The 42,638-nt window shown below is 74.0% G+C and carries 33 protein-coding genes; 19 read left to right on the forward strand and 14 right to left on the reverse strand.

Annotation, left to right across the window (positions count from 1 at the left end; translation table 11 throughout):
• From ABL57_RS05915 to lipB, 3 genes are all read right to left on the reverse strand, one after another.
• Nucleotides 1-304, reverse strand: a 304-nt coding sequence (locus ABL57_RS05915; protein ID WP_047802557.1) for a DUF4191 family protein, incomplete at its 3' end; no start/stop codon positions are given.
• An 81-nt stretch (nt 305-385) separates the two neighbouring features.
• Nucleotides 386-1,393 carry a lipoyl synthase gene (gene lipA, locus ABL57_RS05920; RefSeq protein ID WP_047802531.1) on the reverse strand — a complete coding sequence of 336 codons (1,008 nt, stop codon included), beginning with the start codon at nt 1,391-1,393 and terminating at the stop codon, nt 386-388.
• Between the two features lie 69 nt (nt 1,394-1,462).
• A complete protein-coding gene (lipB, locus tag ABL57_RS05925) occupies nt 1,463-2,164 on the reverse strand; it encodes a lipoyl(octanoyl) transferase LipB (protein WP_047802532.1) in 702 nt (233 codons plus the stop codon).
• A 95-nt stretch (nt 2,165-2,259) separates the two neighbouring features.
• Here lipB and ABL57_RS05930 point away from each other — a divergent pair, with 95 nt between their 5' ends.
• The gene (locus ABL57_RS05930; protein ID WP_047802533.1) at nt 2,260-4,029 is read left to right on the forward strand and encodes a protein kinase; all 1,770 of its coding nucleotides are present in this window, start codon (nt 2,260-2,262) and stop codon (nt 4,027-4,029) included.
• Between the two features lie 37 nt (nt 4,030-4,066).
• Here the strand turns inward: ABL57_RS05930 and ABL57_RS05935 are convergent, their stop codons facing one another.
• The 4 genes from ABL57_RS05935 to ABL57_RS05950 all read right to left on the reverse strand — a co-directional run bounded on the left by ABL57_RS05935 (nt 4,067) and on the right by ABL57_RS05950 (nt 9,983).
• The gene (locus ABL57_RS05935) at nt 4,067-4,408 is read right to left on the reverse strand and encodes a hypothetical protein (RefSeq protein WP_047802534.1); all 342 of its coding nucleotides are present in this window, start codon (nt 4,406-4,408) and stop codon (nt 4,067-4,069) included.
• A gap of 133 nt (nt 4,409-4,541) precedes the next feature.
• Nucleotides 4,542-6,815: a 2-oxoglutarate dehydrogenase, E2 component, dihydrolipoamide succinyltransferase gene (gene sucB, locus ABL57_RS05940; RefSeq protein ID WP_047802535.1), complete on the reverse strand. Its 2,274-nt coding sequence runs from the start codon at nt 6,813-6,815 to the stop codon at nt 4,542-4,544.
• Nucleotides 6,816-6,924: 109 nt separating this feature from the next.
• The gene (gene lpdA, locus ABL57_RS05945; RefSeq protein ID WP_047802536.1) at nt 6,925-8,292 is read right to left on the reverse strand and encodes a dihydrolipoyl dehydrogenase; all 1,368 of its coding nucleotides are present in this window, start codon (nt 8,290-8,292) and stop codon (nt 6,925-6,927) included.
• A gap of 143 nt (nt 8,293-8,435) precedes the next feature.
• Nucleotides 8,436-9,983 (reverse strand): leucyl aminopeptidase, encoded by a 1,548-nt coding sequence (locus ABL57_RS05950; RefSeq protein ID WP_047802537.1) that lies wholly within the window; start codon nt 9,981-9,983, stop codon nt 8,436-8,438.
• Between the two features lie 257 nt (nt 9,984-10,240).
• Between ABL57_RS05950 and ABL57_RS05955 the strand changes: the two genes are divergently transcribed.
• From ABL57_RS05955 to ABL57_RS05970, 4 genes are all read left to right on the forward strand, one after another.
• Nucleotides 10,241-11,158 (forward strand): proteasome assembly chaperone family protein, encoded by a 918-nt coding sequence (locus ABL57_RS05955; protein WP_082157254.1) that lies wholly within the window; start codon nt 10,241-10,243, stop codon nt 11,156-11,158.
• Nucleotides 11,159-11,240: 82 nt separating this feature from the next.
• Entirely contained in the window at nt 11,241-12,536 is a 1,296-nt protein-coding gene (locus ABL57_RS05960; RefSeq protein WP_047802558.1) for a nitrate/nitrite transporter, read from the forward strand.
• A gap of 118 nt (nt 12,537-12,654) precedes the next feature.
• On the forward strand, nt 12,655-14,118 hold the full coding sequence (locus ABL57_RS05965) for a DUF4192 family protein (protein WP_082157255.1): 1,464 nt from the start codon (nt 12,655-12,657) through the stop codon (nt 14,116-14,118).
• 187 nt (nt 14,119-14,305) lie between these two features.
• On the forward strand, nt 14,306-15,826 hold the full coding sequence (locus ABL57_RS05970) for an RNA polymerase sigma factor (protein WP_082157256.1): 1,521 nt from the start codon (nt 14,306-14,308) through the stop codon (nt 15,824-15,826).
• Between the two features lie 138 nt (nt 15,827-15,964).
• Here ABL57_RS05970 and ABL57_RS05975 read toward each other — a convergent pair whose 3' ends face one another.
• On the reverse strand, nt 15,965-16,165 hold the full coding sequence (locus tag ABL57_RS05975; protein WP_017834164.1) for a hypothetical protein: 201 nt from the start codon (nt 16,163-16,165) through the stop codon (nt 15,965-15,967).
• 256 nt (nt 16,166-16,421) lie between these two features.
• Here ABL57_RS05975 and ABL57_RS05980 point away from each other — a divergent pair, with 256 nt between their 5' ends.
• Complete coding sequence (locus tag ABL57_RS05980; RefSeq protein ID WP_047802540.1) at nt 16,422-18,530, forward strand: type IIA DNA topoisomerase subunit B; 2,109 nt, start codon at nt 16,422-16,424, stop codon at nt 18,528-18,530.
• 98 nt (nt 18,531-18,628) lie between these two features.
• Complete coding sequence (locus tag ABL57_RS05985) at nt 18,629-19,705, forward strand: malate dehydrogenase (RefSeq protein WP_047802541.1); 1,077 nt, start codon at nt 18,629-18,631, stop codon at nt 19,703-19,705.
• Here the strand turns inward: ABL57_RS05985 and ABL57_RS05990 are convergent.
• Complete coding sequence (locus tag ABL57_RS05990; RefSeq protein ID WP_047802542.1) at nt 19,696-22,197, reverse strand: DNA topoisomerase (ATP-hydrolyzing) subunit A; 2,502 nt, start codon at nt 22,195-22,197, stop codon at nt 19,696-19,698. The two genes, ABL57_RS05985 and ABL57_RS05990, sit on opposite strands and share 10 nt — an antisense overlap.
• 126 nt (nt 22,198-22,323) lie before the next feature.
• On the opposite strand from ABL57_RS05990, the gene ABL57_RS05995 reads away from it, so the two are divergent.
• Genes ABL57_RS05995 through ABL57_RS06010 form a run of 4 tightly spaced genes read left to right on the forward strand, consistent with a single transcriptional unit; the run spans nt 22,324 to nt 28,379 of the window.
• Entirely contained in the window at nt 22,324-25,020 is a 2,697-nt protein-coding gene (locus tag ABL57_RS05995; RefSeq protein WP_047802543.1) for a GNAT family N-acetyltransferase, read from the forward strand.
• 15 nt (nt 25,021-25,035) lie between these two features.
• Nucleotides 25,036-26,451, forward strand: coding sequence for a serine/threonine-protein kinase (locus tag ABL57_RS22630; RefSeq protein WP_053004782.1), 1,416 nt, complete (start codon nt 25,036-25,038; stop codon nt 26,449-26,451).
• A 45-nt stretch (nt 26,452-26,496) separates the two neighbouring features.
• On the forward strand, nt 26,497-27,207 hold the full coding sequence (locus ABL57_RS06005; RefSeq protein ID WP_047802544.1) for a DUF5998 family protein: 711 nt from the start codon (nt 26,497-26,499) through the stop codon (nt 27,205-27,207).
• Nucleotides 27,204-28,379 carry an alkaline phosphatase family protein gene (locus ABL57_RS06010; RefSeq protein ID WP_047802545.1) on the forward strand — a complete coding sequence of 392 codons (1,176 nt, stop codon included), beginning with the start codon at nt 27,204-27,206 and terminating at the stop codon, nt 28,377-28,379. The genes ABL57_RS06005 and ABL57_RS06010 overlap by 4 nt, the downstream gene beginning before the upstream one ends.
• A gap of 12 nt (nt 28,380-28,391) precedes the next feature.
• Here the strand turns inward: ABL57_RS06010 and ABL57_RS22635 are convergent, their stop codons facing one another.
• Together ABL57_RS22635 and sepH are read right to left on the reverse strand one after the other, a co-directional pair.
• A complete protein-coding gene (locus ABL57_RS22635) occupies nt 28,392-29,207 on the reverse strand; it encodes a hypothetical protein (RefSeq protein WP_053004783.1) in 816 nt (271 codons plus the stop codon).
• A gap of 160 nt (nt 29,208-29,367) precedes the next feature.
• On the reverse strand, nt 29,368-30,825 hold the full coding sequence (gene sepH / locus ABL57_RS06020; RefSeq protein ID WP_047802546.1) for a septation protein SepH: 1,458 nt from the start codon (nt 30,823-30,825) through the stop codon (nt 29,368-29,370).
• A gap of 299 nt (nt 30,826-31,124) precedes the next feature.
• Between sepH and ABL57_RS06025 the strand changes: the two genes are divergently transcribed.
• Complete coding sequence (locus tag ABL57_RS06025) at nt 31,125-31,424, forward strand: DUF4193 domain-containing protein (protein WP_047802547.1); 300 nt, start codon at nt 31,125-31,127, stop codon at nt 31,422-31,424.
• A gap of 87 nt (nt 31,425-31,511) precedes the next feature.
• Here the strand turns inward: ABL57_RS06025 and ABL57_RS06030 are convergent, their stop codons facing one another.
• Nucleotides 31,512-32,033, reverse strand: coding sequence for a DUF3093 domain-containing protein (locus ABL57_RS06030; RefSeq protein WP_047802548.1), 522 nt, complete (start codon nt 32,031-32,033; stop codon nt 31,512-31,514).
• A gap of 111 nt (nt 32,034-32,144) precedes the next feature.
• Between ABL57_RS06030 and dut the strand changes: the two genes are divergently transcribed.
• The 4 genes from dut to ABL57_RS06050 all read left to right on the forward strand — a co-directional run bounded on the left by dut (nt 32,145) and on the right by ABL57_RS06050 (nt 34,504).
• On the forward strand, nt 32,145-32,573 hold the full coding sequence (gene dut, locus ABL57_RS06035) for a dUTP diphosphatase (RefSeq protein WP_369821359.1): 429 nt from the start codon (nt 32,145-32,147) through the stop codon (nt 32,571-32,573).
• 65 nt (nt 32,574-32,638) lie between these two features.
• Entirely contained in the window at nt 32,639-33,337 is a 699-nt protein-coding gene (locus ABL57_RS06040; protein WP_047802562.1) for a DUF3710 domain-containing protein, read from the forward strand.
• A 3-nt stretch (nt 33,338-33,340) separates the two neighbouring features.
• Nucleotides 33,341-33,733, forward strand: a complete 393-nt coding sequence (locus tag ABL57_RS06045; protein WP_238985989.1) for a hypothetical protein — start codon at nt 33,341-33,343, stop codon at nt 33,731-33,733.
• A 30-nt stretch (nt 33,734-33,763) separates the two neighbouring features.
• Complete coding sequence (locus ABL57_RS06050; RefSeq protein ID WP_047802551.1) at nt 33,764-34,504, forward strand: DUF3159 domain-containing protein; 741 nt, start codon at nt 33,764-33,766, stop codon at nt 34,502-34,504.
• Nucleotides 34,505-34,564: 60 nt separating this feature from the next.
• On the opposite strand, the gene ABL57_RS06055 is transcribed toward ABL57_RS06050, so the two are convergent.
• Entirely contained in the window at nt 34,565-35,248 is a 684-nt protein-coding gene (locus ABL57_RS06055) for a TrkA family potassium uptake protein (protein ID WP_047802552.1), read from the reverse strand.
• Nucleotides 35,248-35,994, reverse strand: coding sequence for a TrkA family potassium uptake protein (locus ABL57_RS06060; protein ID WP_047802553.1), 747 nt, complete (start codon nt 35,992-35,994; stop codon nt 35,248-35,250). Before ABL57_RS06060 ends, ABL57_RS06055 begins: the two co-directional genes overlap by 1 nt.
• An 85-nt stretch (nt 35,995-36,079) precedes the next feature.
• Here ABL57_RS06060 and ABL57_RS06065 point away from each other — a divergent pair, with 85 nt between their 5' ends.
• The 3 genes from ABL57_RS06065 (at nt 36,080) to ABL57_RS06075 (ending at nt 42,459) form a co-directional block, all read left to right on the forward strand.
• Nucleotides 36,080-38,086 carry an APC family permease gene (locus ABL57_RS06065; protein WP_047802554.1) on the forward strand — a complete coding sequence of 669 codons (2,007 nt, stop codon included), beginning with the start codon at nt 36,080-36,082 and terminating at the stop codon, nt 38,084-38,086.
• Complete coding sequence (locus ABL57_RS06070; RefSeq protein WP_047802555.1) at nt 38,083-39,477, forward strand: class I SAM-dependent RNA methyltransferase; 1,395 nt, start codon at nt 38,083-38,085, stop codon at nt 39,475-39,477. Before ABL57_RS06065 ends, ABL57_RS06070 begins: the two co-directional genes overlap by 4 nt.
• Nucleotides 39,478-39,636: 159 nt before the next feature.
• Entirely contained in the window at nt 39,637-42,459 is a 2,823-nt protein-coding gene (locus ABL57_RS06075; protein ID WP_047802556.1) for an aconitate hydratase, read from the forward strand.
• Nucleotides 42,460-42,638 lie beyond the last annotated feature (179 nt).

Here is a 42,638-nt window from a genome sequence, read left to right on the forward strand (position 1 = left end):
CGAACGGCAGGCCGATGAGCAGCCCGGTGATCCAGTTGCCGAGCAGGGCGCCGACGAGCAGGAAGACCAGGAGCACGCCGAGCCCGATCAGCAGCATCCACCAGCCCACGTTGGGCTCGACCTCGCGGGTCATCTTGAAGACCTGCTTGATCTGCCCGAGGAAGCCGGGGCCCTTGGCCGCCTTCCGCTGTTTCTTCGCCTCGCGCCTCTGCGCCCGGGTCGGCTTCCCGCTCGGCTTCCCCGTGGGCTTCCCGGAGGAGGTGGATCGCGACGCGGGGCGCGACTTGGCGTGGGAAGGTGACACGGTGAGACCTCGTCCTGTGGTGCGGTGGCAGTGGTCCGTCCTCCAGTTTAGCGGGTGGGAGGTGCCGTGACCTGACCCGGCTCAGCGCAGGCGCTGCACCAGGGAGGACGCCTCCTGGGAGGCGGAGCCCTCGTCCTCGATGTGCGCCAGGTGGGCGGGGATCTCGCGGCCGGACTTCTCCATCGCCCGGGCCCACAGCCGCCCGGCACGGTACGAGGACCGGACCATCGGCCCCGCCATGACGCCCAGGAAGCCGATCTCCTCGGCCATCCGGGAGAGCTCCACGAACTCCTCCGGCTTCACCCACCGGTCGATGGGGTGGAAGAGGGGGGAGGGGCGCAGGTACTGGGTGAGCGTGATGATGTCGCACCCGGCGTCGTGGAGGTCGCACAGGGCCTCGTGGATCTCCTCGTTGGTCTCGCCCATGCCGAGGATCAGGTTCGACTTCGTGATCATCCCGGCCTCCTTGCCCTGGGTGATCACGTCGAGGGAGCGCTCGTAGGTGAACGCCGGGCGGATCTGGCGGAAGATGCGGGGGACCGTCTCCACGTTGTGCGCGAAGACCTCCGGCTCGGCGTCGATGACCTGCTGCAACCGGTCCGGCTTGCCCTGGAAGTCCGGGATCAGGATCTCCACCCCGGTGTTCGGGTTGAGCCTGTGGATCGCCCGGATGGTCTCGGCGTAGAGCCACGCCCCGCCGTCGTCGAGGTCGTCGCGGGCCACGCCCGTCACGGTGGCGTAGCGCAGGCCCAGCTCCTGGACGGACTCGGCGACCTTGCGCGGCTCGGTGACGTCCAGCAGGTCCGGCTTGCCGGTGGCGATGTCGCAGAAGTCGCAGCGCCGGGTGCACTTGGACCCGCCGATCAGGAACGTCGCCTCCCGGTCCTCCCAGCACTCGTAGATGTTGGGACAGCCGGCCTCCTCGCACACCGTGTGCAGGCCCTTGCCGCGCGCCAGCGACTTCAGCTCCTGGAACTCCGGGCCCATGCGGGCGGTGTTCTTCAGCCAGGACGGCTTCTTCTCGATGGGTGTCTCGGCGTTGCGCGCCTCGACGCGCAGCAGGCGGCGGCCCTCGGGGGCAACGGTCATGGTCGGTCTCCTTGTCGAGATGTCGACGGTGGTGCGCTCACGGTCCCGGTGGTTCCGGGGCGGCGCGGATCAGCTGACGGTGGTCGGCCAGGGCAGCGGCCCCGGGAGCCCGGACGGGTCGAACTGTTCGCACAACTCGTCCTGGCGGGCGGATATTTCCTGCTCCATGCGCGCCACCACCGTCTCCGGGGTCACGAGCCGCCCGGTCTCCTGGGACAGGCTCGTGACGGAGGCGTCGGTGATGCCGCAGGGGATGATCTTGCCGAACGGTCGCAGGTCGTTGGAGCAGTTCAGGGCGAAGCCGTGCATGGTCGCCCGCTTCGACACCTGCACACCGATCGCCGCGATCTTGCGGTCGGGGCCGTGCTCGTCCGCGAGCACCCACGCCCCCGAACGGCCGGCCACGGTGGTCGCCGGCACCCCGAAGTCCGCGACCACCGCCAGGATGATCTCCTCCAGCAGGCGCACGAAGCGCACGACGTCGATGGGCGTGGTCAGGCGCACGATCGGGTAGCCCACGAGCATCCCGGGCCCGTGGTAGGTGAGCTTGCCCCCGCGCCCGATCTCCACGACCTCGGTGCCGTCGTAGGGGTACTCGTGCGCCTCGGTGCGCCGGCCGGCCGTGTAGACGGGCGGGTGCTCCAGCAGCAGCACGGTGTTGGCCCGCTCACCGGCGACGACCTCGCGGTGCACGTTCTTCTGCAGCTCCAGCGCCGCGCGGTAGTCCACGAGGTGGGGGGCGAAGCCGAGCCGTTCGAAGGAGAGGGACATGGCCCCCAGCCTATCGCGCGGCGGCGACACCCGCCCCGGGCCCGGGCTGTGGACGGCGCGGACGGCGCCGGCCCCCGACGGGGCATGCTGGGCGCATGGACGACCGCAACCCCGCATCCGGCGGCCGGCACCCCGGGTCCCGGCCGGTCCCCGCCTCCGCGCGGGACCGGCTCGCGGCGGCCGTGCGCGACGACGCCCGCGGTCCCCGGCCGCACCCGGCGGCGGAACCGCTCCCGCGGCTGCCGCCGGACGACGGGCTCGAGCCGGTCCGGCGGCTCGGCGACGGCTCCTGGCTCGTGCGCGAGACCCGTTCCGGGGAGCTCTTCGTCCTGCGGCTCTGCGCGGGTGCGGAGGGGCCGGAGCGTAGCGCCTCCCGCCGCGCCCTGCTGGCGCTCGCCGCCGACCTGTCCGGCCGGGAGGACCCCCACCTGGTGGCCGTGCGCGGGCTGCTCGGACCTGCCGCGGAGCCCGCGGGCCTCGTCGAGGAGTACCTGCCGGGCGGCTCCCTGGCGGAGCGGCTGGCCGAGCGCGGGCCGCTGGCCGCGGACGAGGTGGCCGCGGTGCTGCGCGACGCCGCGGCGGGGCTGGCGGTGCTGCACGGCCTGGGCCGGTGCCACGGGGAGCTCACCGCCCGGCGGATCCTCTTCCGCACCGCCCGGACCGCAACCGTGGCCCAGCCCGAGGACGGTGCCGGGGCCGGGCGGGAGGTCCCTGACGGGCCGCCGCCCGGAACCGGCAGGGGGTCGGCGAGCGGCGCCGATGGCGGGACCGGGTGGGAGTCCGGCAGCCGGGCAGGCAGTCGGCCCGGCAGCGGGGCGGACGGCGGCCCGGACGTGGCGGCAGTACGGCCGGGACCCGGGCACGGGAGCCCGCCGGAGGACGTGCGGGCCCTCGGTGTCGTCTGCTGGACCGTGCTCACGGGGCGGGCCCCGGCCGCCGACCGGCACCGGGCCCCCCTGGCACGGCTGCGCCCGGACGTCCCGCACCCGCTCCGCCGGGCGGTGGAGACCGCGCTGGCGGAGAACCCGGCCGACCGCCCTACCGCCGCGGAGCTGGCCGCCGGGCTCGAGGTCCTCCCGGTCCCGGCGGCCCCGGCCGCGGCGGGGCCACGAACCCGCGGGGCCGCGCGCGGCCCCGCGGCCGTCCGGTTCTCCCGCCCGACGGCGCACGGCACGTCGGCCGTCCCGTCCTCCCGCCGGCGCACGGCACTGCCCGCCCTCGCAGCCGCGCTCGTGCTGACCGCCGGCACCGCGTTGCTGCTGCCGCCCCGCTCGGGGGCGCCGGACCCGCCCGTGGCCCCGAGCGGGGCGGCAGGAGCTCCCGAGGCCGCCCTCCTGGATCCGCATCACCTGGGTCCGGCCGCCCCGACATCGGCCGCCCCGACATCGGCCGCCCCGGTCGCCGGGGACCGGATCGAGCCGGGAGAACCGCAGGAGGCCCTGCGCCGGCTCGTTGCCCGGCGCGGCGAGGCCCTGCGGACCGGGGACACCCGGCTGCTCGACCGGGTCTACGTCCCCGGGGCGGAGGCCGCGGCGGACGACCGCGCCACCATCGCGCGGGCCGCCGCGTCCGAGGACCGGGTGTTCGCCGATCTCGTGCTGGAGGCCGGGCGGATCCGGGGCGCCGCCCCGCGGTCGGGGCCCACCGCGCCGGGCGGTGTCACGCTCGAGGCCGAGGTGCGGGTCGAGGGCTACCGGGGCGATCCCGGCCGGGACGCGTCGGTGCTGCCGGCGGGCGAGGGGTGGGTGCAGACCGTGGCCGTCGTCCTGGTCCGCGGCGAGGAGGGATGGCGCCTGGCCTCCGTGGAGCCCCGCCGGGACCGCCCGGCGGGAATGGATGCGGCAACGCGGAGCCCCCGGCGCTGAACGGCGGCACCGGGGGCAGGGTCGTGCGGGGCGGCTCTCACCAGAGGGTCGCGACCGCCATGTTGATGAGGGCCAGGCCGCCCACCGCGTGGGCCAGGCCGGTCGAGACCGGCTCGCCGCGCCCGGTGCGCCGCTGCCCCAGGAACGCGGCCGCCGCCACGGCCAGGGCCAGGAGCAGCTTGACCGCGATCTTGACGTGGTTGACGTCGCCCATCTCGTGGATCGCCACGAGCAGCAGCCCGGTGACCAGGCTGAGCAGGGAGGCGTGGAACTGATCCGGGGAGACCGTGGAACGCTTGATCGTGCAGACCCAGGTGCCCACGATGATCGCGGCGCCGACGAGGTGCAGGAGGACGAGAAGTCCGTTCAGGAGGGTCATGGATCCGAGCCTGGTCGGGCGTTCCCGGGGCACGACGAGGGGGCGTGCCCCCTGTGATCAGGAACACGCCCCCTGGATGCCGGGGTGTCACCGGCGGGTGCTCAGACCCCGCCGGGCCGGGCCGCGGGACCGGTCAGAGACCGACCTCGGACTCGAAACGACCCTCCTCCAGGCGCGCCTTCAGCGCCTGCAGGAACCGGCCGGCGTCCGCGCCGTCGACCAGACGGTGGTCGTAGGTCAGCGACAGGTAGCACATCTGCCGGATCGCGATCGTGTCGTTGCCGTCGGCGTCGGCCACGACCATCGGGCGCTTCACGATCGACCCCGTGCCGAGGATGGCCACCTGCGGCTGGTTGATGATCGGGGTGTCGAACAGCGCCCCGAAGGAACCGATGTTCGTGATCGTGAAGGTGCCGCCGGTGAGGTCGTCCGGGGCGATCCTGCCGTCCTTGGCCCGGGAGCCGAGGTCGGCGATCTGCTTGGCCAGCCCGCCCAGGTTGAGGTCCCCGGCGTCCTTGATCACCGGGACCAGCAGGCCCCGGGGAGTGTCCACCGCGATGGCGATGTTCTCGGAGCCGTTGTAGACGATCTCCTTCTCGGCCTCCCGGAACGTGGCGTTGAGCTTGGGGTGCGCCTGCAGCGCCTCGGCCACGGCCTTGGCGAAGAAGGGCAGGAAGGTGAGCTTGGCGCCCTCCCGCTCCTGGAACTTCGCCTTGGCCTTGTTGCGCAGCACGGCCACCCGGGTCATGTCGACCTCGGTCACCTGGGTCAGCTGGGCCGACTCCTGCAGGGACTCGCGCATGCGCTGGGCGATCGTCATCCGGATGCGCGGGGCCTTCTCCGTGGTGCCGCGCTTGGCGTCCGGGGCCGGCGCGGCCTGGGGAGCCTTCTGCGGCTCCGCGGCGGCGGGCTGCTCGGCCGGGGCCTCGGCGGCCGGGGCCGCCGTGCTCTTCTGCTGCTCCGCGGCGGCCAGCACGTCCTGCTTGCGGATGCGGCCGCCCACGCCGGTGCCGGTGAGCGTGGACAGGTCGACGCCCTCCTTCTTGGCGAGCTTGCGCACCAGCGGGGTGACGTAGGCGGCGTTGTCGCCGGTCGGGGTCTCGGGCGCCGCACCGGCGTTCTCGGTGCGGGCACCGTCGCGCTCGGCGTCGTCCTGCTGCGTCCCGTCCGAGGTGTCCGCCATGACGGGCTCCTCGGTCTCCACCAGGGCCTCGTCGCGGGACGGCGCCTTCTCCTGCGTGCCGGTCGTCGACCCCTCGTAGCCCTCGCCGGAGGCGTCGGACGCCTGGGCGGAGGGCTCCTGCTCGGCGGAGGGCTGCTCCGGCTCCGGGGCGGAGCCGGACGGGGCGTCGCCGGAGCCGATGACCGCCAGGACCTGGCCGACCTCGGCGTCCTCGTCCTCCTGCACGCGGATCTCCAGCAGGGTGCCGGCCACCGGGGAGGGAACCTCGGTGTCGACCTTGTCGGTGGAGACCTCCAGCAGCGGCTCGTCGACGGCGACCTCCTCGCCGACCTGCTTGAGCCACCGGGTCACGGTGCCCTCGGTGACGGACTCGCCCAGCGCGGGCAGGGTGATCTCGGTCCCCTCGCCGCCCTGCTGGGACTCGGCCTTCGGGGCCTGCTCGGGGGCGGACTCCTGCTGCGCCGGAGCCTGCTGCTCGGCGGACTCGTCGGTGGCCTCCGGGGTCTCGGCCTGGGTGGCGGCGTCCTCGGCCTGCTCGGCGGAGGGCTGCCCCTGATCCGGGGCGGAGCCGGACGGGGCGTCGCCGGAGCCGATGACCGCCAGGACCTGGCCGACCTCGGCGTCCTCGTCCTCCTGCACGCGGATCTCCAGCAGGGTGCCGGCCACCGGGGAGGGAACCTCGGTGTCGACCTTGTCGGTGGAGACCTCGACCAGGGGCTCGTCGACGGCGACCTCCTCGCCGACCTGCTTGAGCCACCGGGTCACGGTGCCCTCGGTGACGGACTCGCCCAGCGCGGGCAGGGTGATCTCGGTCCCCTCGCCGCCCTGCTGGGACTCGGCCTTCGGGGCCTGCTCGGGGGCGGACTCCTGCTGCGCCGGAGCCTGCTGCTGGGCGGACTCGTCGGTGGCCTCCGGGGTCTCGGCCTGGGTGGCGGCGTCCTCGGCCTGCTCGGCGGAGGGCTGCTCCGGCTCCGGGGCGGAGCCGGAGCCCGAGCCGATGACGACCAGGGGAGCGCCGACCTCGACGTCCTCGTCCTCCTCGACGAGGATCTCCTCGATGACGCCCGCCACGGGGGAGGGGATCTCGGTGTCGACCTTGTCGGTGGAGACCTCGACCAGGGGCTCGTCGACGGCGACCTCGTCACCGACCTGCTTGAGCCACCGGGTCACGGTGCCCTCGGTCACGGATTCGCCCAGTGCGGGCAGGTTTACGGTTTCTGACATGGTCCGACCGTCTCTCTTTCGGTGCCTTCGATGGTGCGGTCCGGGCGCCGGGCCCGGTGCCGGGGTAGTGGGGGAGGCCCCGCCCGGGAGGGGCGGGGCCTCGGTGCGGTCAGCCGTGCAGCGGCGCGCCCGCGAGTGCCATGGCGGCCTCGCCGATGGCCTCGTTCTGGGTGGGGTGCGCGTGCACGAACGCGGCGACGTCCTCGGGGTAGGCCTCCCAGTTGACGATGAGCTGGCCCTCGCCGATCTGCTCGCTGATGCGCTTGCCGATGGCGTGGAAGCCGATGATGGGGCCGTCCTTCTCGCGCACCAGCTTGATGATGCCGCCGGTGCCCAGGATGGAGCTCTTGCCGTTGCCGGCGAGGTTGTACTCGGCGACCTCGATGTTGTCCTCGCCGAACTTCTCCTTGGCCTTCGGCTCGGTGTAGCCGACGGAGGCGATCTCGGGCTCCGTGAACGTCACCTTGGGGATGTTCACGTCGTCGACGACGGCGGGGTTGAGGCCGCCGATCTCCTCGGCCACGAAGCGGCCCTGCTGGTAGCCGCGGTGGGCGAGCTGGACGCCGGGGACGATGTCGCCGATCGCGTAGATGTTGCCCACCCCGGTGTGCAGGCGCTCGTTCGGGGTGACGAAGCCGCGGTCCATGGGGATGCCCTGCTCCTCGTAGCCCATGTCGGCGGTGTTCGGCCCGCGGCCCACCGCGACGAGCACGATGTCCGCCTCGAAGACCTTGCCGTCGGCCAGGGTGACCTTCGCGCCGTTGTCGTCCTGCTCGACCTTCTCGAAGAAGGTGCCGAGGTTGGACTTGATGCCGCGCTTCTTGAACTCGCGCTCGAGGATCTTGATCAGCGCGGGGTCCTCGTTGGCGACCAGGTGGGGGAGGCCCTCGATCACGGTGACGTCCACGCCGAAGGACTTCCACATGGAGGCGAACTCGCAGCCGATCACGCCACCGCCCAGGACGATCGCGCTCTTGGGCACGTAGTCGATCTCCAGGGCCTCGGTGGACGTCATGATCCGGCCGCCGATCTCGACGCCGAGGGTCTTGGAGACGGAGCCGGAGGCCAGCACGATGTGCTTGCCGGTGTAGCTGGTGCCGTCGACGTCGACCGTGTTCTGCCCGGTGAGCTTGCCCACGCCCTCGATCACCGTGATCTTGCGCATCTTCATCAGGCCGGTGAGGCCCTTGAACTTGCCGGCGACGATCTTGTCCTTGTAGTCGCGCACGGCCGCCATGTCGATCGACTCGAGCGTGGTGTGCACCCCGTACTTGGAGCTCTCCCGGGCGTCCTCGGCCAGTTCGGCCGAGTGCAGGTAGGCCTTCGTCGGGATGCAGCCCCAGTGGAGGCAGGTGCCCCCGAGCTTGTTCTTCTCGACCAGGCCCACCGTGAAGCCGAGCTGGACGGCCCGCAGCGCCGCGGCGTAGCCGGCGCTGCCTCCGCCGAGGACGAGGATGTCGAATTCGTTGTCGGCCACGTGTTTGGCTCCCTTGCGCGTTGACGTCGTTCCGAGTGGGGTGCACCCGTACGGTGACGGGTTCGTTTCGTACATACCTTAGCCCGACGGCGGAGAGAGCAACCAGGCGGGCGCTCCCTCCGCCGAGGGGGTGTCACGGGTGCTCAGCCGTGGGCGGCGGCGGAGTCCTCGAGCAGCCGGACGAGCGTGCGCACGCCCGCCCCGGTGCCCTCCGCGGGGGTGTAGCCGTAGGGGGAGCCCTCGTTGAAGGAGGGCCCGGCGATGTCCACGTGCGCCCACGGCACCCGGGCGCCGTCCGGGCCGCCGACGAACTCGCGCAGGAAGAGCCCGGCCACGAGCATCCCGCCGTTCTTGTCACCGATGTTCTTGAGATCGGCGACCTTGGAGTCCAGGGACGGGCGCAGGTGCTCCGGCAGGGGCATCGGCCAGCCGTCCTCGCCGGCGGCGCGGGCGGCGTCGGCCACGGCCGCGCGCAGTGCGTCGTCGCCCATGATTCCGAAGGTCCGCGAGCCCAGGGCCACCATCTGGGCGCCCGTGAGGGTGGCGATGTCGACGACGGCGTCGGGGGCCTCCTCGCAGGCGGCCACCAGTCCGTCGGCGAGTACGAGGCGCCCCTCGGCGTCGGTGTTGAGCACCTCCACGGTGCGTCCGCCGCGGATGGTGATGACGTCGCCGGGGCGGGTGGCCGTGGAGGAGGGCAGGTTCTCGGCCAGGCACAGCCAGCCGGTGACCTTGACCGGCAGGCCGAGCTCGGCGGCGGTCAGGACGGTGGCCAGCACGGCGGCGGCCCCGGCCATGTCCGACTTCATGGTCATCATCGAGGCCGGGGGCTTGAGCGAGAGCCCGCCCGAGTCGAAGGTGATGCCCTTGCCCACGTAGGCGTAGTGGCGCGACGCCCGCGCCGGGGAGTACTCGAGCTTGACCAGACGGGGACCGTGCGTCGAGCCCTGTCCCACGCCGAGCAGGCCTCCGTAGCCGCCCTTGGCGAGATCCTTCTCGGCCAGCACGGTCACGGAGACCTTCGTGCCCTTGGCGGCCTGCCGGGCATAGTCCGCGACGGCCTCCGGGTAGATGACGTTGGGGGAGAGGTCCACGAGGGTGCGGGCGGCCCGGACGCCGCGGCCGAGGGCGGTGGCGCGGTCCAGGACGCGGCTCAGCGCGGTGCGCGCCACATCGGGCGCGTGCACGACGGCGGAGGCCAGCGGGGCCTTCACGGCGCCGGCGGTCACGGACCGCTGGTGGGAGAACGCGAACGCGCCCAGGGCCGCGCCCTCGGCGACCGCCGCGGCGTCCTCCTCCGAGGCCGCGGGCAGGGCGAGGACCGCCGAGTCCGTGCCGGCGAGGCGGCGCACCGCGGCGCCGACGGCCCGGCGCAGCGCCTCGGCCCGCGCGGGCCCGCTCTCGGGCAGGTCGCCGACACCGGTGAGCGCCACCACGGTGAAGGGCAGCCCGGACGGCGCGGGCACGAGGGTGACCTCGTCGGCGCCGCCGCCCACGCGCAGGGCCGCGGCGGCCTCCAGCACGGGGGAGAGCTTGCGCTGCTCGCCGGCGGGCAGCACGACGCGGCCGTCGCCGTCCGCCCCCTTCTGCACGGCGAGCACGAGGGCGTGCGCCGGGGTCCGGCCCAGGGGCTTGTGCGTGGCGGTGAGCTCGATCCCCCGGGGCTCGAGCAGTTCCTGTACGTCGGGCATGTGTCGTCCTTTCGCTGAGGTCCGGACCGGCCGGTCCGGGCGGGGCGCTCGTGGCGGTCCCGGCCCGTCCGGCGGGCGTGCTGTCGATCCTATCCCCGGCCCCGGCGGCGACAGGCTCCGCCGGGCCGGGCGGGGAATAAGGGGGGCCTCGCGGGCGGTTGACATGAACCAGGGAGCGCCGCCGGAGGTGCTCCCGCCGGCCTCGGGAAGAACCCCCGGACCCCGACCCACCCATCCCCCCTCAGGAGGAAGTTGCCGTGCTGGATCCCACCTCGCTGTACCTGAGCAACCCCGCGCTGCTCGAGGACGCCCGGGTCCGTGGCCTGCCGCTGATCGTCGCCCTGTCCGGCTACGCGGAGGCCGGCCACGTGGCCGTGCAGATCGAGCACGCCATCACCGATTCCCTGCCGCACGAGGTCGTGGCCCGGTTCGACCTGGACCAGCTCTACGACTACCGGGCCCGCCGCCCGCACGTGCGCTTCGCGGAGGACCACTTCGAGGACTTCCAGGCCCCCGAGCTGTCCCTGCGGCTGGTCACGGACCCGCTCGGGCGCAGCTTCGCCCTGCTCACCGGCCCGGAGCCGGACCTGCAGTGGAACCGCTTCACGGAGGCCGTCGTGGGCCTGGCCCGGCGGATGGACGTCTCGCTCGTCGCGATCGTCTCGGGCATTCCCATGCCGGTCCCGCACACCCGCCCCTTCATCGTGTCCGTGCACGGCAGCCGGACCGACCTGTTGCCCGTCAAGCACGCCTGGCGGCCGGTGGTGGAGATGAGCTCCTCCGCCGCGCAGCTGCTCGAGATCCGCCTGACCGAGGCGGGGATCGACAACATCGGCTTCACCGTCCACGTCCCGCAGTACCTGGCGGAGGCGCACCTGCCGCACGCCGCGGTGGCCGCCCTCGAGCACATCAACGCCGTGACGTCACTCACCCTGCCCTCGGACGAGCTGCGCGAGGCGGCCCGCGAGATAGAGCGGCAGATCGACCAGCAGGTGGGCGCCTCGCCGGAGGTGCAGGCGGTCGTGGCGGGTCTGGAACAGCGCTACGATGACGTCGTCGACGCCTCGGCCCCCCGCTCCCTGCTCGTGGGGGACGAGTCCGAGCTCCCCGACGCCGACGAGATCGGCGCCGCGGCCGAAGCCTTCCTGGCCGCCCGGGAGGACGAGCAGGACTGAGCCCGCCGCCCGGCGGGGCGTGGCCGGCTCGACCCGGGACGGTGCCGCCGTCCGCGGCCCCGTCCCCCCGAGAGCGAAGTGCATGACGTCCGACCGGTCCCGCCCCCCGCAGCCCGGCAAGGACTCCCGCCGCGCGTACCTGGTGTTCGGGATCGGCGTCCTCGCCTACTTCAGCGCCGTGGCGCAGCGCACGAGCTTCGGGGTCGCGACGGTCGACGCCGCGGAGCGGTTCGGCACGGCGGCCTCAGCGCTCTCGCTGGTCTCCCTCATGCAGGTCCTGGTCTACGCCGCACTGCAGATCCCCGTGGGCGTGCTCGTGGACCGCTTCGGCGCCCGGGCCATGGTCTCCGCCGGGGCCCTGCTGATGACCGTGGGGCAGGTGCAGCTGGCCCTGGCGGACACGGTCGCCGAGGGCGTGGTGGCCCGCGTGCTCGTGGGGGCCGGGGACGCGGCCACCTTCGTGTGCGTGATGCGGCTGATCCCGGCGTGGTTCTCCGCCCTGCGCGTCCCCCTGCTCACCCAGGTCGTGGGGGTCTTCGGCAACCTCGGCCAGCTCGTCTCCGTGATCCCCTTCGCCTGGGTGCTCGACCGCGCGGGCTGGCTCCCGTCCTTCCTCGGGCTGGCCGCCCTCGCGCTGCTCGCCGGGACGCTCGCCGCGGCCCTGCTGCGGGACGCGCCGCCGGGCGTGGAGGTGCTCCACCGCCGGCTGGGGCTGCGGCGCACGGGGCAGGTCCTCCGGGAGAGCCTGGCCGAACCGGGCACACGGCTGGGCTTCTGGGTGCACTTCACCACCCAGTTCGCCGGCAACACCTTCGTCCTCATGTGGGGCTACCCGTATCTCGAGTACGCCCAGGGCCTGCCCGACACCACGATCTCCGTGGTGATGACCTCCTTCGTGCTCACCAACCTGGCCGTCGGCCTGGCGCTCGGCGGGCTGACGGCCCGGCGCCCCGAGCGCCGGGTGCGGCTGTCCCTGACGGTCACCGCCGGCATCTTCGCGGCCTGGACCGTGCTGCTGGTGTGGCCGGGCACGGCCCCGGCGGCGGTCGTGCTCGCGGCCGTGTGCGTGATCGCGATCAGCATGCCCGCGTCGATGATCGCCTTCGACATCACCCGCAGCTTCAACCCGCCCCGCCGCTCGGGCACGGCCATGGGCATCGCCAACGTCGGCGGGTTCACCGCCTCGGTCCTCGCCATCTTCGTCACCGGGTTCGTCCTGGACCTCCTGTACGCGGGCGGCTTCCGCGAAGAGCTCTACGCGCCCGACGCGTTCCGGGTCGCCGTCGCGGCCCAGTTCCTCATCGCCGGAGCCGGGGCCGTCGGTGTCCTGGCCACCGCCGCGCGGGTGCGGCGCCGGCACTGGCCCGACGCCGTCTGAGAGACGTCCTCGGGCATCCGCACTGCACCGGGCAACCCGGGCGGTGTCCCGTCCGCCGCCCTCCACAGCCCGCCACCGGGGCCGCCGCCGCCGGCCCGGGACCGCCCACCCTGGGCCCATGAGACAGCACCCCACCCGTGATCCCTTCGTCCCCGTCGTGCGCTGCGCCGCCGACCTGCTCGCCGTCGTCCCGCACACCCTCGGCTACTGGCCCGCCGACTCGCTCGTCCTGTTCGCCGCCGGCGGCGGGACGGCCGGGGCGTGCGTGCGGGTGGACCTGCCGGCCGACCCCGACGACGAGCGCTTCGCCGAGGCCTTCGTCGCGGAGCTCGCCGAGCTCGTGGGCCACGACGCCCTCAGCGACCGGGTGTTCGCCATCGTCTACACCTCCGGCCGCACGCCCGTCCGCTCGTCACCGGGCACGTCCCCGCCGCCGGGCGGGCCCGGAGCGGTGTCCGCCGTGCTGGGCCTCGTGGACGAGGCCGCCCGCCGGGCGGACCGGGCCGTGGCGGCGCGCTGGGTCGTGGCCGGCGAGCACTGGTGGCCGGTCGAGGACCCCGAGGACGTCCGGGACGTGGCCCGCATCCTGGACAGCGCCGTCAACGCCGCGCTCGTGGCCGCCGGCAGCTCCTACGCGACGGCGCCGCGGCAGGCCATGGACCACGAGTACGGTGCGCTGCCGGCGGGCACCCGCCGCGGGATGGCGGGACGGGCGGCCCACTGGGCCCGGGCGGGCCGGGACGGTTGGCACCGCCTGGACCGCCTGGCGCGCATCCTGACCGTGTGGGAGGACGTCCTGACGGAGGTCCGGGACGCCGACGGCGACTGGCTGCCCGCGGTCCTGGCCCACGACGACGACCTGCTGGGCTTCCTGGCCGCGGGCCTCTCGGACCCGGTGCTCGCCGACCTCCTCCTCGCGGCCTGCGCCACGGACGACTCCGCCGGTGTCCTCGCCGCGGCGGCCATGTGGGCGGAGCTGTGCGACGCCGAGCCCGGCGCCGCGGACCCGGCGGACGAGCCGACCGGACCGACCCGCGCACCGGCGCCGCCCGGGGTCGCGGCCGTCCCGCGTCGCCCCGGTGTTGGCCGGCGCGGGGCGGCCCCCGGCGCCGCGCGGCGGCCCGCGTCCGACGCAGGGGAGCTCATCCGACTCTCCCGCGTGCTGTCCGGGGAGTGGGGTGGGACCCCGGCCTGGCCGCGGCTGGACGCGCTGTACCGGGTCCTGCAGGCACTGGCCTGGCTGCTGGACGCCGGCGAGGCCCCGGTGGAGCAGGCAGAGGCCCCGACGGAGCGGGCCGTGGGGCGGGCAGGCGAGACGGCAGCGGGGCAGGCGGCGGAGGGGACGGCCGAGGCGGTGGCCGGGACGGACGCCGCCGCGGCCCGGGCAGTGCTCGCGGGCGTGCTCGTGGAGCTGGCGCAGCTCAACCGCTTCCGCGCCCGCGGCTCGCACACGGCGCACTTCGTGCGCCGCGCCACGGCGCTGGTTCCCTGCCACCCGGCCGCCCTGCGCGTGCTGCGGCTCGCGGACGCCCGCCCGGTGCCGCTGTGGGCCCGGGACCGGGCGACCGCCTGGCACGCCTGAGGTGACCCCGGCGAGCTTTCTCAGGTTCCGCCGGCCGGGCGGGAACAAATCCCGGCCGACCGTGGTTCCGGCTGTCAGGACCCTTCAAGCCTGCCGCGCCGGACGACGCCCGGAGCAAGGACTTGACAGGGTCATAGGCGTGTTGCCCCGAGTGCGGGCGCCGTGACCGTTCAACGAAAGGCTCTCAGTGTCACCTTCCGCCAGCAAGAAGACGACGGACACCGCCGCCGAGGCTCCGGTCACCGGGGACGCTCGGTCGACGTCCGGGTCCGCGGGCACGTCGCCGCGGGCGAAGACCGCCGCGGCGAAGTCCACCGCGGCCAAGAAGACGGTGGCCGCGAAGAAGACCACGGCCACCAAGACCACCGCCGCCAAGACCACGGCGGCCAAGACCACGGCGGCCAAGACCACGGCCGCCAAGACCACGGCCGCGAAGTCGACCGCGGCGGCGCCGACGGCCGCGAGGAGCTCCGCGGCCCAGGCCGCCCCGGCGCCCGCGCCCGCCCAGAAGCCGGCGACCCGCAAGAAGGCCGCCCCGAAGAAGGCGGATGCGGACGTCACCGGCGAGCCGGACACGGACGTCGAGGTCGCCGAGGACGCGGACCTCGAACCGGACCTGACCGACGAGGCCGGGGTCGTCGACCCCGACGTGGAGGAGGACGAGGACGCCGCGGAGGAGACGCCGGCGGAGGACGAGGTCGCGGCGCCCGCGCGCAAGGACGAGAAGACCTCCGGCTTCGTGATCACCGCCAACGACGACGACGACGCCCCGGCCCAGCAGGTCGTCTCCGCCGGCGCGACCGCTGACCCCGTCAAGGACTACCTGAAGCAGATCGGCAAGGTCGCCCTGCTGAACGCCGAGCAGGAGGTCGACCTGGCCCTGCGGATCGAGGCCGGCCTGTACGCCGAGCACAAGCTCGCCGACGAGAAGGACAGCCTGGACCCCCAGACCCGCAAGGAGCTGCGCTGGGTGATCCACGACGGCAAGCGCGCCAAGAACCACCTGCTCGAGGCCAACCTGCGCCTGGTCGTCTCGCTCGCCAAGCGCTACACCGGGCGCGGCATGCTGTTCCTGGACCTCATCCAGGAGGGCAACCTCGGTCTGATCCGCGCGGTGGAGAAGTTCGACTACACCAAGGGCTTCAAGTTCTCCACCTACGCCACGTGGTGGATCCGCCAGGCCATCACCCGGGCCATGGCCGACCAGGCCCGCACCATCCGCATTCCCGTGCACATGGTGGAGGTCATCAACAAGCTGGCCCGCGTCCAGCGGCAGATGCTGCAGGACCTCGGGCGGGAGCCCACCCCGGAGGAGCTGGCCAACGAGCTCGACATGACCCCCGAGAAGGTCGTGGAGGTGCAGAAGTACGGCCGGGAGCCGATCTCCCTGCACACCCCGCTGGGCGAGGACGGCGACTCCGAGTTCGGCGACCTGATCGAGGACTCGGAGGCCGTGGTCCCGGCCGACGCGGTGAGCTTCACACTCCTGCAGGAGCAGCTGCACTCCGTCCTGGACACCCTCTCCGAGCGGGAGGCCGGCGTCGTCGCCATGCGCTTCGGCCTCACGGACGGCCAGCCGAAGACCCTGGACGAGATCGGCAAGGTCTACGGGGTGACCCGGGAGCGCATCCGGCAGATAGAGTCCAAGACGATGTCCAAGCTGCGCCACCCGTCCCGCTCGCAGGTGCTGCGCGACTACCTCGACTGACCGGACGCCCCCGTCCCCGGACCCGTCCGGGGACGGGGACGGGGCGGCCGTGCGGGCCGGACCCGGACATGCAGCAGGGCCCCGACACCAGGTGTCGGGGCCCTGCTCGCTCCGGGCGCTCGCCGGGGAGCGCCCGGATCAGGAACCGATCCGCTCCGTCTCGTCCTGCCAGGTGGCCGCCAGGGGCCGCAGCTTCTGCTCGTTCTTGCGCGCGTGGTGAGCGCAGAAGAGAAGCTCACCGCCCGTCGACTCGAGGATCACTCGGACGTAGGCCTGGGCGCCGCACGCGTCGCAGCGGTCGGTCGCATTGAGTTCTCGGCTTTCCAGTGTTGCGTTCACGGGATCCTCCTCCTGTGTCGTACGCGGTGCACGGGGGCCGCAGACCCGCCGATGCAGGTACCCGGGGTCTCGTGGACGCTGAGGGGTACTCGTACATAGAACCACGACCGTCGGACATCGGATTCCGTCCGGGGCGCTTTTTCGCCCCCGGCGTAGGCCCCCGCTCCCGCGACGGCCCTCCCGCCCCGCCCCGGGGTGTCCGCCGCCCCGACTACAGTGGTGGGGAATCCCACCGTCCCCCAGGAGTCGTATCCCCGTGACACCGTCCCGTTCCGAGTACAACGCCCGCCACCTCTCCGTCCTCGAGGGCCTCGAAGCCGTCCGGAAGCGGCCCGGCATGTACATCGGCTCCACCGACTCCCGCGGCCTGATGCACTGCGTGTGGGAGATCATCGACAACTCCGTGGACGAGGCGCTGGCCGGGTTCGGCCACCAGATCACGGTGATCCTGCACGCCGACGGCGCCGTGGAGGTGCACGACGACGGCCGCGGCATCCCCATCGACGTGGAGCCCCGCACCGGACTGACCGGTGTGGAGGTCGTGTTCACGAAGCTGCACGCGGGCGGGAAGTTCGGCGGCGGGTCCTACAGCGCCTCGGGCGGCCTGCACGGCGTCGGCGCCTCGGTGGTCAACGCCCTCTCCGCACGCCTGGACGTCCAGGTGGACCGGGGCGGGAAGACCCACCAGATGTCCTTCCGCCACGGCGAGCCGGGCCGCTTCCTCGACAAGGGCAGGCCCTCCCCGCACGCGCCCTTCGAGCCGTTCGTGGAGGGCTCGGTGCTCGACGTCGTGGGCAAGGCCAAGCGCGGGGTGACCGGCACCCGGATCCGCTACTGGGCGGACGAGCAGATCTTCACCACGGACGCCCGGTTCAGCTACGAGGACCTGGCCAAGCGCGCCCGCCAGACGTCCTTCCTGATCCCGGGTCTGCGCATCACGGTGCGCGACCAGCGGGGCCTGCCCGGCACCCCGGGGGAGTTCGGCACCCACGAGGAGGTGTTCCAGCACGACGGCGGGATCTCCGAGTTCGTGGAGTACCTCGCGGCCGACAGCTCCGTCACCGACGTGTGGCGCTTCCACGGCGAGGGCCGGTTCAAGGAGACGGTCCCCGTCCTGGACGAGAGCGGCCGCTCCAAGCTCACCGAGGTCGACCGCACGTGCGAGGTCGACGTCGCCCTGCGCTGGGGGATCGGCTACGACACCTCCCTGCGCTCCTTCGTGAACATCATCGCCACCCCCAAGGGAGGCACGCACCAGGCCGGGTTCGAGGCCGCCCTGCTCAAGACCTTCCGCAAGCAGATCGAGGCCAACGCCCGCAAGCTCAAGGCCGGCAGCGACAAGGTGGAGAAGGACGACGTCCTGGCCGGGCTCACCGCGGTGCTCACCGTGCGGCTGGCCGAGCCGCAGTTCGAGGGCCAGACCAAGGAGATCCTCGGCACCCCGGCCGTGCGCCAGATCGTGGCCCGGGTGGTGGAGAAGGAGCTGACGGCCAAGCTCACCGCGACCGCACGCCACGACAAGCAGCAGGCCGGGCAGCTGCTGGAGAAGGTCGTGGCAGAGATGAAGTCGCGCATCTCCGCCCGGGTGCACAAGGAGACGCAGCGGCGCAAGAACGCCCTGGAGACCTCCTCCATGCCGGCCAAGCTCGTGGAGTGCCGCTCCAACGACGTCGAGCGCTCGGAGCTGTTCATCGTGGAGGGCGACTCCGCCCTGGGCACCGCCCGGCTGGCCCGGTCCTCGAACCACCAGGCCCTGCTGCCGATCCGCGGCAAGATCCTCAACGTCCAGAAGGCGTCCATCACGGACATGCTCGCCAACGCCGAGTGCGCGGCCCTGATCCAGGTGATCGGCGCCGGGTCGGGCCGGACCTTCGACCTCTCCGCCGCCCGCTACGGCAAGGTCATCATGATGACGGACGCCGACGTCGACGGCGCGCACATCCGCACCCTGCTGCTCACGCTGTTCTACCGCTACATGCGCCCGCTCGTGGAGGCCGGCCGGGTCTACGCCGCCGTGCCCCCGCTGCACCGGGTGGAGGTCGTCAACGCGGGCGGCAAGCCCAACGAGATGATCTACACCTACTCCGAGCGGGAGCTCGCGGACCTGCTCGGGCGGCTGGAGACGGAGGGCCGCCGGTACAAGGAGCCCATCCAGCGCTACAAGGGCCTGGGCGAGATGGACGCCGACCAGCTCGCGGAGACGACCATGGACGTCCGGCACCGGATGCTGCGCCGGATCCGGGTCGAGGACGCCGAGGCGGCCGAGCACGCGTTCTCGCTGCTCATGGGCTCCGAGGTGGCGCCGCGCAAGGACTTCATCATCGAGGGCGCCACCCAGCTGGACCAGGAGCGCATCGACGCCTGAGCCCGGGCGGGGGCCACGGGCCCGATCCCGGGCGCGGCGCGGGCCGGAGCACTACGCTGGGCAGGGACGACCGACCGTCCCCGAGGAAGGATCCCCGCATGACCGCCTCCGGCCCGCACTCCCGTCCCGACGCCCCCCGCCGGTCCCGCCCCACCACGGTCACGGTCACCGGGGCCGCCGGGCAGATCGGTTACGCCACGGTCTTCCGGGCCGCGGCGGGCGACCTCCTCGGTCCCGACACGCCGATCCGCCTGCACCTGCTCGAGCTGCCGCAGGCACGGCGGGCCGCAGAGGGCACGGCCCTGGAGCTCCAGGACGGCGCGTTCCCGCTACTCGAGGGCGTGGAGGTCTTCGACGACGCCGACGCGGCCTTCGACGGCTCCTCGGTCGGCCTGCTCATCGGGGCCCGTCCCCGCTCCCAGGGCATGGAGCGGGCGGACCTGCTCGAGGCCAATGCCGGGATCTTCTCGGTGCAGGGCCGGGCCGCCAACCGGGGCGCGGCGGAGGACTTCCGGGCGGTCGTGGTCGGCAACCCCGCGAACACCAACGCCTACATCGCCGCCTCGCACGCCCCGGACGTGCCCCGGGAGCGGTTCACCGCCCTCACCCGGCTGGACCACCACCGGGCGGTCGCGCAGCTGGCCGAGGCCACGGGCGCCCGGGTGGCGGAGATCCGGGGGGTGGCGATCTGGGGCAACCACTCCGCGAGCCAGTACCCGGACCTCACCCACGCCACGGTCGCCGGCCGGCCGGCCCTCGAGGTGCTGGACGAGAAGGGCCTCGGCCTGGACTGGGTGGACCGCACCTTCATCCCGCGCGTGGCCGGCCGCGGCGCGGAGATCATCGACGTGCGCGGCGGGTCCTCCGTGGCCTCGGCCGCCCACGCCGCCCTGTGCCACGTGCGCGACTGGGTGCTCGGCACCCCGGGGGACACGTGGACGTCCATGGCGGTGCCCTCCGACGGCTCCTACGGCGTGCCGGAGGGCCTCGTCAGCTCCTTCCCCGTGGTCTGCCGGGACGGGCGCGCGGAGATCGTTTCGGACCTGGCGCTGGACGAGTTCTCGCGGACCCGGATCGAGCGCTCCGTGCGGGAGCTCCAGGAGGAGCGGGAGGCCGTGCAGCAGCTCGGGCTGCTCGGCCCCGGCGCTGACCTCTCCGCCCGGCCTCAGGAGTAGGCCGGGCCCACCGCGTCGATCACCTGGTCGGTGGGCACCCCGGAGCCGTCGCGGCGCCCGTGCTCGGTGGGCAGGGCCCGCGCCACGCCCGTGGCCGAGACGGCCTTGGCCGGACCGTGCCCCGCCCAGGCCAGGACCAGCCCCGTCTCGCCCTTGAGGAACCGGTGGGCGCGCACCCCGCCCGTGGCCCGGCCCTTGGGCGGGTACTCGGCGAAGGGAGTGACCTTCACCGTGTACTTGGACATCCCCGGCAGCACCTCCTCCGCCCGGGCCAGCGTCACGACCACCGGCGTCTCGTCGGCGGCGCGCACCGCCCCGAAGAACAGCACGGCGTCTCCCGGGACCAGTTTGATCCCCGCCACGCCGCCGGCGGTGCGGCCCTGGGGGCGCACCGCACCCGCCTCGAAGTGCAGCAGCCTGGCCTCCCGGGTCACGAACACCAGCTCGTCGTCCTCGGCCGCGGACTCGGCGAGGCCGACGACCTCGTCGCCGTCCTTGAGCGTGATGACCTCCCACTCCTCGCGGTTGAGGGGGTACTCCGGGTTCACCCGCTTCACCACGCCGCTGCGGGTGCCCAGGGCGAGCACCGACCCCAGCGGGGCCAGGCCCACGAGCCGCTCGCCGCGGCCCAGGGTGAGGAACTCCTTGACCGGCACGCCGTCGCCGAGCTTGGGAGTGCCCTCGAAGGCCGTCAGCACGGGCACGTCCATCACCTGCACGCGCACCATCCGCCCGGCCGAGGTGACGGCCCCGATCTCCGAGCGCGCGGTGGCGCGCACCACGGAGGCCAGGGCGTCGTGCTTGAGCCGCCGCGGCGGGTCCGTCAGCGGGTCCTGCGAGGAGGAGCGGGCGAGCTGGCCGGAGGTGGACAGGAAGACCCAGCACGGGTCGTCGGCGATCTCCAGGGCGAGCCCCCCGCCGCCGCCGCGGCCCGGTGCCGGGGCGGCCACGGCGGCGGCCGGGCCGGGCAGCGCCTCGGACTCCAGCAGCTCGGTGCGCCGGTCGTCGCCGTGCACGGCGGCGACCTCGGCGAGCTCGGCCGAGACCAGGGCCCGCAGCCGGGCGTCCGAGGCGAGGATCTCCTCCAGCTCGGCGATCTCCCCGCGCAGCTCCTCCTGCTCCTTCTCCAGCTCGATCCGGGAGTACTTGGTGAGCTGGCGCAGGCGCAGCTCGAGGATGTGGTCGGCCTGGACCCGGGTGAGGTCGTACACGGTCATCAGCCGCTCCCGGGCCACGGCGGTCTCGTCGGAGGAGCGGATAATCTGGATGACCTCGTCGATGTCGACGATCGCCACGAGCAGCCCCTCGACCAGGTGCAGCCGGTCCCGCCGCTTGGCCAGGCGGAAGCCGGTGCGCCGGCGGACCACGGAGAGCCGGTGCTCCACGTAGACCCGCAGCAGCTCGAGCAGGCCCATGGTGCGGGGCCGCCCGTCCACCAGGGCCACGTTGTTGATCCCGAAGGAGTCCTCCATCGGCGTGTACTTGTACAGCTGCTGGAGCACCGCCTGCGGGTTGAAGCCGTTCTTGACCTCGATCACCAGGCGCATCCCGTTCTTGCGGTCGGTGAGGTCCACGACGTCGGAGACGCCCTGCAGCTTCTTCGCCTGCGCGGCCTCCTTGATCTTCTCGGTCACCTTCTCCGGCCCCACCATGTAGGGCAGCTCGGTGACCACGATGCCCTGCTTGCGCGGGGAGACCTGCTCGATCGAGACCTTCGCCCGGGTCCTGAAGGATCCCCGCCCGGTCCGGTACGCGTCCCGAATGCCGTCCAGGCCCACGATCCGCCCGCCCGAGGGCAGGTCCGGTCCGGGGACGAAGCGCATCAGCTCCTCGAGGGTGGCCTCGGGGTGCTCCACGAGGTGGCGGGCCCCGGCCACGACCTCGCGCAGGTTGTGCGGGGCCATGTTCGTGGCCATGCCCACCGCGATGCCGGAGGAGCCGTTGACCAGCAGGTTCGGGTACGCGGCGGGCAGCACACCGGGCTGGAAGAACTGGTTGTCGTAGTTGGGCACGAAGTCCACGACGTCCTCGTCGAGGTCGGCCGTCAGCGCCAGCGCCGCGGGGGCCATGCGGGCCTCGGTGTAGCGGGAGGCGGCCGGGCCGTCGTCGAGGGAGCCGAAGTTGCCGTGCCCGTCCACGAGGGGCAGGCGCATCGCGAAGGGCTGGGCGAGGCGGACCATCGCGTCGTAGATCGCGGAGTCGCCGTGCGGGTGCAGCTTGCCCATGACCTCGCCCACCACGCGGGCGCTCTTGACGTGGCCGCGGTCCGGGCGCAGCCCCATCTGGTTCATCATGAACAGGATCCGTCGCTGGACGGGCTTGAGCCCGTCCCGGGCGTCGGGGAGGGCGCGGGAGTAGATCACGGAGTACGAGTACTCGAGGAAGCTCGTCTCCATCTCGGAGGTCACGTCGATGTCGACGATGTTCTCCCGGAAGTCGGCGGGGAGCTCGTCCTCGGCGGACGGGCGGGAGGACGCACGGCGGCGAGCCATCAAAGCGGGGGGTCCTTCGGTCGGGGATGGGCCCGGGCGGCCCCGGGGACTCGGCGGGCGAGATCGTGCGGGGACGCACCGGGACGCACCGTTGACGGTGCGGGTTTGTCTACTAGCCTGAAGTCTATGGTTCCAGAGAGCGCGGACACGGAAGAGGCCGCCCGGTACCCCGAGTACTGGGAGGCGGACGTGATGCTGCGCGACGGCGCGACGGCACACCTGCGCCCCATCTCCCCGCAGGACCGCGACGCCCTGCTGGCGTTCCACCAGTCGCAGTCCGAGGACAGCATCTACCTGCGGTTCTTCTCCTACAAGCCCACCCTCTCGGCGCGCGAGCTGGACCGGTTCACCCGGGTGGACCACAAGGACCGCGTCTGCTTCGTGCTGCTGCTGGGGGAGCAGATCGTCGGGGTGGGCCGCTACGACCGCACGGAGGACCCGCACGACGCCGAGGTCGCGTTCATGATCTCCGACGCCCACCAGGGGCGGGGGATCGGCTCGATCCTCCTGGAGCACCTCGCCGCCGCGGCGCGGGAGAACGGGATCGACCACTTCTCCGCCGAGGTGCTGCCCGAGAACCGGAAGATGCTGCGGGTGTTCGCGGAGGCCGGCTACGAGCTGACCCGCCGCTTCGACGACGGCGTGGTCGTGGTGGGCTTCGACATCGACCCCACGGAGAAGTCCCTGGCCGTGATGGCCGCCCGTGAGCACCGGGCGGAGGCCCGCTCGGTCGCCGATCTGGTCACCCCGTCCTCGATCGCGGTCGTCGGCGCGTCGCGGGACCCCGGCCACGCCGGGCACGCCCTGGTGGAGCACCTGCTCGCCTCCGGGTTCGCGGGCCGGCTGAGCGGGGTGGGCCCCACGCCGTTCGAGCGGGAGGGCATGACCCACGCCACCTCGATCGGCGAGGTCCCGCAGCGCGTGGACCTGGCGCTGATCGCGGTGCCGGTGGACCAGGTGGCCGACGTCGTCGACCAGTGCGGCGCGGCGGGCGTCCGCGCCGTCGTCGTGGTCACCGGCGGCTACGCGGAGGCGGGGGCGGAGGGCCGGGCCCGGCAGACCGAGCTCGTGCGCCGCGCCCGCTCCCACGGCATGCGCCTGGTCGGGCCGGCGAGCCTGGGGCTGTACCGCACGGACCCGGAGTGCCGCTTCAACGCCTCCGTGCTGCCCACGACCCCACGGCAGGGGCCGCTGGGGCTGTTCAGCCAGTCCGGGGCCATCGGGATGATGCTCAACGCCGCGGCGCTGCGGCACAACGTGGGCGTGTCCACCTATCTCTCGGCCGGCAACCGCGCCGACGTCTCCGGCAACGACATGATGCAGTACTGGGAGGACGACACCGCGACCCGCGCCTGCGGGCTCTACCTGCAGTCCGTGGGCAATCCGCGCAAGTTCTCCCGCATCGCCCGCCGGCTGTCCCTGACCAAGCCCGTCATCGTGGCCAAGAGCGAGGTGACCGGGCTGCGGCTGCCGCCGGGCCACACCGGGCGCACCACCCAGGCCCCGCCCGGCGCCCTGGACGCGATGTTCCGCCAGGCCGGGGTGATCCGCGCCGACACCAGCGAGCACCTCATGGACGTGGCCGGCATCCTGGCCGCCCAGCCGCTGCCGGCGGGGCCCCGCACGGCGCTGGTGTCCAACGCGCTCGCGCTGGGCCAGCTCATGGAGGACCGGTGCACCCAGCTGGGCCTGGAGACCGCCGTGACCCAGGCGTCGGTGCCCACCGCCGAGGGCGGGGCCCGGGCCCTCGAGGCGCTGGGGGCGGCCGTGGGACGCAGCCTCGGCGCCGAGGGCGTCGACGCCGCCGTGGTCACGCTGATGCCGATCCCCGGCACCGTGCCGCAGCAGATCGCCGAGACCGTCGGGCGGGTGGGCCGGGAGCACGACAAGCCGGTGGTCGTCGCCTTCACCGGCAGCACCGAGCCCGGCGCCGCGTCCGTGCTGCACCACGCCGAGGACGGCCTGGACGTGCCGTGCTTCGACTCGCCCGGGGCCGCGCTGCGGGCCCTGGCGAAGGTCGTGGACTACACCCGGTGGCGCGCCCAGGACCAGGGCCGTTTCGCCGAGCCCCAGGGGATCGACGCGGAGGCCGCCGAGACCTTCGTGGAGACGGTGCTGCCCCGCGTGCCCGGCGACGGCCTGCTGGAGCTGGACGCCGACCGGACCCGCACGCTGCTGGCGACCTACGGGATCGGGCTGCTGCCCAGCGCCCGGTTCACCGATCCGGCGGACGCGCCGGCCGCCGCCGAACGGCTGGGCTATCCGGTGGCGCTGAAGACCACCGACCCGAACCTCCGCCACCGCCTGGACCTCGGCGGGGTGCAGCTCAACATCCAGGACGGCGAGCAGCTGCGGGCGGCGATCTCGACGATGCACCGGGCCCTGGCGCCCTTCGGGTCCTTCGACCTCGAGGTCCAGTCCATGGCGCCCACGGGCCAGGCCGTGGTCGTGCGCGCCATCGAGGACCCGCTCATCGGCCCCGTGGTCTCCTTCGGGATGGCCGGGGACGCGGTGAACCTCCTGGAGGACTGGGCCCACCGGGTGCCGCCGCTCACCGACATGGACGTGCGGCGGATGGTCCGGGAGCCCAAGGCCTCCCGCAAGCTCTTCGGCCACCAGGGGGTCCCGGCCGCCGACGTGGACCGGCTCGAGGACCTCGTGGCCCGGGTCGCGCTGCTCAAGGACCGGCACCCGGAGATCGCCCGCGTGGAGCTCAACCCGGTGCTGGTCTCCAGCGGCTCCCTCACGGTGCTCGGCGCGTCGGTGGGGATCGGCAACCCGCGGCAGCGGACGGACAGCGCTCGCCGGGCGATGCGCAGCTAGGCGGTCCCGGACCTCGTGGCGGACACCATAGCCGGTCGGTACACCCTCATCGACCCCATCGCGCGCGGCGGCAGCGGGTCCGTGTGGCGGGCGTGGGACGGCCGGCTCCAGCAGCTGTGCGCCGCCAAGGTGCTGCGCCAGCGGGACTCCGCGGACCTGCTCCGGTTCGCCCGGGAGCAGTCCGTGAAGCTGGACCACCCGCACGTGCTCGCCCCCTACGGCTGGGCAGCGGAGGACGAGCACGTGGTCATCGCCATGCCCCTCGTCCACGGCGGGACCCTGGAGTCCGCCCTGCTGGACAACGGTGCCGCCTCCCCGGAGCTCACCGAGGAGGTCCTCGCCCAGCTGCTGCGGGCCCTGCAGTTCGTGCACGCCCAGGGGTGGGTCCACCGGGACGTGAAGCCGGGCAACCTCATGCTGGAGAGCACCGGCACCGGACGGCCCCACGTGTTCCTCTCCGACTTCGGCATCGCCGTGCGGGTGCAGGACGCCCGCCTCACCCGGACGGGCACCGTGGTGGGCACGCCCGGCTACCTGCCGCCGGAGGCCTACGGGCTCGCCGACCCGGCCCCCGCCCAGGACCTCTACGCGGCGGGGATCACCGCGCTGCGGATGCTGGACCCGGCCCTCGAGCCGGAGGGCAGCCTCGGGCCCGCCGACGCGCGCGCGGTCGTGGGGGAGCAGGGCGACCTGGCGGAGCACCTCGCGGCGCTGCTCACCCCCGACCCGGCGCTGCGCCGGGACGCCGCGGTGGCCGTGCTGGACGCGCTGACCGCGGGCGCGGCCGCCCGCACGTTCGACCCGGCGCTCACCCGCGACGGGGAGCCCTTCGAGATCTTCGACGTCCTCGACCCGCTGCCCGAGCCCTGGGCCACCCGGGTGCGCGAGGGCTGGGAGGGACCGGACGGGAGCGGCGGCGGGGCACCCGCCACCGGTGACGGGGTGTGGGGCGCGGCGGGCGGCGCCGATGACGAGGGGCCCGCCACCGTCGCGTCGGGCGCCGCGACCCCGGACGGCCACGCCCCGGCGATCCCGGAGAGCCCCGTCCCCGGGGCCCCCGGCGCGGCGACGGGCAGGGGGAGCCGCACACGGACCACCGCTCCGGCCGGTGCCGCCGCGGCGACGACGGAGACCCTGGCGGCCCCGCCGTCCCCGCCGGACCCGGCCCCGTCCCGGCGCCGGCGCGGCGGCGCGCTCACCGGGCTGCTCCTGGGTGTCGTCGGCCTGACGGCGCTGCTCGTCGGATACCTGCTGCTGGACCCCCTGGGCTCCGCCCGGCAGGCCCCCGCCCCCGGGGCCACCACCTCGGCCACCCCGAGCCCGGCGCCGACCTCGAGCCCGGAGCCGACGGCGTCGGGCCCGATCCAGCTCGAGCCGTTCTGCGAGGACATCGGCGGGGGCCGGCAGGAGTGCTATTTCCGGGTGCCCTGACGGCCGTGTTGGGCGCGGGCGCGGGCGTGGGGGAAAATGGCCCCCATGACGTATTCAGGTGAGCGCGGCCAGCGGCTGGTCGAGGACATCAACAAGGCCGGCTTCTATCCGCAACTGGTGATCGACGTGGTCCAGGACTCGCTGGACGGCCGGTCCCCGGTCTCCCACCTCGTGCAGCTCGAGACGCACATCGACCGGACCGAGGTGCACCGGCACATCACCGTGCTGGTCCTGGCCGAGGACGTCCTGCACGTCACCCACGTGGACGACGAGGAGTTCGACGAGAGCGGCCGGGACGTGGTGGCCCGGGTCTCGACCGAGACGGTGGGGATCTCCCAAATCCGCTCGGTCACGCTGAGCTACTCGTACTACCAGCCGGCCAACTACCGGCCGGACAGCCCCATCTCCGAGGTGACGCTGGCGATCGCGTGGACCGGGACCCTGCACGTGGACCTCGCACCCGCCCTGTGCGACGACCCGCAGTGCCAGGCCGACCACGGCTACACCGGCACGGCCTCGCGGGAGGACATCGTGCTGCGGATCAGCGCCGAGGCGGACGGCCCCGCCGCGGTCGAGGGCGCGCGGGAGTTCGCGCGCACGCTGCGCCGGGCCAACCTCTCCCCGATCACCGACGGCGCCCAGATCGCCCAGCCGGCGCACGGGCGCGTGCCCGCCCCGCGGCGCGGCCCCACCGCCACCCCGCGCACGCGGTTCACCGACCGGTTCACCGGCCGGGACGGCGGCCCCGCCCGATGAGGGCGGTCGAGGAGATCCTGCCCGGCCTGCCCGGGGACCTGCCGCAGCCGCCCCGCTACGGGCGGCGCACGGTCGCGGAGGTCATGTCCTCGGCCGCCGCCTCCCTGGGCGTGCCGGGCTTCGAGGACGTGCTGGGGCTGCCCGCCGCCCGCCGCGTCGTCGTCGTCCTCGCGGACGGGCTCGGGCGCGCCCAGCTGCGGGCCCGCGCCGGCCACGCCCCCACGCTGGCCGGGGCCAGGAACCTGGCCACCCTGGACGCCGCGTTCCCCACGACCACGGCGTCCTCCCTCGCGTCCCTGGGCACCGGCGCCGCCCCCGGCGCGCACGGGCTCGTGGGCTACGACGTGCTGGACCCGAACCGGGACAGGGTCGTCAACCAGCTCGGCGGCTGGGACGCCGCCGTGGACCCGCGGGCCTGGCAGCCGCTGCCCACGGTGCTGGAGCGCGCCGCCGAGCACGTCGACGTGGTGACCGTCAGCCGGTACAAGTTCGCCGACTCGGGGCTCACCAACGCGGCCCTGCGCGGGGGCCGGTTCGTGGCCGCCGAGGGCCCCGCGGCGCGTGTGAGCACCGCGCTGGACCAGCTCACCGCCGGCCGGGACGCGCTCATGTACTTCTACTGGGACGAGCTGGACCGCACGGGGCACGCCAAGGGCTGGGAGTCCTGGGAGTGGACCGCGCAGCTCGAGGAGCTCGACTCGTCCCTGCGCCGGCTCGTCGCCCGGGTGCCGGCCGGGACCACCGTCCTGGTGACCGGCGACCACGGCATGGTCGACGTGCCACCGGACGCCCGGGTCGACGTCTCCCGCGTGCCCGGCCTGCTCGACGGCGTCCGTCACACGGCCGGGGAGCCGCGGATGGTGCAGCTGCACCTCGAGCCGGATACGACGGCGGGGGACGTGCAGGCGCTCGTGGCGGCCTGGCGGGAGTGCTTCGGCTCCCGGGTGTGGCTGTTCTCCCGCGAGGCCGCCCTCGAGGCGGGGTACTTCGGGCCCCCCGAGCTGGTGCGCGAGGCCGTGCGCGCCCGCATCGGCGACCTCCTGGTCGCGGCCAAGGACCCGCTGGCGCTGTTCGACCTCGGCCGGGTCCGTCCCAGCGTGCTCTCGATGGTGGGCCAGCACGGCTCGCTCACCCGGGCGGAGCGCGAGGTGCCGCTGCTGCGGCTGAGCTGAGCCCGCACGCGCTCAGGGGGTGCTCGCGGCCTCCTCCTCGGGGTCCTCCGCGGACTCCTCCGCGGGCCCCTGGACCGGGGCGCCCGGAGTGGCCTCCGCGGCCCCCTCCTCACCGGCGGCGGCCTGCTCCGTGAGCGGTTCCTCGTCGGTCCCCTCGGCGGGTGCCTCCACGGTGTTCTCGGGCACAGGGCTGCCGGTGCCGGGTGCCGGGGTCCCGGGCGGGCTCGGTGCCGGGGGAGCGGGCGCGGGTGCGGGAACCACCGGGGCCGGGGCCACCGGAGCCGGGGCCACCGGGGCCGGGGCCACCGGGGCCGGGGCCACCGGGGCCGGGGCCACCGGGACGGGGGCGACGGGCGCGGGGGCCACCGGGACGGGGGCGACGGGCGCGGGGGCCACCGGCTCCGGCACGACGGGGGCGACCGGAGCGGGTGCCACGGGAGCGGGGGCGACGGGCTCCGGTTCCGCGGACGGGCTGGGCGCAGCTGTCCGGGACGGCGACCGGGTGGGCTTCGGAGAGGGAGTGCGGGACGGTGTGGGCGTGGCGGTGGCGGTGCGGCTCACGGAGGGAGCCGGGACGAACTGCGCCTCCCGGCCGGCCCCGAACAGGTCGCGACCCACCCCGCCGAGATAGAGGGCGCCGACGCCGGCCAGCACCACGAGCACCACCGCGCCGAGCACGAGCCCCGCCACCACCCGGCCGGGCCCGGAGCCACGGACCAGCTCGGCCGGCGACTCGCTCCCGGTCCGGTCGGCGGAGCCGTCCGGCGCCCCGGCGACGCCGTCGCGCTCGTCCTCACCGAACAGATCGTCCTCGATCGAATTGCCCATGACCTGCTGACCCCTGACGTGGTTCCGTGCGTCCGGGCCGCGCGCAGGACGGGGGAGCGCGCGGACCCGGGGGCGCGGCGCGGACCGGCCCCTGTTGCGTGCACTCTATCCCGTGGCCGTCCCGGTGCGCCGGAGGCCGGCGCGCGCCGGGGCCGGGAGCTCAGTCGGAGGAGCTGCCGAAGACGATCTCGTCCCAGCTGGGCACGGAGGAGCGCGCCGAGCGGCGGGCCTTCGCGGTCCGGTTGCGCGGCCGGGGCCGCTCGGGCGCGGCGCCCTCGCCGTCGGCCGGACCGGTGTCCGCGCCCGCCGGCCCGGACTCGTCCCGGGCGTCGGGGCGCTCGGAGCCCGCGCCGACGGCGTCCTCGGCACGGCCGGACGCGGGGCGGTCGGCCGGCGACTCCGGGGCCGGGGCGGCCGGCCGGAGCGCGGCGATCGGGCCCGGCACCTCCTGCGCCGGGCGCCCCGGCTCCGACGGGTCCTGGGCGGCGGCAACCTGCTCGGGGACGTCCTGATCGGTCACGTCCTGATCAGGGGTGTCCTGCTCGGGGGCGTTCTGCGGGGACGCGTCCTGGACGAAGGGCTCCTGCCCCGCGGCATCCTGCCCCGCGGCGCGGGGGGCGGTGCTGCCCTCGGGGTGGGACGGTGCCGTGCCGGGACCGTCCTCGGGCGCATTCTGCGGTGCCGCGGCCTGCGGGGTCGTGCCCGGTGCGGCCGGGGCGGCGTCGGGGAAGCGGGTGGCGGGCTGGAAGGGCCGGTCGAACACCGGGGCGTCCTCCGGCGCGGCCAGCGGTCGGGGACGCCGCTCGACGTGGCCCATGCCCCGGCCCAGCAGCTCGGCCAGGGCGTCGTCGCCCTCCACGTCCTCGCCGATGCGCTGACCGCGCCGGGCCTGCAGGACGTCGAGCAGGTCGTCGGCCTCCACGGCGGAGCGGCGCAGCTGCGTGAGCTCCGGGTCGAGCCCGCCGTCCAGGACGCCGAGGCCGGCGCCGAGCGGCGTGTCCGGGGCGCCCGTCTCGGTGAGGGCCTCGGCCCAGGAACTGGCCGGGCGCACGCTCTGGTTCGCCGGGTTGTAGAGCCACTCGGCCTGGGGCTCGTCCTGGGTGGGGGCGGACCCGGCGTCGGCCACGGAGAACCGGGCGACCACGGTCCACAGGTGGTCCTCGCGCTGCCAGGAGTCCCACTCGAGCGAGGAGGGGTCCACGCCGAGGTCACCGGCCCGGTGGGCCACGGCCCGGCCCAGGGTCAGCGGCTCGCCCTCGAAGACGGAGTGGTAGCCCCGGTGCGCGGAGCGGTCCTCGATCTCGACCTTCTGCGCCGCGGCGGCGATGTGGGCGCGCTCGGCGAGGATCGGCCACTCGTAGCGGCGGACGCGGGCGGCCTCCCAGCCGCTCTCGGCCACGATCTCCTCGACCGTGGCCCCGGCGCGGAACCGGGCCTGGATCTCGCGCGGACCGAACTGGCCCGTGCCCCGGGGGCGGGCGCCGGCGAGGCGCCGGGCGCGCTGGACGGCCAGGCGCAGCTCCTGGTCGATCCGCAGCAGGCGGCGGGTGCCCGTCTCGTCCTCGACGACCAGGTGCTCACCGTCGTCGTGCACACCTGCCAGGCGCAACTGCTCCATGCTGTCATTCCTCCGGGTGGTTCTCGGGTGCGCTCGCGGTCGTCGAGCGGGGACTGCGCGGCGGGGCCGGTGGCCGCGGGCGTGGTGCCGGTGCGACCCTGCGCCCCAATCCTACTGGCCGCCGCACGGGGGTCGCCGGACGCCGCCCGCGAACCCCTCGGACCGCGTGTTCGCGGGCGGGAGCACGGTTGGATTTTTGCCCTCACATGGTGAACAATCTACGCGATACAGAGCCCGGTGGGCGGCGCGGCAGCCGCCCGAGAGCTCGTCCTGGACCCATCTTGGAGCGAAGACCGACTATGGCCACTGATTACGACGCGCCGCGCAAGCAGGACGACGAGCTCAAGGAGGACTCGATCGAGGAGCTGCAGACGCGCCGCAGCGACCCGCAGTCGGGCAGCGTCGACGAGGACGAGGCGGCGGCGGCCGAGAGCTTCGAGCTGCCCGGCGCGGACCTCTCCAACGAGGAGCTCTCCGTGGTGGTGCTGCCGGCCCAGGAGGACGAGTTCACCTGCGGCTCGTGCTTCCTGGTGCGCCACCGGTCCCAGGTCGCCGAGGAGAAGAACGGCGTCAAGTACTGCATCGAGTGCGTGGGCTGAGCACCGCACCCGCCGGACCGCCCCGGCACCGGAGGAACCCCGCCGCGACGCGTGTCGCGGCGGGGTTCCTCCGTCCGGGTCCGGGGCTCACACCGGCTGGGACAGGACCTCCACGATCCGCTCCGGGTGCCGCGTCGACGTCAGCCAGTACGGGGTCGGGTCCACGGGATCGGTGATGCGGATCCGCACCACGGGGCCCACGGACGCCCGGAAGTTCATGAATGCGCGGCCGTCGAGCTCGGGGCCGCGCACGCGGCGCACCTCGTCACCGCGGAAGGCCTCGGCGGTGCCGACGAAGCGGCGCTCGATCCGGGCCCGGCCGACCTGCAGCGACTCGTCGGTGATCACGATGGAGCTGGTGGAGGCGAGCAGCGCCGCGGCGGCGCCCCCCGCGGCTCCGAGGGCGGCGAGCCCGGCCACCCAGAGGTTGATGGGCGCGAGCGCCACGAGGACGACCAGTCCGGTGAAGAGCACGAGGAGCCACATCCACCACGCGGCGGTGAGCTTCTCCTCGTAGAGGACCCGGGTCCCGGGGTCGCCGGCCGGGGACGGTCGGGCGCCGCGGGGGTCGTCGGACGGGGACTCGCTGGAGGAAGCAGGGTGGGACATGGGACAAGGTTCTCACGACCGCGGGCGTGGTCCGGCGCGTTAGAGTGGGGCACTGTGAACGACCAGTCGACAGGCCACCGGCCCTCCCCGGGCCCCGGGCGCCAGCTCAGCATCGCGCTGCAGGCGATCGACCCGGACCTCCCCCTGCCCGTGTACGCGAAGTCCGGCGACGCCGGCGCGGACCTGCGCTCCCGCGCGGACCTGACCCTCGGCCCCGGTGAGCGCGCCCTGGTGCCCACGGGCGTGGCCATCGCGCTGCCCGAGGGCTACGCCGGGTTCGTCCACCCGCGCTCGGGCCTCGCCGCCCGCCACGGCATCACGGTGGTCAACGCCCCCGGGACGGTGGACGCCGGCTACCGGGGGGAGATCATGGTGACGCTGCTCAACACGGACCGGGACGAGCCCTTCCGGGTCAGCCGCGGGGACCGCATCGCCCAGCTCGTGGTGCAGCGCGTGGAGCAGGCCGTCTTCGAGGTCGTCGACGTCCTGCCGGTGTCCGAGCGCGGCGGAACGGGCTTCGGCTCCAGCGGCACCGCCTGACCACGAGCTGACCCGAGAGCTGACGCCACGAGCCGGCACGCGTGCCGGCGGAGGAGAACGAGAACATGTTCGGTCGCAAGAAGAACAAGCCGGCGGCGCAGGACGTCCCGGAGCAGCCGCAGGACGCCCCGGAGGAGCAGCCGGCGCCGCCCCGGGAGCCGCAGGGCCCGCTGGACGTGGCCCAGCTCGAGGACCGGGACGGCTACCTCGACCTGGGCGCGCTGCTCGTGCGGCCCCGGCAGGGCCTGGGGGTGCGCCTGGAGGTCGACGAGCGCACCCAGCGTCCGCGCGCGGTGGCGCTCGACCTCGCCGGCGGCTCGGTGCAGGTCCAGGCGTTCGCCGCGCCCCGGTCCGAGGGGCTGTGGGACGAGGTCCGCCGCGAGCTCGTCCAGTCCCTGCGCGAGGGCAACGGGGAGCCCACGGTGGAGGAGGGGCCCTTCGGGCTCCAGGTGCTCACCCGCTTCCCGGCCACCGCCTCGGACGGGACCCGGGGCTTCCGCCTCGCGCGCTTCGTCGGCATCGACGGTCCCCGCTGGTTCGTGCGCGCGGTGTTCACGGGCACCGCCGCGGTGGCAGCCGAGTCCGCCGCCCTCGAGGAGGTCGTCCGCGAGCTCGTCGTGGTGCGCGGCGACCGTCCCATGCCCCCGCGGGAGCTGCTCCCGCTCACCGTGCCGGAAGGCTCCGTCCGGGCGCCGGCCCCGCGGCCGGAGGCCGGGCCCGTGGCCCCGCCGCGGCGCGGCCCCGAGATCACCGAGATCGGCTGAGCCGTGGCACACGCGCACATCGGCTCACCGCGGGCGGGATCGGCGACGGGAGCGATCGACGTGGTCACCGAGGCTCCCGTGTGCGCCGGGGACCTCGACCCGGCGGCCGCCGGCGGCCGGCACCGGGTGATGGCCACCGGCCAGGTGGTCGAGGTGACGGTGCCCCCGGTGACCGGGGTGCAGAACTACACGGCGCTGCTCGTGCCGGAGTGCGACCGGGATCCCGACGCCCCCGAGCCCCGGGCGCTGCTGCTCGTGTGGCAGGGCCAGCGCAGCGTGCCGGGCGTGACCGCCGGGACGCGGCTGCGCTGCGTGGGGGTCGTGAGCTTCCGCGACGGCCGCCCCACCATGTTCAACCCGCGCTACGAGATCATCGCCAAGCAGGTCAGCAGATAGGACGGAACAGCACATGTGGCAGGTCGACGGATGACACGTCCCGGGGAGCCGGACGAGACGGCGGGCCCCGCCCCGCGCCGCGCCGGGATGGAGGACTCGATGGCCGCCTACGCGGCCCGCTCCGGCATGCGGCGCAAGGACAACGGCCAGCTCGACGTGCTGCACGCCGTCGGGGGCTGGCGGGGCCTGGCCGAGACGATCCTGCCGGGCTTCGTGTTCCTGGCCGTGCTCCTGGTGGGCAACACCCTGGGGGTGGCCCTGCTGGCGTCCCTCGGAACCGCGGCCGCGTTCACGGTGCTGCGCCTGGCCCAGCGGCAGAGTCTGGTCCAGGCGGTCTCCGGTGTGGTGGGCGTGGGCGTGTGCGCGCTGTTCGCCCGCGCCACCGGCGAGGCCCTGGACTACTACGTCCCCGGGTTCTGGATCAACACGGTCTCCTTCGTGGGCCTGGGAATCTCGCTGCTCGCCGGCTGGCCGCTGCTCGGGGTGTTCTACGGCTACATCCGCGGGGAGGGCACCCAGTGGCGCGACGTCCCGGTGCGCCGGCGCGCGTACCGGGTGGCCACGGTGATGCTCATGGCCATGTTCGCGGCCCGGCTCCTGGTGCAGGTGCCGCTGTACTTCGCGGAGAACCTCACCGGGCTGGGCGTGGCGCGGCTGGTCATGGGCGTGCCCCTGTACGCGCTGACGCTGTGGCTGGCGTGGCTGGTCTCCCGGCCGCCGGAGCAGATCGCCGCCGAGCAGGACGGCACCGAGCAGGACGTCACCCAGTAGGACGGCGCCGAGCAGGACGGAGCCGAGGGGGACAGGGCCGGCTGAGCCGCCCGGCCGGGCTCAGCCCTCGAGCGGCTCGTGCTGGTCGGCGGTCGTGAACATCGCGCGCAGCTGCCCCTCGCCCTCGGCGGTGGAGACGAAGAAGAGCTGGTCGGCGCCCTCGAGCACGTCGTCGCCGGAGGGCGTGATGGGCACGCCGTCGCGCAGGATCGCCACGAGCGTGACGTCCGGGGGCCACGGCACCTGGGAGACCATCGAGGCGATGACCGGGTGCTCGTGCGGGACGGTGTAGGCGGAGAGGGTCGCCCCGCCCGTCTGCAGGGTCAGCAGCCGCACCACGTCGCCCACCTCCACGGCCTCCTCGACGAGCGCCGTCATCAGCCGCGGCGTGGACACGGCCACGTCCACGCCCCAGGCGTCGTCGAAGAGCCACTCGTTCTTGGGGTTGTTCACCCGCCCCACCGTGCGGGGCACGCCGAACTCGCTGCGCGCCAGCAGGGAGACCACCAGGTTCGCCTTGTCGTCGCCCGTGGCGGCGACGACGACGTCGGTCTGCTCCAGGCCGCCCTCCCGCAGCGTGGACAGCTCGCAGGCGTCGCCGATGATCCACTGGGCCCCGCGCAGGTCGGAGCGCCCGATCACCTCGGGCTTCTCGTCGAAGATCACCACCTCGTGGTGGTGGGAGAGCAGCTCCCGGGCGATCGAGGCCCCCACGGCGCCCGCGCCCACGACGACCACGCGCATCAGTTGCCTCCCGGGTAGGTGCGGTCGGCGCCGGACGCGTCCTCGGCGTCGCGGCGCAGGGAGTTGGCGAAGTCCAGGACGTCCGGGTCCGGCGGGCGGGAGAGGATGCGCGAGATCGCCTCCACCTCGCCCGTGCGCATCATCGCGTGCACCACGTCCCCCTGCTGGTAGCTGGTGTCCGGGCCGGGCAGGACGCCCTCCCCGAAGCGGGTCACGAAGGCCACGCGCACGCCGGCGGCCTCCTCGATCGCCTCCAGGTGCAGGCCCGACCACGAGTCGTCGAGGGACAGCTCGCCCAGCTGCAGCCGGCCCGAGGCCTCCCGGAAGTCGGCGGTGATCGACTGCTCGGGCAGGATCCGGCGCAGCGCCTGGTCCGCGCTCCAGCGCACGGCGGCGACCGTGGGGATGCCCAGGCGCTGGTAGAACTCCGCGCGGGAGGGGTCGTAGATGCGGGCGACCACGTGGCGGACCTTGAAGGTCTCGCGCGCGACCCGCGCGGCGATGATGTTGGAGTTGTCCCCGCTGGAGACGGCCGCGAACGCGTAGGCCTCCTCGATCCCGGCCCGGCGCAGCACCTCGCGGTCGAAGCCCAGCCCGGTGACCTTCTTGCCCTCGAAGGTCTTGCGCAGCCGGCGGAAGGCCCGGTCGTCCTGGTCGATCACCGCCACGGTGTGCCCGGAGTCCTCCAGGGTGTGCGCGACCATCACGCCGACGCGCCCCACTCCCATGATCACGAAATGCGCCATGTCCTCAGCCTAGGCCACGCGGGGCGGCGCACCTCACGCCCGTCCCGGCGGACAATCGGTGCCGGACGGACTACCGTGGGGAGCCGTGCAGAGCATTCCCCGGGCGCTGCGCCGCGCACTCGTCGGCAAGCCCATCCACAACGAGCGGTTCCACGACGCCGTGCTGCCCAAGCGCACGGCGCTGCCGGTCTTCTCGGCGGACGCGCTGTCCTCGGTGGCCTACGCGCCGGACGAGATCATCCTCACGCTCGCCCTGGCGGGGACCACGGCGGTCGCGATCTCCCCGTGGGTGGGCCTGGCCGTGCTCGTGGTGCTCGCCGTGGTCATCGCCGCCTACCGGCAGAACGTGCGCGCCTACCCCTCCGGCGGCGGCGACTACGAGATCGTCTCCAAGAACCTCGGGCGCACCGCCGGCGTGGGGGTCGGGGCGGCCCTGATGGCCGACTACACGCTGGTCGTGGCGGTGTCCATGGCCACCGCCGCGCAGTACGTCACGGCGGCCCTGCCCGGCCTGGCCGACCGGCGGGTGGAGCTCGCGGTGGTGGGGGTGCTGCTCGTCGGGCTGCTCAACCTGCGCGGACTGGCCTTCATCGGCCGGGCCGCCGCGGTGCCCACCTACTTCTTCCTGGCCGTGCTCGCCGCGCTGCTGCTCGTGGGCGTGGGCCAGGACCTCACCGGCTCCCTGGGGCAGGCCCCGAGCGCGGACCGGGAGGTCCTTCCCGCCGCCGGCTTCGACGCCGGGCTGACCGGCCTGGCGGGGGCGCTGCTGGTCCTCCGGGCCTTCTCCTCCGGGGCCGTGGCGCTGACCGGCGTGGAGACCATCACCAACTCCGTGCCCTACTTCCGCAAGCCGCGCGCCGCCAACGCGGCGGCCACCCTCGGCCTGCTGGGCGCGCTCTCGGCGGCCCTGCTCGCCGGGGTCATGTACCTCGCGGACCGCACGGACGTCGTCGTCGTGGGCAACCCCGAGGAGCAGCTGCTGGTCGACGGCCGGCTCCCCGCCCCGGACTTCTTCCAGGACCCGGTCCTGGGCCAGCTCGCCAAGACCGTCTTCGGCACCGACTCCCTGTGGTTCTACGTGCTCGTGGCCGCGACCGTCGGGGTGCTGGTCCTCGCCGCGAACACGGCCTTCTCCGGGTTCCCCACGCTGGCCTCCCGACTGGCGCGCGACGCCTTCCTGCCGCGGCAGCTGCAGGCGCGCGGGGACCGGTTCGCCTTCACCAACGGCATCCTGCTGCTGCTGCTCGTGGCCGTGGTCCTCATCGTCGCGTTCGGGGCCAACGTCAACAGCCTCATCCAGCTCTACATCGTGGGCGTGTTCGTCTCCTTCACCCTCACCCAGGCGGGCATGGTCCGGCACTGGGGGCGGGTCCGGCGGATGCGGCCCCACCCCGGGGTGCGCCGGGAGCTGTTCGGCCGCCGGGCGGTGGCGCTGGTCGCCTTCGTGCTGTGCGCGGCCGTGCTCGTGGTCGTGCTCGTGACCAAGCTGACCCAGGGGGCGTGGATCACCCTGGTGGCCATCGTGCTGCTCAGCGCCGTGATGGCCGGCGTCCGCCGGCACTACGACGCCGTGGACGCCGAGCTCGCCCTGCAGCCCGACTCCCCGGTGCGGGCCCTGCCCTCCCGGGTGCACGCCATCATCTACGTCTCCTCCGTGCGCAAGCCCCTCATGCGCGCCCTCGCCTACGCCCGGGCCTCCCGGCCCTCGACCCTCGAGGCGGTGGTGGTGGACACCAACGCCGCCGCCACCCGGCGGATCCTCGACGAGTGGCAGCGGCTCGAGATCCCGGTGCCCGTCACCGTGCTCGACGCCCCCTACCGGGACACCATCGGCCCCGTGGTCGACCACGTGCGCGGGGTCCGCCGGAAGTCCCCGCGGGACCTGGTCGTGGTCTACCTGCCCGAGTACGTGGTGCGCCACCGCTGGGAGCGGCTGCTGCACAACCAGGCGATCCGCCCGCTGCGCGCCCGCCTGCACCAGGAGCGCGGGGTCATGACGGCCTCCGTGCCCTGGCACCTGTCCTCGGCCGCCGGCCAGGACGTCGGCCCCGAGTCCGCCCCCGCCCCCCAGCAGAGAGCCGCCCGCCCGTGACCTCCCCGCACCCCCCGGCCACTCCCGACGAGCACGACGAGCTCGAGCTGCGCCTCGGCCCGATCGCCCACGGCGGCCACACCGTGGCCCGCACCGGCGAGGGCCGGGTGGTGTTCGTCCGCCACGGCCTGCCCGGGGAGCTGGTCCGCGTCCGGCTCACGGAGGCCGGCGCCGAGGCGCGCTTCTGGCGCGGCGACGTGGTGGCGGTCCTGGAGGCCGACCCCGGCCGCCGCGACCGGCACGTCTGGGCGCCGGCCGACGCCCTCCTGACCTGGCGGCGCGGCGAGCCGCCCGTGGGCGGGGCGGAGTTCGGCCACGCCGAGCTCCCGGCCCAGCGCCGGCTGAAGGCCGCCGTGGTCGCCGAGCAGCTCTCCCGCCTGGCGGGTCTCGAGACCGTGGTGGAGGTCGAGGCCATGCCCGGGGAGGACCCCATGGGCCTGGGCTGGCGGACCCGGGCCCACTTCGCCGTGGACGCCGCCGGGCGGATCGGGATGCACCCCCACCGCGATGCCGCCGTCGTCCCGGTCGAGAGCTTCCCGCTCGTCGTCCCGGCCATCGACGAGCTGAGGCTCTCCGCGCTGGACCTTCGGGGCGCGGCGCGCGTGGACGTCGCGGCCCCGGCCGGCGGCGGGACGCCGCTGGTCCACCTGGCCCTGGCCGCCGGCGCCGACCGGCAGCGGCTGCGCCGGGAGCTGGACCGCCTCGCCGCCGGCCGGGAGGTCTCCGTCACCGCCCGCGCCGAGGACTCGCGCGAGCTCGAGACGTGGTCGGGGCGGCCCGCCGTCGTCGAGCACGCCGGCGCCCACCGCTGGGAGGTCTCGGCCGAGGGCTTCTGGCAGATCCACCGCAGCGCCCCCGGCCTGCTGCTCGAGGCGGTGCCTGCCGCGGCCGGGGCCCGCCCGGGGGAGCACGCCCTCGACCTCTACGCCGGCGCGGGCCTGTTCACGGCCGCGCTCGCCGACGCGGTCGGCCCCGCCGGGTCCGTGCTCGCCGTCGAGGGGTCGCCCGTCACCAGCGCCGACGCGCGGCGCACCTTCACGGACCGCCCGCAGGTCCGGGTGGAGCGCGGCAGCGTCGACAAGGTCGCGGCCCGGCTCTGGCCGGGCACCGCCGCGCCCCGCAGGCGGAGGTCCCCGGGACGGGCCCGGGCGGCGGACCGGCCGGACGTCGTGGTCCTGGACCCGCCCCGGGCCGGCGCCGGGCGGGTCGTGGTGGACCAGCTCGTGGCCCTGGCCCCGCGCCGGATCGCCTACCTCGCCTGCGACCCGGCCACCCTGGCGCGGGACCTCGGCCGGTTCCGCCGGGCCGGGTGGCGGGTGCGGTCGGTGCGGGCCTTCGACATGTACCCCAACACCCACCACGTCGAGACCCTGGCGGTCCTGGAGCCCTGACCCGCGCCCGGTTGTGTCGTCGGGCCGACGGCCGCTCGGGAGCCACCGCGCCCGATCGGGCTACACTGACAGGTGACTGTTCACGGGAGAACGCCCGGCACTTCGCCGGGATCCTCCCGCGGGCGTTTCCATGACGGTGGCGAGAGGAGTTCCACGCATATGAGCACGGTGGACAGCTTCGGAGCCAAGGGCGTTCTCGACGTCGACGGCACCGAATACGAGATTTTCCGACTGAACACGCTGGAGGGGGCGCAGAAGCTCCCGTACAGCCTCAAGGTTCTGCTCGAGAACCTGTTGCGCACCGAGGACGGCGCCAACATCACCTCCGAGCACATCGAGGCCCTGGCCGGCTGGGACCCGGAGGCCGAGCCCAGCATCGAGATCCAGTTCACCCCGGGCCGTGTCATCATGCAGGACTTCACCGGCGTGCCCTGCATCGTCGACCTCGCCACGATGCGCGAGGCCGTCGCGGACCTCGGCGGCGACCCCGCCCGGGTGAACCCGCTCGCGCCCGCCGAGCTCGTCATCGACCACTCCGTGCAGATCGACTCGTTCGGCAGCCCGGAGTCGATCGAGCGCAACATGGACATCGAGTACCAGCGCAACGGCGAGCGGTACCAGTTCCTGCGCTGGGGCCAGACCGCCTTCGACGACTTCAAGGTCGTGCCCCCGGGCATGGGCATCGTCCACCAGGTCAACATCGAGAACCTGGCCCGCGTCGTCATGACCCGCGAGGTCGACGGCGTCCTGCGCGCCTACCCGGACACCTGCGTGGGCACCGACTCGCACACGACCATGGAGAACGGCCTGGGCGTGCTCGGCTGGGGCGTGGGCGGCATCGAGGCCGAGGCCGCGATGCTCGGCCAGCCCATCTCGATGCTCATCCCGCGCGTGGTCGGCTTCAAGCTCACCGGCGAGATCCCGGCGGGCGCCACGGCCACCGACGTGGTGCTCACCATCACGGAGATGCTCCGCGAGCACGGCGTGGTCGGCAAGTTCGTCGAGTTCTACGGCGAGGGCGTGGGCGCGGTGCCCCTGGCCAACCGCGCGACGATCGGCAACATGAGCCCCGAGTTCGGCTCGACCGCCGCGATCTTCCCGATCGACGACGTCACCCTGGACTACCTGCGCCTGACCGGGCGCTCCGACGAGCAGGTCGCGCTCGTCGAGGCGTACGTGAAGGAACAGGGGATGTGGCACGACCCGGCCGAGGAGATCACCTTCTCGGAGTACCTCGAGCTGGACCTCTCCACCGTGGTCCCCTCGATCTCCGGGCCCAAGCGCCCCCAGGACCGCATCTCGCTCACCGACGCGAAGGCGCAGTTCCACGAGGACATCAAGAACTACGCCACGCACGTCGACGACGCCGCCTCCGGCGACTCGGTCGACGACCTGTCGGCGCAGTCCTTCCCTGCCTCGGACGCTCCCGGCTACACCGCCGACGACCACCAGTCGGAGGCCGACCGCCCGCGCGAGCACCACGCGTACGCCGAGAACGGCCGGCCGACCAAGCAGGTCCCCGTGTCCATGCCCGACGGCCGGGAGTTCGAGCTCGACCACGGCGCGGTGTCGATCGCCTCGATCACCTCGTGCACCAACACCTCCAACCCCTCGGTCATGATGGCCGCGGCGGTGCTGGCCCGCAACGCCGTCGAGAAGGGCCTGAAGGCGAAGCCGTGGGTCAAGACCTCGATCGCACCGGGCTCCAAGGTCGTCACCGACTACTACGAGAAGTCCGGTCTGGTGCCGGCGCTGGAGGAGCTCGGCTTCTACATCGTGGGCTACGGCTGCACCACCTGCATCGGCAACTCGGGGCCGCTGGAGGAGGAGATCTCCCAGGCCATCCAGGACAACGACCTGGCCGTGACCTCGGTGCTCTCCGGCAACCGCAACTTCGAGGGCCGGATCAACCCGGACGTGAAGATGAACTACCTGGCGTCCCCGCCGCTGGTCATCGCCTACGCCCTGGCCGGCAACATGGACTTCGACTTCGAGAGCGAGCCCCTGGGCCAGGACGCGGACGGCAACGACGTCTACCTCAAGGACATCTGGCCGGAGCCGGCCGAGGTGCAGAAGATCATCGACGCGTCCATCGACACGGAGATGTTCACCCGCGAGTACGGCACCATCTTCGACGGTGACGAGCGCTGGCAGAACCTGGACACCCCCACCGGCAAGACCTTCGAGTGGAACCCGCAGTCCACCTACGTGCGCAAGCCCCCGTACTTCGAGGGCATGACGATGGAGACGACCCCGGTCGAGGACATCTCCGGCGCGCGGGTGCTGCTGAAGCTGGGCGACTCGGTCACCACCGACCACATCTCCCCGGCGGGCTCCTTCAAGTCCGACACCCCGGCCGGCCAGTACCTCATCGCCAACGGCGTGGAGCGCAAGGACTTCAACTCCTACGGCTCCCGGCGCGGCAACCACGAGGTCATGATCCGCGGCACCTTCGCCAACATCCGGATCAAGAACCAGCTGCTGGACGGCGTGGAGGGCGGCTTCACCCGCGACTTCACCCAGGAGGGCGGCCCCCAGGCCGCCGTGTACGACGCCGCGATGAACTACCAGCAGGCCGGCGTCCCGCTGGTCGTGCTGGGCGGCAAGGAGTACGGCTCCGGGTCCTCGCGCGACTGGGCCGCCAAGGGCACCTCGCTGCTGGGCGTCAAGGCCGTCATCGCCCAGAGCTACGAGCGCATCCACCGCTCGAACCTCATCGGCATGGGCGTGCTGCCGCTGCAGTGCCCGGCCGGGGAGTCCGCCGACTCCCTCGGCCTCGACGGCACCGAGACCTTCGCCATCGAGGGGGTGACCGCGCTCAACGAGGGCACCACCCCCAAGACGCTGAAGGTCACCGCCACGAAGGAGGACGGCTCCACGGTCGAGTTCGACGCGGTCCTGCGCATCGACACGCCGGGCGAGGCGGACTACTACCGCAACGGCGGGATCCTGCAGTACGTGCTGCGGCAGATCGCCAAGTAGCTCCCCGGGCGCGCTCCGGCGCCCCGGGGAAGCACGGGCGAGCGGTCGCCCGGTCCTGATCCAGGACGCACGAGGGTGTCGGGGCGAGCGAGTAGGATCGGGGGAACGCGCCGCCCCGGCGACCCCGGAGCGGCCGACCACGACGCCGAGGAGTGCGGGAGGAAGCATGAGCGTGCTGG

The organism is Kocuria sp. SM24M-10 (genome assembly GCF_001027955.1).
Taxonomy (GTDB): domain Bacteria; phylum Actinomycetota; class Actinomycetes; order Actinomycetales; family Micrococcaceae; genus Kocuria; species Kocuria oceani.

Excerpts from the sequence above, each read along its gene's own strand:
- lipA (WP_047802531.1), bottom strand. The coding sequence starts at position 1,393 with ATGACCGTTGCCCCCGAGGGCCGCCGCCTGCTGCGCGTCGAGGCGCGC.
- lipB (WP_047802532.1), bottom strand. The coding sequence starts at position 2,164 with ATGTCCCTCTCCTTCGAACGGCTCGGCTTCGCCCCCCACCTCGTGGAC.
- ABL57_RS05930 (WP_047802533.1), top strand. The coding sequence starts at position 2,260 with ATGGACGACCGCAACCCCGCATCCGGCGGCCGGCACCCCGGGTCCCGG.
- ABL57_RS05935 (WP_047802534.1), bottom strand. The coding sequence starts at position 4,408 with ATGACCCTCCTGAACGGACTTCTCGTCCTCCTGCACCTCGTCGGCGCC.
- sucB (WP_047802535.1), bottom strand. The coding sequence starts at position 6,815 with ATGTCAGAAACCGTAAACCTGCCCGCACTGGGCGAATCCGTGACCGAG.
- ABL57_RS05950 (WP_047802537.1), bottom strand. The coding sequence starts at position 9,983 with ATGCCCGACGTACAGGAACTGCTCGAGCCCCGGGGGATCGAGCTCACC.
- ABL57_RS05960 (WP_047802558.1), top strand. The coding sequence starts at position 11,241 with ATGACGTCCGACCGGTCCCGCCCCCCGCAGCCCGGCAAGGACTCCCGC.
- ABL57_RS05965 (WP_082157255.1), top strand. The coding sequence starts at position 12,655 with ATGAGACAGCACCCCACCCGTGATCCCTTCGTCCCCGTCGTGCGCTGC.
- ABL57_RS05985 (WP_047802541.1), top strand. The coding sequence starts at position 18,629 with ATGACCGCCTCCGGCCCGCACTCCCGTCCCGACGCCCCCCGCCGGTCC.
- ABL57_RS05990 (WP_047802542.1), bottom strand. The coding sequence starts at position 22,197 with ATGGCTCGCCGCCGTGCGTCCTCCCGCCCGTCCGCCGAGGACGAGCTC.
- ABL57_RS05995 (WP_047802543.1), top strand. The coding sequence starts at position 22,324 with ATGGTTCCAGAGAGCGCGGACACGGAAGAGGCCGCCCGGTACCCCGAG.
- ABL57_RS06005 (WP_047802544.1), top strand. The coding sequence starts at position 26,497 with ATGACGTATTCAGGTGAGCGCGGCCAGCGGCTGGTCGAGGACATCAAC.
- ABL57_RS06010 (WP_047802545.1), top strand. The coding sequence starts at position 27,204 with ATGAGGGCGGTCGAGGAGATCCTGCCCGGCCTGCCCGGGGACCTGCCG.
- ABL57_RS22635 (WP_053004783.1), bottom strand. The coding sequence starts at position 29,207 with ATGGGCAATTCGATCGAGGACGATCTGTTCGGTGAGGACGAGCGCGAC.
- sepH (WP_047802546.1), bottom strand. The coding sequence starts at position 30,825 with ATGGAGCAGTTGCGCCTGGCAGGTGTGCACGACGACGGTGAGCACCTG.
- ABL57_RS06025 (WP_047802547.1), top strand. The coding sequence starts at position 31,125 with ATGGCCACTGATTACGACGCGCCGCGCAAGCAGGACGACGAGCTCAAG.
- ABL57_RS06030 (WP_047802548.1), bottom strand. The coding sequence starts at position 32,033 with ATGTCCCACCCTGCTTCCTCCAGCGAGTCCCCGTCCGACGACCCCCGC.
- ABL57_RS06040 (WP_047802562.1), top strand. The coding sequence starts at position 32,639 with ATGTTCGGTCGCAAGAAGAACAAGCCGGCGGCGCAGGACGTCCCGGAG.
- ABL57_RS06050 (WP_047802551.1), top strand. The coding sequence starts at position 33,764 with ATGACACGTCCCGGGGAGCCGGACGAGACGGCGGGCCCCGCCCCGCGC.
- ABL57_RS06055 (WP_047802552.1), bottom strand. The coding sequence starts at position 35,248 with ATGCGCGTGGTCGTCGTGGGCGCGGGCGCCGTGGGGGCCTCGATCGCC.
- ABL57_RS06060 (WP_047802553.1), bottom strand. The coding sequence starts at position 35,994 with ATGGCGCATTTCGTGATCATGGGAGTGGGGCGCGTCGGCGTGATGGTC.
- ABL57_RS06075 (WP_047802556.1), top strand. The coding sequence starts at position 39,637 with ATGAGCACGGTGGACAGCTTCGGAGCCAAGGGCGTTCTCGACGTCGAC.